At 73.5% G+C, this 56449-nt stretch carries 52 protein-coding genes and 1 riboswitch (1 of these 53 only partly in view); of the genes, 29 read left to right on the plus strand and 23 right to left on the minus strand.

Annotated features, from left to right (window positions below; genetic code table 11):
* Positions 1 to 783 carry the 3' portion of a uracil-xanthine permease family protein gene (locus CLV34_RS02980; RefSeq protein ID WP_100348723.1) on the plus strand. Its footprint begins 651 nt before the window's first position, so 783 of the gene's 1434 nt are visible here — the last part of the coding sequence; the start codon falls outside the window, past its left edge; it ends in the stop codon at positions 781 to 783.
* Here CLV34_RS02980 and CLV34_RS02985 read toward each other — a convergent pair.
* The 3 genes from CLV34_RS02985 to CLV34_RS02995 are packed head-to-tail and all read right to left on the minus strand — an operon-like array spanning position 725 to position 2899.
* The gene (locus CLV34_RS02985; protein ID WP_100348724.1) at positions 725 to 1399 is read right to left on the minus strand and encodes a GTP pyrophosphokinase; all 675 of its coding nucleotides are present in this window, start codon (positions 1397 to 1399) and stop codon (positions 725 to 727) included. The genes CLV34_RS02980 and CLV34_RS02985 overlap by 59 nt on opposite strands.
* Before the next feature lie 7 nt (positions 1400 to 1406).
* Entirely contained in the window at positions 1407 to 2033 is a 627-nt protein-coding gene (locus tag CLV34_RS02990; protein WP_281255164.1) for a MarC family protein, read from the minus strand.
* On the minus strand, positions 2030 to 2899 hold the full coding sequence (locus CLV34_RS02995) for a PHP domain-containing protein (protein ID WP_100348725.1): 870 nt from the start codon (positions 2897 to 2899) through the stop codon (positions 2030 to 2032). Before CLV34_RS02995 ends, CLV34_RS02990 begins: the two co-directional genes overlap by 4 nt.
* A 147-nt stretch (positions 2900 to 3046) precedes the next feature.
* Between CLV34_RS02995 and CLV34_RS03000 the strand changes: the two genes are divergently transcribed.
* Positions 3047 to 3889 (plus strand): alpha/beta fold hydrolase, encoded by an 843-nt coding sequence (locus CLV34_RS03000; protein WP_245858939.1) that lies wholly within the window; start codon positions 3047 to 3049, stop codon positions 3887 to 3889.
* The gene (locus CLV34_RS03005; RefSeq protein ID WP_100348726.1) at positions 3886 to 5442 is read left to right on the plus strand and encodes an aminopeptidase P family protein; all 1557 of its coding nucleotides are present in this window, start codon (positions 3886 to 3888) and stop codon (positions 5440 to 5442) included. Before CLV34_RS03000 ends, CLV34_RS03005 begins: the two co-directional genes overlap by 4 nt.
* Before the next feature lie 3 nt (positions 5443 to 5445).
* Here CLV34_RS03005 and CLV34_RS16665 read toward each other — a convergent pair whose 3' ends face one another.
* Positions 5446 to 6399: a YflT domain-containing protein gene (locus tag CLV34_RS16665; RefSeq protein WP_211289331.1), complete on the minus strand. Its 954-nt coding sequence runs from the start codon at positions 6397 to 6399 to the stop codon at positions 5446 to 5448.
* A 76-nt stretch (positions 6400 to 6475) separates the two neighbouring features.
* Entirely contained in the window at positions 6476 to 7432 is a 957-nt protein-coding gene (locus tag CLV34_RS03015; RefSeq protein ID WP_100348727.1) for an ROK family protein, read from the minus strand.
* Between the two features lie 152 nt (positions 7433 to 7584).
* Here CLV34_RS03015 and CLV34_RS03020 point away from each other — a divergent pair, with 152 nt between their 5' ends.
* The gene (locus CLV34_RS03020; RefSeq protein ID WP_100348728.1) at positions 7585 to 8916 is read left to right on the plus strand and encodes a magnesium transporter MgtE N-terminal domain-containing protein; all 1332 of its coding nucleotides are present in this window, start codon (positions 7585 to 7587) and stop codon (positions 8914 to 8916) included.
* Complete coding sequence (locus tag CLV34_RS03025) at positions 8909 to 9442, plus strand: DUF1003 domain-containing protein (RefSeq protein WP_100348729.1); 534 nt, start codon at positions 8909 to 8911, stop codon at positions 9440 to 9442. Before CLV34_RS03020 ends, CLV34_RS03025 begins: the two co-directional genes overlap by 8 nt.
* 29 nt (positions 9443 to 9471) lie before the next feature.
* Here the strand turns inward: CLV34_RS03025 and CLV34_RS03030 are convergent, their stop codons facing one another.
* Positions 9472 to 9795: a hypothetical protein gene (locus CLV34_RS03030; protein ID WP_100348730.1), complete on the minus strand. Its 324-nt coding sequence runs from the start codon at positions 9793 to 9795 to the stop codon at positions 9472 to 9474.
* A gap of 87 nt (positions 9796 to 9882) precedes the next feature.
* Here CLV34_RS03030 and CLV34_RS03035 point away from each other — a divergent pair, with 87 nt between their 5' ends.
* The 4 genes from CLV34_RS03035 (at position 9883) to galK (ending at position 14424) form a co-directional block, all read left to right on the plus strand.
* Entirely contained in the window at positions 9883 to 11049 is a 1167-nt protein-coding gene (locus tag CLV34_RS03035) for an Mrp/NBP35 family ATP-binding protein (RefSeq protein WP_100348731.1), read from the plus strand.
* 95 nt (positions 11050 to 11144) lie between these two features.
* Positions 11145 to 11930, plus strand: a complete 786-nt coding sequence (locus tag CLV34_RS03040; RefSeq protein ID WP_100349191.1) for a DeoR/GlpR family DNA-binding transcription regulator — start codon at positions 11145 to 11147, stop codon at positions 11928 to 11930.
* The gene (gene galT / locus CLV34_RS03045) at positions 11927 to 13120 is read left to right on the plus strand and encodes a galactose-1-phosphate uridylyltransferase (RefSeq protein WP_100348732.1); all 1194 of its coding nucleotides are present in this window, start codon (positions 11927 to 11929) and stop codon (positions 13118 to 13120) included. Before CLV34_RS03040 ends, galT begins: the two co-directional genes overlap by 4 nt.
* Positions 13117 to 14424, plus strand: a complete 1308-nt coding sequence (gene galK, locus CLV34_RS03050) for a galactokinase (RefSeq protein ID WP_100348733.1) — start codon at positions 13117 to 13119, stop codon at positions 14422 to 14424. Before galT ends, galK begins: the two co-directional genes overlap by 4 nt.
* 30 nt (positions 14425 to 14454) lie before the next feature.
* Here the strand turns inward: galK and CLV34_RS03055 are convergent, their stop codons facing one another.
* Positions 14455 to 14997 carry a winged helix-turn-helix domain-containing protein gene (locus CLV34_RS03055; protein WP_100348734.1) on the minus strand — a complete coding sequence of 181 codons (543 nt, stop codon included), beginning with the start codon at positions 14995 to 14997 and terminating at the stop codon, positions 14455 to 14457.
* A 52-nt stretch (positions 14998 to 15049) separates the two neighbouring features.
* On the opposite strand from CLV34_RS03055, the gene CLV34_RS03060 reads away from it, so the two are divergent.
* On the plus strand, positions 15050 to 16336 hold the full coding sequence (locus tag CLV34_RS03060) for an MFS transporter (RefSeq protein ID WP_245858940.1): 1287 nt from the start codon (positions 15050 to 15052) through the stop codon (positions 16334 to 16336).
* Positions 16337 to 16418: 82 nt separating this feature from the next.
* Entirely contained in the window at positions 16419 to 16913 is a 495-nt protein-coding gene (locus CLV34_RS03065) for a gluconokinase (protein WP_100349192.1), read from the plus strand.
* On the opposite strand, the gene CLV34_RS03070 is transcribed toward CLV34_RS03065, so the two are convergent.
* Complete coding sequence (locus CLV34_RS03070) at positions 16901 to 17719, minus strand: exodeoxyribonuclease III (RefSeq protein ID WP_100348736.1); 819 nt, start codon at positions 17717 to 17719, stop codon at positions 16901 to 16903. The genes CLV34_RS03065 and CLV34_RS03070 overlap by 13 nt on opposite strands.
* A 261-nt stretch (positions 17720 to 17980) precedes the next feature.
* On the opposite strand from CLV34_RS03070, the gene CLV34_RS03075 reads away from it, so the two are divergent.
* From CLV34_RS03075 to CLV34_RS03085, 3 genes are all read left to right on the plus strand, one after another.
* Positions 17981 to 19933: a glycosyl hydrolase family 18 protein gene (locus tag CLV34_RS03075; protein WP_100348737.1), complete on the plus strand. Its 1953-nt coding sequence runs from the start codon at positions 17981 to 17983 to the stop codon at positions 19931 to 19933.
* A gap of 280 nt (positions 19934 to 20213) precedes the next feature.
* Entirely contained in the window at positions 20214 to 21956 is a 1743-nt protein-coding gene (locus CLV34_RS03080) for a glycosyl hydrolase family 18 protein (protein ID WP_100348738.1), read from the plus strand.
* A gap of 208 nt (positions 21957 to 22164) precedes the next feature.
* Positions 22165 to 22716 carry a carbohydrate-binding protein gene (locus CLV34_RS03085; RefSeq protein ID WP_100348739.1) on the plus strand — a complete coding sequence of 184 codons (552 nt, stop codon included), beginning with the start codon at positions 22165 to 22167 and terminating at the stop codon, positions 22714 to 22716.
* Between the two features lie 102 nt (positions 22717 to 22818).
* Here CLV34_RS03085 and CLV34_RS03090 read toward each other — a convergent pair whose 3' ends face one another.
* The 3 genes from CLV34_RS03090 to glyA are packed head-to-tail and all read right to left on the minus strand — an operon-like array spanning position 22819 to position 26301.
* Positions 22819 to 24114, minus strand: coding sequence for an aspartate aminotransferase type Ic (locus CLV34_RS03090; RefSeq protein ID WP_100348740.1), 1296 nt, complete (start codon positions 24112 to 24114; stop codon positions 22819 to 22821).
* 4 nt (positions 24115 to 24118) lie between these two features.
* The gene (locus tag CLV34_RS03095; RefSeq protein WP_100348741.1) at positions 24119 to 25009 is read right to left on the minus strand and encodes a bifunctional methylenetetrahydrofolate dehydrogenase/methenyltetrahydrofolate cyclohydrolase; all 891 of its coding nucleotides are present in this window, start codon (positions 25007 to 25009) and stop codon (positions 24119 to 24121) included.
* Positions 25006 to 26301 (minus strand): serine hydroxymethyltransferase, encoded by a 1296-nt coding sequence (gene glyA, locus CLV34_RS03100; protein WP_100348742.1) that lies wholly within the window; start codon positions 26299 to 26301, stop codon positions 25006 to 25008. Before glyA ends, CLV34_RS03095 begins: the two co-directional genes overlap by 4 nt.
* A 98-nt stretch (positions 26302 to 26399) precedes the next feature.
* Positions 26400 to 26488: riboswitch (ZMP/ZTP riboswitch) on the minus strand.
* Between the two features lie 12 nt (positions 26489 to 26500).
* Between glyA and CLV34_RS03105 the strand changes: the two genes are divergently transcribed.
* The 4 genes from CLV34_RS03105 (at position 26501) to CLV34_RS03120 (ending at position 31317) form a co-directional block, all read left to right on the plus strand.
* Positions 26501 to 27757: an ROK family transcriptional regulator gene (locus tag CLV34_RS03105; RefSeq protein ID WP_342747193.1), complete on the plus strand. Its 1257-nt coding sequence runs from the start codon at positions 26501 to 26503 to the stop codon at positions 27755 to 27757.
* A gap of 198 nt (positions 27758 to 27955) precedes the next feature.
* A complete protein-coding gene (locus CLV34_RS03110) occupies positions 27956 to 29053 on the plus strand; it encodes a sugar ABC transporter substrate-binding protein (RefSeq protein ID WP_100348744.1) in 1098 nt (365 codons plus the stop codon).
* A 108-nt stretch (positions 29054 to 29161) separates the two neighbouring features.
* Positions 29162 to 30040: an ATP-binding cassette domain-containing protein gene (locus tag CLV34_RS03115; protein ID WP_245858941.1), complete on the plus strand. Its 879-nt coding sequence runs from the start codon at positions 29162 to 29164 to the stop codon at positions 30038 to 30040.
* On the plus strand, positions 30037 to 31317 hold the full coding sequence (locus CLV34_RS03120; RefSeq protein WP_100348745.1) for a sugar ABC transporter permease: 1281 nt from the start codon (positions 30037 to 30039) through the stop codon (positions 31315 to 31317). Before CLV34_RS03115 ends, CLV34_RS03120 begins: the two co-directional genes overlap by 4 nt.
* A 123-nt stretch (positions 31318 to 31440) precedes the next feature.
* Here CLV34_RS03120 and CLV34_RS03125 read toward each other — a convergent pair whose 3' ends face one another.
* Positions 31441 to 31959, minus strand: a complete 519-nt coding sequence (locus CLV34_RS03125) for a GNAT family N-acetyltransferase (protein ID WP_100348746.1) — start codon at positions 31957 to 31959, stop codon at positions 31441 to 31443.
* Positions 31960 to 32108: 149 nt separating this feature from the next.
* Between CLV34_RS03125 and CLV34_RS03130 the strand changes: the two genes are divergently transcribed.
* The 5 genes from CLV34_RS03130 (at position 32109) to CLV34_RS03150 (ending at position 36296) form a co-directional block, all read left to right on the plus strand.
* On the plus strand, positions 32109 to 32726 hold the full coding sequence (locus CLV34_RS03130; protein ID WP_100348747.1) for a CDP-alcohol phosphatidyltransferase family protein: 618 nt from the start codon (positions 32109 to 32111) through the stop codon (positions 32724 to 32726).
* Positions 32723 to 33634 carry a phosphatidate cytidylyltransferase gene (locus CLV34_RS03135; protein WP_100348748.1) on the plus strand — a complete coding sequence of 304 codons (912 nt, stop codon included), beginning with the start codon at positions 32723 to 32725 and terminating at the stop codon, positions 33632 to 33634. The genes CLV34_RS03130 and CLV34_RS03135 overlap by 4 nt, the downstream gene beginning before the upstream one ends.
* Positions 33631 to 34845: a lysophospholipid acyltransferase family protein gene (locus CLV34_RS03140; protein WP_245858942.1), complete on the plus strand. Its 1215-nt coding sequence runs from the start codon at positions 33631 to 33633 to the stop codon at positions 34843 to 34845. Before CLV34_RS03135 ends, CLV34_RS03140 begins: the two co-directional genes overlap by 4 nt.
* A 46-nt stretch (positions 34846 to 34891) precedes the next feature.
* Positions 34892 to 35773 (plus strand): formyltetrahydrofolate deformylase, encoded by an 882-nt coding sequence (gene purU, locus CLV34_RS03145; RefSeq protein WP_100348749.1) that lies wholly within the window; start codon positions 34892 to 34894, stop codon positions 35771 to 35773.
* A 142-nt stretch (positions 35774 to 35915) separates the two neighbouring features.
* Complete coding sequence (locus CLV34_RS03150; protein ID WP_100348750.1) at positions 35916 to 36296, plus strand: hypothetical protein; 381 nt, start codon at positions 35916 to 35918, stop codon at positions 36294 to 36296.
* Positions 36297 to 36348: 52 nt separating this feature from the next.
* On the opposite strand, the gene CLV34_RS03155 is transcribed toward CLV34_RS03150, so the two are convergent.
* From CLV34_RS03155 to CLV34_RS03185, 7 genes are all read right to left on the minus strand, one after another.
* A complete protein-coding gene (locus CLV34_RS03155; protein ID WP_100348751.1) occupies positions 36349 to 36753 on the minus strand; it encodes a VOC family protein in 405 nt (134 codons plus the stop codon).
* 18 nt (positions 36754 to 36771) lie between these two features.
* Positions 36772 to 37314, minus strand: coding sequence for a methylated-DNA--[protein]-cysteine S-methyltransferase (locus CLV34_RS03160; protein WP_245858943.1), 543 nt, complete (start codon positions 37312 to 37314; stop codon positions 36772 to 36774).
* Positions 37311 to 38870 (minus strand): AlkA N-terminal domain-containing protein, encoded by a 1560-nt coding sequence (locus tag CLV34_RS03165; RefSeq protein WP_211289332.1) that lies wholly within the window; start codon positions 38868 to 38870, stop codon positions 37311 to 37313. The genes CLV34_RS03160 and CLV34_RS03165 overlap by 4 nt, the downstream gene beginning before the upstream one ends.
* Positions 38871 to 39066: 196 nt before the next feature.
* Positions 39067 to 40065 (minus strand): malate dehydrogenase, encoded by a 999-nt coding sequence (locus CLV34_RS03170; protein ID WP_100348753.1) that lies wholly within the window; start codon positions 40063 to 40065, stop codon positions 39067 to 39069.
* A 23-nt stretch (positions 40066 to 40088) separates the two neighbouring features.
* A complete protein-coding gene (locus CLV34_RS03175; RefSeq protein WP_100348754.1) occupies positions 40089 to 40832 on the minus strand; it encodes a type 1 glutamine amidotransferase family protein in 744 nt (247 codons plus the stop codon).
* 188 nt (positions 40833 to 41020) lie between these two features.
* On the minus strand, positions 41021 to 44113 hold the full coding sequence (locus CLV34_RS03180; protein ID WP_100348755.1) for a glycoside hydrolase family 3 protein: 3093 nt from the start codon (positions 44111 to 44113) through the stop codon (positions 41021 to 41023).
* A 227-nt stretch (positions 44114 to 44340) separates the two neighbouring features.
* Positions 44341 to 45045: a GbsR/MarR family transcriptional regulator gene (locus CLV34_RS03185; protein ID WP_100348756.1), complete on the minus strand. Its 705-nt coding sequence runs from the start codon at positions 45043 to 45045 to the stop codon at positions 44341 to 44343.
* Between the two features lie 252 nt (positions 45046 to 45297).
* Here CLV34_RS03185 and CLV34_RS03190 point away from each other — a divergent pair, with 252 nt between their 5' ends.
* Positions 45298 to 46305: an ABC transporter ATP-binding protein gene (locus tag CLV34_RS03190; RefSeq protein ID WP_100348757.1), complete on the plus strand. Its 1008-nt coding sequence runs from the start codon at positions 45298 to 45300 to the stop codon at positions 46303 to 46305.
* Positions 46302 to 47108: an ABC transporter permease gene (locus CLV34_RS03195; RefSeq protein WP_100348758.1), complete on the plus strand. Its 807-nt coding sequence runs from the start codon at positions 46302 to 46304 to the stop codon at positions 47106 to 47108. Before CLV34_RS03190 ends, CLV34_RS03195 begins: the two co-directional genes overlap by 4 nt.
* Before the next feature lie 143 nt (positions 47109 to 47251).
* Here CLV34_RS03195 and CLV34_RS03200 read toward each other — a convergent pair whose 3' ends face one another.
* On the minus strand, positions 47252 to 48472 hold the full coding sequence (locus CLV34_RS03200; RefSeq protein ID WP_100348759.1) for an NADP-dependent isocitrate dehydrogenase: 1221 nt from the start codon (positions 48470 to 48472) through the stop codon (positions 47252 to 47254).
* A 324-nt stretch (positions 48473 to 48796) separates the two neighbouring features.
* On the opposite strand from CLV34_RS03200, the gene CLV34_RS03205 reads away from it, so the two are divergent.
* On the plus strand, positions 48797 to 50008 hold the full coding sequence (locus CLV34_RS03205) for an MIP/aquaporin family protein (RefSeq protein WP_100348760.1): 1212 nt from the start codon (positions 48797 to 48799) through the stop codon (positions 50006 to 50008).
* A gap of 109 nt (positions 50009 to 50117) precedes the next feature.
* On the opposite strand, the gene CLV34_RS03210 is transcribed toward CLV34_RS03205, so the two are convergent.
* Positions 50118 to 50417 carry a DUF3017 domain-containing protein gene (locus CLV34_RS03210; protein WP_157803676.1) on the minus strand — a complete coding sequence of 100 codons (300 nt, stop codon included), beginning with the start codon at positions 50415 to 50417 and terminating at the stop codon, positions 50118 to 50120.
* Positions 50418 to 50460: 43 nt separating this feature from the next.
* Between CLV34_RS03210 and CLV34_RS03215 the strand changes: the two genes are divergently transcribed.
* Entirely contained in the window at positions 50461 to 51726 is a 1266-nt protein-coding gene (locus tag CLV34_RS03215) for an NAD(P)/FAD-dependent oxidoreductase (RefSeq protein ID WP_100349195.1), read from the plus strand.
* On the opposite strand, the gene CLV34_RS03220 is transcribed toward CLV34_RS03215, so the two are convergent.
* A complete protein-coding gene (locus CLV34_RS03220; RefSeq protein WP_100348762.1) occupies positions 51716 to 53065 on the minus strand; it encodes an NYN domain-containing protein in 1350 nt (449 codons plus the stop codon). The genes CLV34_RS03215 and CLV34_RS03220 overlap by 11 nt on opposite strands.
* Before the next feature lie 52 nt (positions 53066 to 53117).
* Between CLV34_RS03220 and CLV34_RS03225 the strand changes: the two genes are divergently transcribed.
* Positions 53118 to 53966 (plus strand): Cof-type HAD-IIB family hydrolase, encoded by an 849-nt coding sequence (locus CLV34_RS03225; protein ID WP_157803677.1) that lies wholly within the window; start codon positions 53118 to 53120, stop codon positions 53964 to 53966.
* A gap of 81 nt (positions 53967 to 54047) precedes the next feature.
* Here CLV34_RS03225 and purH read toward each other — a convergent pair whose 3' ends face one another.
* Positions 54048 to 55700 carry a bifunctional phosphoribosylaminoimidazolecarboxamide formyltransferase/IMP cyclohydrolase gene (gene purH / locus CLV34_RS03230; protein WP_100348763.1) on the minus strand — a complete coding sequence of 551 codons (1653 nt, stop codon included), beginning with the start codon at positions 55698 to 55700 and terminating at the stop codon, positions 54048 to 54050.
* A 277-nt stretch (positions 55701 to 55977) separates the two neighbouring features.
* Between purH and CLV34_RS03235 the strand changes: the two genes are divergently transcribed.
* Positions 55978 to 56427, plus strand: a complete 450-nt coding sequence (locus CLV34_RS03235; protein WP_100348764.1) for a hypothetical protein — start codon at positions 55978 to 55980, stop codon at positions 56425 to 56427.
* Positions 56428 to 56449 lie beyond the last annotated feature (22 nt).

The following is a 56449-nucleotide window of genomic DNA, read 5'->3' on the forward strand; positions in this document are numbered from 1 at the left end:
GGCTGGTCGACGTTCGGCACCGTGGTGTTCAACGACCCGGCCGCCCCGGACGACCCGACCCGCAGCGTCGACGCCGCAGCGTGGGTGGGCTTCCCGACGTTCACGAGCCCCTCGTTCTCGTGGTCCGTGGTCGGCCTGTTCGTCCCGGTGGTGCTGGTGCTCATCGCCGAGAACGTCGGCCACGTGAAGTCGGTGTCCACGATGACGGGCCGCGACCTCGACCCGCTGATCGGGCGGGCGCTGCTCGCGGACGGCCTCGCCACCACGCTCGCGGGGACGGGCGGCGGCTCGGGGACCACGACGTACGCCGAGAACATCGGCGTCATGGCCGCGACGCGGATCTACTCCACGGCGGCGTACTGGGTCGCGGCGGTGGCCGCGCTGTTCCTGTCGCTGTGCCCGAAGTTCGGGGTGCTCGTCGCGACCATCCCCGCGGGCGTCCTCGGCGGCGCGACGACGATGCTCTACGGCATGATCGGCATCCTCGGTGCGCGCATCTGGGTGCAGAACCGGGTCGACTTCGGCGACCCCGTGAACCTCGCGACCGCTGCCGTGCCCCTCGTGATCGGCATCGCGGACTTCACCTGGAAGGTCGGCGACCTCGTCTTCACGGGGATCGCGCTGGGCACGGCGGCCGCGCTCGTCGTGTTCCACCTGCTGCGCTGGGTCGAGCGCGTCCGTGGCACGGGTCAGGAGCCCGCGAGCCCGGCGTCGGTGCCCGACGTCAGCCCGGAGCGTCGTCCGGGGTCTGCGCCACCTCGTCCCGGATCCGCTCCATCGTGACGTCGAGCGTGGAGGCGACCTCCGCGGCGAGCTTCAGCGCGTCCGTGATGTGCTGCGGGACCTCCTTGTCGTACTTGTAGTAGATCTTGTGCTCGAGGCTCGCCCAGAAGTCCATGGCGATGGTGCGCAGCTGCACCTCGACGACCACGGACTCCACCCGGTCGGACAGGAACACCGGCACCCGCAGGATGAGGTGCAGGCTCTTGTACCCGTTCGACTTGGGGTGCGTGATGTAGTCGCGCTCGTCGACGAGCGTGAGGTCGGGCTGCGCGAGCAGCATGTCGCGCACGCGGTAGATGTCCGACCCGAACGCGCACGTGATCCGGACGCCCGCGATGTCGAACATCTGCTCGTTGAGGGCGGCGCGCGTCAGGGGGATGCCCTTGCGCCGGGCCTTCGCGACGATCGACCGCGGCGACTTGAGCCGCGACCCGAGGTGCTCGATGGGGTTGTCGGCGTGCAGCTCGCGCATCTCCTCGCGCAGCACCTCGACCTTGGTGACGACCTCGTCGATGCCGAACTTGTAGATCAGCAGCATCCGCTGGAGCTCGTCGAACCGCTCGGGGTCGAGGCCGCCCGGCAGCGTGCCCTTCCCGTCGTGCGTCGCGTCGGTCATGGTCGCCTCACGCCGCCTGGACGAACGCCGTGACGGAGTTCGCGATCATCTGGACCGCGATCGCGGCGAGGAGCAGGCCGGCGATGCGCGTCACGAGGGTGGTACCCGACTCCCCGAGGACCCGGTGGATCACGTTCGCGAACCGCATCGCCGCGAACAGGCACAGGCACACGGCGACCAGGCCGAGCAGGATCGTGATCCAGTCCCCCGCTCCCCCGTCGCTGCCCTGCACGAACACCATCATCGACACGATGGCGCCGGGGCCGGCGAGCAGCGGCGTGCCGAGCGGCACCATCGCGACGTTCGCGCCACGGGCCGACGGCGACGGGGTCTCCGCCTTGCCGGTCAGCAGCTCCATCGCGACGAGCAGGAGCAGGAGCCCGCCGGACCCCTGCAGCGCAGGCAACGACACGTGCAGGTACGCGAGCAGCTTCTGCCCGAAGACCGCGAACCCCACGATGACACCGAACGCCACGAGCACCGCCGTGCGCGCCGCGGCCTTGCGCTGCTTGGCGCCCATCGCGCTCGTGAGCGCGAGGAAGATCGGCACGGTACCCGGCGGGTCCATGATGACGAACAGCGTCACGAACACCGTGACGAACAGCTGCGGGTCGAACACGTCGGCGAGGTTCACGGCGCGACCACCGTCCCGCGCCCCGCCGCGACGATCGCGTCGAGCACCTCGGGCGACGTGGTGTTCTCGCCGAGACGGTTGGGCTTGCCGTCGCCGTGGTAGTCGCTCGAGCCGGTGGTGAGCAGGCCCAGGCGCGCGGCGAGGCCGTGCAGGTGCGCACGCTGCGAGCTGGTGTGCTCGCGGTGGTCGACCTCGACGCCCGCGAGCCCCGCCTCGGTCATGGCGGCGATCGCGGCGTCGTCGACGACGCGCCCCCGGACGGACGCGAGCGGGTGCGCGATCACCGGCACACCGCCCGCCGCACGCACGAGCGCCAGCAGGTCCGTGACGTGCGGGGAGTAGTGCCCGACGTAGTACGGCGACGACGGGTGCAGCAGCGTCGCGAACGCCTCCTCGCGGTTGGCCACGATCCCCGTGTGCACGAGCGCGTCGGCCAGGTGCGGGCGCCCGACGGTCGTGCCGGGCGCGGTCCGGGCGACGACGTCGTCCCAGGTCAGCGGGTAGTCGGCGGCGAGCCGGCCGATGATCGTGCGAGCCCGCTCGCGGCGGTCGACGCGGACGCGCTCGAGCTCGGCGACGAGCGCCGGGTCGTCGCCGTCGTGCAGGTAGCTGAGCAGGTGCACGGGGACGCGGTGGTCGCGGTCGTCCTCGCCGCGGACCATCACGTGCCCGGACAGCTCCGCACCGGGCACGAACGTCACGCCGTGCTCGCGTGCGGCGGACGACGCCTGGGGCCAGCCCTGCGCGGTGTCGTGGTCGGTCAGCGCGACGACGTCGAGCCCCGCCGCGGCCGCGTACGCCACCACCTGTCCCGGGTCGTCCGTGCCGTCCGACGCCGTGGAGTGGGTGTGGAGGTCGATGCGCACCCCACCAGGGTACGAGGCGGGCGAACACCAGACGTCCACGAGCCCGCCCCCGCACCCGCCGCTCCTGCCCGGCGTCGGGGCCGCGCCCGGTGGCACGATGGACGTCACCCCGCACGCACCACCGCCACCACCGAACGTGAGACCCCCGTGCACCACGACCTGCCCTCCGCGGACACCGGCCCCGACCCCGCCGGCCCCGTCCGTGCCGGTGTCGTGTTCGTGCACGGGATGCGCACGTCCGGCGCGATCTGGACCCCCCAGCTCGACGCGGTCCGGGCCACGGGCCGAGGGGCGGTCGCGATCGACCTGCCGGGGCACGGCGCGCGACGGGCCGACCGGTTCACCCTGGACGCCGCGCTCGACGTCGTGGACGACGCCGCGGCCGAGGTCACGGCGTCGTCCCCGGGGGCGCCGTGGGTGCTCGTGGGCTTGTCGCTCGGCGGGTACGCGGCCCTCGCGTACGCGGCGCGGCGTGCCGGCAGCCGTGCGGGAGCCGGCCGTGCACGCGCGGCGCGCCCCGGCGCGGGCGTGCTCGCGGGCGTGGTCGCCGCGGCGTGCACGACGGAGACGCGTGGCGTCCCGCTACGCATGTTCCAGGCGGGGCTCCGGGGCGCCCTGGCGACCGGCCGCGGCACGGCTCGGCGCACTACCCCCGACTCGACCGCCGACGCGACGGACACGGCCGCTCCCGGCTGGGACCTCGTCGCCGACGCGTTGCGCGACCTCTCAGCCGAGTCGTCGGTCGAGAACCTGCGCCGCGCCGACGTCCCGGTGTGGCTCGTCAACGGGGCCCGCGACCGGCTGCGCCTGCACGAGTGGCGCCACCGCCGGGTGCCGGGGACGCGGCTCGTCGTGGTCCCGCACGCCGGGCACGACGTGAGCGTCGAGGCCCCGGAGGCGTTCTCCCGGACGGTCCTCGAAGCGCTGGACGTGTTCGAGCGTGCGGCCGACCTCGGCGTGCCGCGGCCCGGTGCGACACTGGGAGCATGACGACCGAGAGCACCCCGTCCGCCGAAGAGACCGCCGAAGAGACCGAGCAGCCGGTCGGCGAGCGCGGCTCGAACCGCTCGCAGCGGCCCACGTCGGAGGCGTTCCGCAGCTTCATGACGAGCTCGTGGGCGCCGCGCCGCGACCTGGATGTGCAGCGCACCGAGGCGGCGGACTTCGCAGCCGCACGCCGCGAGCGCCTCTCGGAACGATTCCCGGGCGCGCGACTGGTCGTGCCGGCCGGCGGCCTGCGACCGCGCTCGAACGACACCGACTACCGGTTCCGCGCGCACTCCGCGTTCGCGCACCTGACGGGCACGGGCGTCGACCTCGAGCCGGACTCCGTGCTGGTGCTGCACCCGCTGACCGACGACGACGGCACGCCCGCGGGCCACGAGGCGGTGCTGTACGTCCGGCCGCTCGCGGCCCGCGACACCGAGGAGTTCTACTCGGACGCCCGCTACGGCGAGTTCTGGGTCGGGCCGCGCCCGGCGCTCGACGACGTCGCGACCCTCACCGGCATCCGCACGGAGCACGTCGACTCGCTGCGTGACGCGCTCGCGAAGGACGTCGGCACGGGCGGCGTGCGCCTGCTCATGGTGCCCGAGGCGGACGACGCGGTCGCCGAGCTGGTCGAGGAGCTGCGCGCCGAGGCGGTCGCGGCGGAGGCCGAGGCCGTCGAGGAGGTCGGGGACGCGACCCTCGCGGAGGCCGTCTCGGAGCTGCGGCTCGTCAAGGACGCGTGGGAGGTCCAGCAGCTCCGCGACGCCGTCGACGCGACCGCGGACGGGTTCGAGCAGGTCGTGCGCGAGCTGTCGCGGGCCGTCGCCCACCCGCGCGGCGAGCGGGTCGTCGAGACGACGTTCGACGCGAACGCTCGCCTGCAGGGCAACGCGGTGGGCTACGAGACGATCGCGGCGTCGGGCGACCACGCGACGACCCTGCACTGGATCCGCAACGACGGGTCGGTGGCGTCGGGCGACCTGATCCTGGTGGACGCCGGCGTCGAGGTCGAGAGCCTGTACACCGCCGACGTCACGCGCACCCTGCCCGTCGACGGCACGTTCACCGAGGTGCAGCGCCGCGTCTACCAGGCGGTGCTCGACGCGGCCGACGCGGCGTTCGAGGTCGCGGTGCCCGGTGCGAGGTTCCGGGACGTCCACGCGGCCGCGATGAAGGTCGTCGCCGCCCGGCTCGAGGAGTGGGGCCTGCTGCCCGGCACCGCGGAGGAGTCGCTCTCCCCCGAGGGTCAGCAGCACCGCCGCTGGATGGTCCACGGGACGAGCCACCACCTGGGGCTCGACGTGCACGACTGCGCCCAGGCCCGCGCCGAGCTCTACCTCGACGGCGTGCTGGAACCCGGCATGGTGTTCACGATCGAGCCGGGGCTGTACTTCAAGAGCGACGACCTGGCCGTCCCCGAGGAGTACCGCGGCATCGGCGTGCGCATCGAGGACGACGTCCTCGTGACCGCCGACGGCAACGAGAACCTGTCCGCGCGCCTGCCGCGCCGGCCCGAGGACGTCGAGGCGTGGATGGCCGGCCTGCGCGGCTGACCGTCAGCGGTCCGCGGTGCCGCCGTCGGAGGGACGGTCCTTCGGGTCGGGTGCGCTGGTCTGCGGCGCGTCCTGGGCGGGCGGCGCGTCCTGCGGCCGCACGGGAGCCGGCGCAGCAGCGGTGGGCACAGCGGAAGCCGGCGCAGCGGGCGTCGGCGCGGGCGCGGCAGGAGCCGGGGTCGCGGGAGCCGCAGGCTGCGCCGTCGGGACGTCCTCGAGGCGGCGGCCGTAGCGGGGCGTGCCGTCGGGGTTGGTCATGCCGGGTGCGGCCGTCGGACGCGCTGCGGGCGCCGCAGGAGCCTGCGCCGGCGCGCCCGCAGGGGGTGCCCCGACGGGCCCGCGTGCCCCGTACGCCGGCGGGGTGGCGCCGTGCTGCGGCACCGGCGGTGCCGCCGACCCTGTCGGCCCGGCGGCCCCACCGGGCTGCGCGGGTGCGGTCGGCGGCACCGGTGCACGCCGGACGCGCGGGTTGCCCACACCGATCTCCCGCAGCACCTGCGTGGCCTGCGGGGCGAGCTCGGTGCGGCACAGGATCGCGTAGGACATCGCGACGAGCTGCGACTGCGAGGTGAAGTCGCGCCGGTTCCCCGCGACGGCGTACGAGATCACGCCGAACAGCACGCCGAACGCGGCGCCGATGCCGATGGCGGCGACGATGGTGCTCGCGGACTCGTCCTCGCCCCCGAACAGGGTGAGGAGCACCCCGACGAACAGGCCGAACCAGGCACCGGACGCGAGCCCCGCGATCGCGACGCGCGCGTACGTGAGCCGGCCGGTGATGCGCTCGACGGCGCGCAGGTCCTCGCCGACGATCGTGACGTTCTCGATCGGGAAGTGCTTGTCGGAGAGCAGGTCGACGGCCTTCTGCGCCTCCATGTACGTCCCGTAGCGCGCGATCTCCGTCCCGGTGGGCGGTGTGGGGACCTTGGGGACGGGTGCGGAACGCGGCATCGACATGCCCCCATCCTCCCGTACTCGCACGTCCGAGGCCATGCCCGCGCACCCCGGGGCCGCCCGGCCGCGCGCGGAGACGTCACACGGGGACGACGAGGTCCGTCAGGGTGCCGCGCCCCGACGCGCCCCAGCCGAGCAGGGCGGCGCCGTAGGTCCCCGCGTCGGAGCCGAGCCCCGCGGGGCGCAGCTCGGGCACGGGGTGGACGGTGAGGTAGCGGCGGACGGCGGCGTCGAGCGGGTCGAGCAGGGCGTCGCCGGCGCGGACGAGCCCGCCGCCGACGACGACGAGCCGCAGCCCGAGCGTGCGGACGAGCCCGGCGACGAGCTCGCCGAGGCCGTCGACGCCGTGCGCCCAGACGTCCGCGGCGACGACGTCGCCGGCCTGCGCGCGCTCCAGGACCTCGCGGGCGCCGGGGACGTGCACACCCGTGCGGGCGGTGTAGCGGCGGGCGATGCCCGCGGCCGACGCGTAGGTCTCGATGCAGCCCCGGCCCCCGCAGGCGCACGGCTCGCCCGTGGTGCGTCCGCCGTGACCCACCTCGCCGGCCCAGCCGCCGCCCGCGTAGACGGCACCGTGCAGGACGACGGACGCGGCGATGCCGGTGCCGACCGCGACGAACGCGTGGTCCCCCGCCCCGCGCCCCGCGCCGAGACGCCACTCGGCGAGGCCGCCGGCGCGGACGTCGTGCCCGATGCCGACGGGGACGCCGAGCTCCTCCTCGAGGAGGGACCGCAGCGGGACCTCGCGCCAGCCGAGGTTCTCGGCGCCGCGCACGACCCCGTCCTCGTCGTCGACGATGCCGGGCGTCGCGATGCCCAGACCGGTGACGTGGTACCCGGCCGGCACGGACTCCCAGAGGCGGTGCGCAGCGAGCAATACCGAGTCGAGCGGCTCACGGTCGGCGGTGCGCGTCGGGACGGTGGTGCGCACGACCATGCCGTGCTCCCCGACGACGGCGGCCTTGATGTCCGTCCCGCCGACGTCGAGCGCCAGGACGGTGGGCGACGTGGTCGGTCGGGCTGCGGGGGTGCTCACGGGTGTTCCGTCCTGCGGTGGCCGGTGACGGCGGTCGGTTGGGTGCCCGGGCGCGCGCCGGGGGCCGCGGGTCCCGACGCTGCGAACCGCTCGCACAGGGTAGCCCGCGCGGGCAGCGGGCCGCGAGACGCCCGGCACCTTAGGCTCGGGCTGTGAGCGCTGGAACCCGGGTCTACGTCGCCCGGCTCGCCGGGACGGCCGTCTTCGACCCCAACGGTGATCAGGTCGGACGTGTCCGCGACGTGGTCGTGCTGCTGCGGCCGCAGGGCGCGCCGCGTGCCGTGGGGCTCGTGGTCGAGGTCGCGGCCCGGCGCCGCGTCTTCCTCCCGTTGACGCGCGTGACGAGCGTCGACGCAGGGCAGGTCATCTCGACGGGGCTGCTCAACATGCGCCGGTTCGAGCAGCGGCCGCACGAGACGCTCGCGGTGGGCGAGCTGCTGGAGCGCACGGTGACGCTGCGCGACGGGACGGGTGACGCGACGGTCGAGGACCTGTCGATCGCGCAGACGCGCACGGGCGACTGGTTCGTCGACAAGCTGTTCGTGCGGCACCGCGTGGCCCACAAGGGCCCGCTGGGGATCCGCCGTCGGGGCGACAGCCGGGTGGTCGACGTCGGCGACGTCACCGGGCTCGCCGGTGGCGGGCCCGGCCAGGCGGCCAGCCTGCTGCTGGCCGCCTACGACGAGCTGAAGGCGGCCGACCTCGCGGACGTCCTGCACGACATGGGCGACCGACGGCGGCTCGAGGTCGCGACCGCGCTCGACAACGAGCGGCTCGCCGACGTCCTCGAGGAGCTGCCGGAGGACGACCAGGTCGAGATCCTGCAGAGCCTGGAGACGGACCGCGCCGCGGACGTCCTCGAGGCGATGCAGCCCGACGACGCCGCCGACCTGCTCGGCGAGCTGCCCGACGACCAGGCCGCGGCGCTCCTCGAGCTCATGGAGCCCGACGAGGCGAAGGACGTCCGGCGGCTGCTCGCGTACGAGGACGACACGGCCGGCGGCCTCATGACGACCGAGCCGGTGGTGCTCGGGCCGGAGACGCCGATCGCGCTCGCGCTCGCGCACGTCCGCCGCAAGGACGTGCCGCCGGCGCTCGCGTCGATGGTCTTCGTGACGCGTTCGCCCGTCGAGACGCCGACGGGTCGGTTCCTCGGGGTCGTCCACATCCAGCGGATGCTCCGCGAGCCGCCGCACCAGGCGATCGGCTCGATCCTCGACCCGGACGTCGACCCGGTACCGCCGCACGCGTCCCTCGCCCGCGTGACGCGCGTCCTCGCGACGTACAACATGCTCGCCGTGCCGGTCGTGGACGCGGAGAAGCGTCTGCTCGGCGCGGTGAGCGTCGACGACGTGCTCGACCACCTGCTGCCCGAGGACTGGCGCGAGACCGACGACTTCGAGGACGACTCCGAGGACGACTCCGGGGACGACTCCGGGGACGACTCCGAGGACCGGGCTGCGGCTGGAGGTCGCCGTGGCTGACCGGCTCGACCTCCCCAAGGAGCAGAAGCGCACGATCCTGCCGCGCGTCCAGGTCGAGGACGACGCGGTGGGCCGCATCTCGGAGGGCATCGCACGGTTCCTGGGCACGCCCCGCTTCCTCATCTACCTCACGGTGTTCTGCATGGCCTGGCTGGCCTGGAACTCGTGGGGGCCCCAGGCGCTGCGCTTCGACTCGGCCGCCAACGGCTTCACGGCCCTGACGCTCGTGCTGTCGCTCCAGGCGTCGTACGCCGCTCCCCTCATCCTGCTCGCGCAGAACCGGCAGGCCGACCGCGACCGCGTGACCACGGAGCAGGACCGGCAGCGCGCCGAGCGCAACCTCGCGGACACCGAGTACCTGGCGCGCGAGATGGCGGCCCTGCGGCTCGCCCTCAACGAGGTCGCGACGCGTGACTTCGTGCGCGGCGAGATCCGCAACCTGCTCGACGAGCTGTCGGACGACGACGACAAGGACGACCGGCGTCCCGACCGCGGCGCGGGCCGCCGCGACCCGGGGCGGCGGTAGTCCGGACCCGATCGCGCGGTGGGGCGTGGTCAGAACCAGGTCGGCACGACCGCGACGGCGATCAGGAGCAGTCCGAGGACCAGCAGCGGCGCTGCCGCGTGCAGACCTCTTCCGGTGAACGGGATCACGTCCCTGGCCGTGTGCCGGGAGCTGACCCACCGTTCACCCCCGAAGCCCGCGCCGATGCACGCGGCGCCCATGACGGCGGCCACCGGGTCGATCCTGGCGACATCGTGCAAGATCAGCCGGAGGGAGAGGCCGACCGCCGCGCAGGCGATGACGACCCACCACCGCGTGCGCCCGAGCGACGCGGCAGCACGCCTGGCCCACCCGGGCGCCCGATCCGTCGTCACCACGATCTCCTCGCCGCCGTCGCCCGTCCGTGCGGGGCACGTCGAGGACGCTACAGCCCGTTCGACGGCCCCTCCTACGATGGACCCATGCCCACCGACCCCGCCGCTGGTCCCGACGCGCTCGTCGACGCCGTCCGCGTCGCCCTCGGGGCGGTCCAGGACCCCGAGATCCGCCGCCCGATCGTCGACCTCGGCATGGTGCGCTCGGTCGAGGTGCAGCCCGGCGGGGCGCCGACGGGCGGCGCGCGCGCCGTCGTGGGCGTCGACCTCACGACGCCGGCGTGCCCGATGCGCAGCACCCTCGTCCGGGACGTCACGGCGGCCGCGCTGACCGTCGACGGGATCGACGACGTGCAGGTCGAGCTGGGCGCCATGGACGCCGAGCAGCGGCAGGCGCTACGCGCGCAGCTGCGCGGCGGGACGGGCGACCCGGTCGTCCCGTTCTCCCAGCCGGGCAACCTCACCAAGGTGTACGCGGTCGCGTCGGGCAAGGGCGGGGTGGGCAAGTCGTCCGTCACGGCCAACCTCGCGGCCGCGATGGCCGCCGACGGACTGCGCGTGGGCGTCCTCGACGCCGACATCCACGGGTTCTCGATCCCCCGCATGCTGGGCGTCACGGGCCAGCCGACGCGCGTCGACAACATGCTGCTCCCTCCGATCGCGCACGACGTGAAGGTGGTGTCGATCGGCATGTTCGTGCCCGCGGGCAAGCCGGTCGTGTGGCGCGGCCCGATGCTGCACCGGGCGCTCGAGCAGTTCCTCGCCGACGTGTTCTGGGGCGACCTCGACGTGCTGCTCCTCGACCTGCCGCCTGGGACGGGCGACATCGCGATCTCGGTCGCGCAGCTCCTGCCAGGCAGCGAGATCGTCGTCGTGACGACGCCGCAGCTCGCCGCCGCGGAGGTCGCCGAGCGCGCCGGGCTCGTCGCGACGCAGACGGACCAGGACGTCGTCGGCGTGGTCGAGAACATGGCGTGGCTGACGCAGCCCGACGGGTCGCGGCTCGAGCTGTTCGGCGCGGGCGGCGGCGCGCGCGTCGCGCGGAGCCTCACCGAGCAGGTGGGGCACGACGTCCCGCTGCTGGGCCAGGTCCCGCTCGACGTCGCGCTGCGCGAGGGCGGGGACGAGGGCACGCCGGTCGTCGTCGCGGACCCGTCGTCCCCGGCCGCCGAGGCGCTGCGGGCGGTCGCGCGCAGTCTCGCGGCGAAGCCGCGCGGCCTGGCCGGCCGCAACCTGGGCCTGTCCCCCGTCTGACCCGACGCGCTGCCGCCCGGACTTCACCCCGGCGGGGGCGGCCGGCCCGCCGGAGAGATGTTTTATTTTGTGCGATCGTGTGAGAACCTGTGGACATGCTTGCGACCGTGCGGCACGACCGCATCCTGACCGCCCTGCGTGCCACGGGGGCGGTGCGCATCGCCGACCTCGCCGCCGACCTCGACGTCTCGGAGATGACCGTCCGCCGCGACCTCGCCGAGCTCGCCGAGCGCGGCCTCGTGCGCAAGGTGCACGGCGGCGCGGTCGCCCCCGACGCACCGCGCCCCGGTGACGAACCCGCGTTCGCCGCCAAGTCGGACCTCATGGCCGCCGAGAAGGCCGGCATCGCCCGTGCGGCGGCGTGCCTCGTCGAGCCCGGCGCGTCCGTCGCGATCTCCGCCGGCACGACCACTCACGCGCTCGCCCACGAGCTCGTGCGCCGCACCGACCTGCGCCCGCTCACCGTCGTGACCAACTCGCTCCCCGTCGCCGACACGCTCTACCGGGCCGACGGCGTGACCACCGTCCTCACGGGCGGCGAGCGCACCCCCTCCGACGCGCTCGTCGGTCCGCTCGCCGAGGCGGCGCTCGCCGACCTGCGCGTCGACGTCGCGTTCCTCGGCGCGCACGGCGTGAGCGTCGACCACGGCCTCACCACCCCGAACCTCGCCGAGGCGTCCACCGACCGGGCGCTGCGCGCCGCCGCCGCAGCAACCGTCGTGCTCGCCGACCACAGCAAGTGGCAGGTCACCGGCCTCGCCCGGTGGGCTCGCCTCGACGACGTCGACGTCCTGGTCACCGACGACGGCCTCGAACCCGCCGACCGCGACGCCGCCGCCGAGCACGCCGGACGCGTCGTCGTCGCGGAGGTGGCCCGGTGAGCACGCAGCCCACGACCGACCGGCCCACCGGCCCCGCCCGGACCGCGACGGTGCTCGCCGACGGGCGCGAGCTCGTCTACTACGACGACGTCCTCGGCGACAGCGGCTACGTCCACACGACGCACGACCCGCGACCCCTGCCCGACCGGTTCGGCCCCGACGGATACGCCGCCGGTCCGCGCATGCGCCGCGACCCGCTGACCGGCGAGTGGGTCCCGATGGCGACGCACCGCATGAACCGCACGTTCCTGCCGCCCGCGTCCGCGTGCCCGCTGTGCCCCGCCGACCCGGACGCCGAGTACGCGGACGGCGAGATCCCCGACACCGCGTACGACGTCGCCGTGTTCGAGAACCGGTTCCCCTCGCTGCTCGCCGTCCCCGGCGAGGACGAGTCCGTGCAGGACGACACCGTCGTCGGGGAGGGCCTCTGGCTCGACGCCCCCGCTGCGGGCCGGTGCGAGGTCATCTGCTTCTCGAGCGACCACGACACGTCGTTCGCCCAGCTCGACACGCGCCGCGTCCGCACCATCGTGGACGCATGGGCCGACCGCACCGAGGCGCTCGCCGCGCTCGAGACCACCCAGGAGGTGTTCGCCTTCGAGAACCGCGGGCGCGAGATCGGCGTCACGCTCCCCCACCCGCACGGCCAGATCTACGCCTACCCGTACGTCACGCCGCGCACCGAGCAGCTCCTCACCCAGGCGACCGCCTACCACCGTCGCACCGGTCGCTCGCTGCTGCGCGACGTCCTCGACGGCGAGCTCGCGCACGGGCGCCGCGTCGTGCTCACCAGCGAGCACTGGGTCGCCTACGTGCCGTTCGCGGCCCGCTGGCCCGTCGAGGTGCACCTGGCACCGCGGCGCGACGTGCTCGACCTGCCGTCCCTGACGGACGCCGAGCGCGACGACCTCGCCCGCACCTACCTGCGGCTGCTGCGCGGGCTGGACCGGTTCTTCGTCGACCCGGAGTCGGACGAGCCGATCCCCCTGCCGTACATCGCCGGCTGGTCGCAGGCCCCCGCCCACGACCCGCGCCGCGAGCACGCCCGGCTGCACCTCAAGCTGTTCTCGGTGCTGCGCGCGCCCGGCAAGCTCAAGTACCTCGCCGGCTCCGAGTCCGGTGCCGGGGCCTGGGTCTCCGACACGACGCCCGAGACCGTCGCCACCCGACTCCAGGAGCTCCTCGCATGACCGCCGCCACGCAGGGAACAGACCCGGCGACCACCACGTGGCTCGACGCGTGGACCCGTCAGGAGGGCGCCGAGCGGGCGACCCGGGCGTTCGTCGCCGCGTTCGGGCGCGAGCCCGACGGCGTGTGGTCGGCCCCCGGACGCGTCAACCTCATCGGCGAGCACACCGACTACAACGGTGGCCTGTGCCTGCCCACCGCGCTGCCCCACCGGACGTACGTCGCGTTCGCGCGCCGCGACGACGACGCCGTGCGCCTCGCGTCCGCGCAGCGTCCCGGCGACCTGTGGACCGCGTCCCTCGGCGAGATCGGCCCCGGCACGGTCGACGGCTGGGGCGCCTACCCGGCCGGCGTCGCGTGGGCGCTCGCCGACCGCGACGGCGACGGCGACCGCGACCGCACCCGCGACGGCACGCCGTCCGGCTTCGACGCCGCCGTCGACTCGTGCGTCCCGTTCGGTGCCGGGCTGTCGTCGTCCGCGGCGCTCGAGTGCGCTGTCGCCGTCGCGCTCGACGACGCGTGGGGTCTCGGGCTCGCCGCCGACCGGCGTCCCGAGCTGACGCGCGCGTGCATGCGCGCCGAGAACGAGGTCGTCGGCGCCCCCACCGGCGGTCTCGACCAGTCCGCGTCGCTGCTCTGCACGCCCGGGCACGCCCTGCTGCTCGACTTCGCCCCCGACACCCCCGACGACGCGTTCGCGAGGCCGCGCACGTTCGAGCCCGAGGCCCTCGGGCTCACGCTCCTCGTGATCGACACGCGCGCCGAGCACAGCCTCGCCGACGGGCAGTACGCCGAGCGGCGGCGCACCTGCGAGGACGCCGCACGACGCCTCGGGGTCCGGACGCTGCGGGAGATCACGCCCGAGGGGCTCGACGACGCGCTCGAGGCGCTGGCCGACGTCGCACGCCGCCGCGTCCGGCACGTCGTGACCGAGGTGGCGCGCGTCGAGGAGTTCGTCGCGGCGGCGGACCTCGCGGGCTCCGACCAGGCCCGGACGTCCGACGAGCGGGCCACGGTCGGCGCGCGCCTGGGCGCGCTCATGGCCGCGTCCCACGCGTCGCTGCGCGACGACTACGAGGTGTCGTGCGCCGAGCTCGACACGGCCGTCGAGGCGGCGACCGCCGCGGGTGCCGTGGGTGCCCGGATGACGGGCGGCGGGTTCGGCGGGTCGGCGATCGCGCTCGTCCCCCGCGGCACCGAGCAGGCCGTCGCGGACGCCGTGGCGCAGGCGTTCGTCGACCGCGGGCACGGCGCGCCCGCGTTCCTCCTCGCCCCGCCGTCCGGGCCGGCCGACCGGGACGTCTGACCCGACGTCCGGCGCGGCTGCCGGTCGGCACTAGGCCAACCGGCGGCGCTGCGCGTCGTCGTACGACGCGTAGAACACCGCGACCGGTTCCCCTCCCGGGTCGGGGGCACGGTCGGCGTACTCCTGGAGCAGCGCGCTGACGCGCTGGTCGAGCTCGGCGCGAGCAGCCGGCGTCAGCGTGAGGCCGAGGCGGACGACCGCGACGTCGTCGGGCCGGGCCTCCCCGATCTCGTCGACGAAGGTCCGCACGAGCGACGGGTCGCCGGGGGCGACGGGCGTGCGCCACGACCGGCCGGTGGCGAGGTACGGCACCTCGCGCGACCCCCGGACCCCGCGGCGGACCGGCAGCGGTGCGAGAAACCCGCGGTCCACGAGCGTGCGCACGTGGTGGAGCGTGCTGCCGGGGTTGCGACCGAGGGCGGCGGCGATCTCGCGGTTGCTGCGCGGCTCGTCGAGGCAGAGACGCAGGATGCGCAGCCGCAGCGTGGACGCGAGCGCCCGGGCGTCGGCGTCGGGGTCGACGGGCGGATCGGGCAGCGGACCGAGGAGCTCTTCCTGCCAGCGCGGCGTCATGCGGCCATCCTACCGATTGACTTTTCCCAATCAGTCGGCGGACGATCGACGTGTGACCGATCCCGCCGTCGCGCCGCCACGGCGCTCGCTCGTCCACCACCGCGACTTCCGCGCCCTGTGGACCGGCGACGCCCTCGGGCAGCTCGGCGCCCAGCTCGCGACGCTCGCCGTCCCCGTCCTCGCCGTCCAGACGCTGCACGCGGACGCCTGGCAGATGGGCGCCCTCACCGCCGCCGAGACCGCCGCGTTCCTCGTCATCGGGCTGCCCGCCGGCGCGTGGGTCGACCGGATGCGCAAACGACGCGTCCTCATCGGCGCCGACCTCGTGCGCGCCGCCGCGCTCGGCGGCGTCGTCGCGTGCGCCGCCGCGGGCGTCCTGTCCATGCCGGTCCTCTACGCCGCCGCGCTCGTCATGAGCTGCGCGACGGTCTTCTTCGACGTCGCCCACCAGAGCTACGTCCCCGGTCTCATCGGGCTCGACCACGTCGTCGAGGGGAACGCCAAGCTGCAGGCCACCGCGTCCGTCGCGCAGGTCGCCGGGCCGGCGCTCGGCGGCGTCCTGCTCCGCGTCGTCACCGCACCCGCGCTGCTCGTGGTCAACGCGGCCACCTACCTCCTGTCCGTCGTCTTCGTCGCCCGGATCCGCGCCGACGAGCGCCTCCCGCCCCGCGAGGAGCGCGGGCCGCTCGTCCACGAGATCCGCGAGGGCCTCGCGTTCGTCGCGCACCAGCCGCTGCTCGTCCGGATCGTCGTCTGCACGTCGATCGGCAACCTGGGCTGGTCGGTCGTCAGCGCCCTCCTCACGCTCTACGCGCTGCGCGACCTCGGCCTCACCGCCGCCGGGCTCGGCGTCGCGCTCTCCGCGGCGTCCGTCGGCGGCCTGCTCGGCGCCCTCCTCGGCGAGCGCGTCGCCCGACGCGTCGGCGAGGCCCGCGTCATCCCGCTCGCTGCGGTCGCGCTCGCCCTGCCGATGGCGTGCGTCCCGCTCGCCGGCGTCCTGCCGTGGAACCCCGAGGTCACGCTCGCCGCGGGCCTGGCCGTCGCCTACTTCGCGCTCGTGGTCTTCAACATCGCCGCCGTGAGCTTCCGGCAGCGACTGTGCCCGCCGCGGCTGCTCGGCCGCATGAACGCGTCCGTCCGGTTCGTCGTCTGGGGCACGATGCCCGTCGGCGGCCTGCTCGGCGGGTGGCTCGGCACGACCGTCGGCGTGGTCCCCGCGATCTGGGTCGGGGTCACGACGGGCGTCCTCGCCGCCCTGCCCGTCCTCGCGTCGCCGCTGCTCACCATGACGACGCTCCCGGAGCCCGCCGAGCACCCCGGCATCCGCACCGGGTCGTGATATCACGGAGGACGTGACCCGTCCCGAGACCTCCGAACCCGACCCACCCGCTCTGCCCGGGCTGCCCGACCACGTCGTCGTCATGGGAGTCGCCGGGTCCGGCAAGACGACCGTCGCCCAGCTGCTCGCCGACACCACCGGCGCCGCGTTCGTCGAGGCGGACGACCTGCACCCCGCCGCGAACGTCGTCAAGATGTCCGCGGGCCACGCCCTCGACGACGACGACCGCGCGCCGTGGCTCGCGGCGATCCGCGACCGGATGGACGCCGAGGCTCGCGCCGGGCGGCGCACCGTCCTGACGTGCTCGGCGCTGCGCCGGCCGTACCGGGACGTGCTGGCCACAGCCACCGGACGGGTGGTCTTCGTCCACCTCGACGGCGACCCGGAGCTCCTCGCCGCACGCATCGCCGCACGGACCGGGCACTTCATGCCCCCCGCGCTCCTCGCGTCGCAGCTCGCGACCCTCGAACCGCTCGACCCCGACGAGGACGGCTACGTCGTCGACGTCACCCCGCCGCCCGAGACGGTCGCCGGGGCCGTGCGCGTGCTCCTCGTGCACGCCGGTCAGACGTCGTAGACGACCACGACGGGCGCGTGGTCGGAGAACCGCGCCTCGTACGTCTCCGCGCGATCCACCTCGACGGACTTCGCGAGCGACGCGAGCCCGGGCGTCGCGAGCTGGTAGTCGATGCGCCAGCCCGCGTCGTTGACGAACGCCTGACCGCGCCACGACCACCACGTGTACGGGCCGGGGCCGGGGCCGCCGAACCGGCGTCCGAGGTCGACCCAGCCGAGGTCGTCGAACCACCGGTCCAGGTACGCGCGCTCCTCGGGCAGGAAACCCGCCGCCTTGAGGTTGCCCTTCCAGTTCTTGATGTCGACCTCGCGGTGCGCGATGTTGACGTCTCCCCCGACGACGACGTCACGCCCGGACGCCGCGAGCTCCGCGAGTCGGGCCGTCACCTTCTCGAGGTAGGCGTACTTCTCGTCCATCTTCGGCGTGCCCGCGGTACCCGAGTGGATGTACGTCGACACGACGGTCACCGTGCGCGGCGCGGCGTCGAGCTCGACGTCCACCTCGACCCAGCGGCCGGTGTCCACGGGCGGCTCCTCCACGCCCTCGGGGTGCACGTGCCCGAGCCCCACGCGGACGGCCGTCACGGGCCGCCGTGTCAGGACGGCCACCCCCGCACGCCCCTTGATGTCGCTCGCCTGGTGCGCCACGTGCCACCCCTCGGGGAAGAACCCGTCGAGGATCTCGTCGGTGGCGCGCACCTCCTGGAGCAGCAGGACGTCGGGCCCACGCTCGGCGACCCAGTCGAGCATCCCGCGCTTCACGGCGGCGCGGATCCCGTTCACGTTCACGGTGGCGATCGTCAGCACCGCCCCATCCTCTCAGCCCCGGGCAGGCGCGACCGACGGCCCGGTGACCCCGCGGGCGCGCCCGCCGAGACCCCCGAGAACGGCCGGAAACGACACAACGGGCATGGCGAGAGCGTCCAGTACGTAGTCCCGCGTAGGGTCCCGCACAGACTCTGAGGGCCGCCCTCATGCCCGAGAAGTTCACCCGGACCTACGGTTTGTTTACATTCCTAACTGGCTCGACGACGATGTCGGGCCACCGGACACCGTGGAGGATCCCGGATGCACCCCTCGCTCCCCCGGCGCACATCGCGCTTGATCGGCGCGGCCGCAGCGGCCGCCGTCACCGGTTCGCTCTTCTTCGCCGCGGCGCCCTCCCAGGCCGCCGCTCCGCTCGCCACCGACGCCTCCGCGACGTCGTCGGGCGACAGTGCCATCAACGGCTTCCGCAACGTCGGCTACTTCGCCCAGTGGGGCGTGTACGGCCGCAACTACAAGGTGAACGACATCGTCACCTCGGGCGCCATCAAGAACCTCACGCACATCAACTACGCGTTCGCGAACATCTCGACGAGCGGCACCTGCTTCGAGGCGAACAAGGCCGTCGGCAACTCGGGCACCGCGGCCGACGGCGTCGGCGCGGGCGACTCGTGGGCCGACTATGGCATGACGTACACGGCCGGGAACTCGGTCGGCGGCGTCGCGGACACCTGGGACCAGCCGCTCGCCGGCTCGTTCAACCAGCTCAAGCAGCTCAAGGCGAAGTACCCGAACGTCAAGGTCATGATGTCGATCGGCGGCTGGACCTACTCGCGCAACTTCTCGACGATCGCCGCGACCGACGCGTCGCGCAAGAAGTTCGTGTCGTCCTGCATCGACATGTTCATCAAGGGAAACCTGCCCGTGGTGGACGGCCGCGGCGGCACGGGCTCGGCCGCGAACATCTTCGACGGCTTCGACATCGACTGGGAGTGGCCCGGCACCACCGCCGGCCTCACCGGCAACGTGGTCGACCCCGTCAACGACGGGAAGAACCTCGTCCTGCTCGCCAAGGAGTTCCGCACCGAGCTCGACGCGTACACGGCCACGAGCGGCAAGAAGTACCTCATGTCGGCGTTCGGCCCGGCGGACCCGAACAACATCACGGTGGGCCACTGGAACGACCCGGAGCTCTACAAGTACCTCAACTTCGTCAATGTCCAGGGCTACGACCTGGCGGGCGCGTGGGAGCCGGGACAGACCGGTCACCAGATCAACCTGTACGACGACCCCGCCGACCCGCGCGAGCCGGCGAAGCAGTACAGCGCAGACAAGGCGATCCGCACGTATCTCAACGCAGGCGTCCCGGCGTCGCAGCTCGGCCTCGGCATGGCGCTCTACGGGCGCGGCTGGACCGGCGTGAAGTCGTCGACGCCGTGGTCGGCCGCGACCGCGGGCGCCCCGGGCACGTACGAGACCGGCATCGACGACTACGACAAGCTCAAGAGCGTCGGCACCGGGTACTACGACTCCAAGGTCGTCGCCGCGTGGCGCTACGACGGCAACAACTGGTGGAGCCTCGACACCCCGCAGACCGTGGCCGCCAAGTCGGACTACATCCGGTCCAAGGGCCTCGGCGGGGCCATGTGGTGGGAGCTCGACGGTGACCGCGGGGGCGTCCTGACGGCCGCCGCGATCGCGAAGCTGGGCACCGGCACGGCCGGCCCGGTCACGGGTGGCGGCACCTCGACGCCGACCACGACGCCGACCACGACGCCGACCGAGACGGCCACGCCCACCCAGACCACGACACCGACGCAGACGTCCACCCCGACCACGACACCGACGCAGACGGCCACCCCGACGTCGGGCACGTGCTCGGTCGCGGCCTGGTCTGCGGCGACGGTCTACACGGGCGGCAAGCAGGCGTCGTACAACGGCACGGTCTACACGGCGCAGTGGTGGACCCAGGGCGAGACCCCGGGCACGTCCGCCGCGTGGAAGGCGACGGGCACGTGCTCGGGCACCTCGACCACGACGTCGAGCCCGACCACCACGATCAGCCCCACGTCGACGGCCACGTCGACGGGCGGCACGGGCACCTGCTCGGCGGCGGCCTGGTCCGCGTCGGCCGCGTACCCGGGCGGCTCGGTCGTCTCCTACCAGGGCAAGACCTACAAGGCCCAGTGGTGGAGCCAGGGCGAGACCCCCGGCGCCAGCCAGTGGAGCGCGTGGGTCCTGCAGGGCACCTGCTGACGCAGGAGCCGGTCACACCAGCGACACGCACGCCGCATCCCGCTGCACGAGCAGGAGCGGCCGCACGACGAGGAAGGGCCTCGGGCACGCGCCCGGGGCCCTTCCCCCTGCCCGGCCCGCCCGCGCAGTCTGTGGCAATCCCTGATGGAGCCGCGCGGCGTGCGAGCGGAATCTCCGAGATTCCCCGTATGGCCCAGGTATTTGTTCCCTTATTAATCTTTTGTTCACATCGTGTCCGACGTCGCCGTCGGACCACCCACACCGTGGAGGAACCCCGGACATGCACCTCAACCCCCGCCGCAGCCGGCGCGCCCTCGGCGCGCTCGCGGCAGCAGCCGTCGCCGGCTCGCTGCTGGTCGCTGCCGCCCCGTCCCAGGCCCAGCCGCTCGCCGCGGCGACGCCCGCCACCACGACGCCGGACACGCCGATCAACGGCTTCCGGAGCGTCGGCTACTTCGCCCAGTGGGGCATCTACGGCCGCAACTTCCAGGTCAAGGACATCGAGAAGGCCGGTGACGTCAAGAGCCTCAACGTCATCAACTACGCGTTCGCGAACATCAGCGCGGACGGCAAGTGCTTCGAGGCCAACAAGGCCGTCGGCAACTCCGGCACGGCCAACGACGGCGTGGGCGCGGGCGACCAGTTCGCCGACTACGACAAGTCGTACAGCGCGGCCGACTCCGTCAGCGGCGTCGCCGACAAGTGGGACCAGCCGCTCGCGGGCAACTTCAACCAGCTCAAGGAGCTGAAGGCGAAGTACCCGAACCTCAAGGTCGTCCTGTCGATCGGTGGCTGGACCTACTCGAAGCACTGGTCGACGGCCGCCAAGACGGACGCGTCGCGCAAGGCGTTCGTGTCGTCCTGCATCGACATGTTCATCAAGGGCAACCTGCCGTCCTACGACGGTCGCGGCGGCGCGGGTGCCGCGGCGGGCGTGTTCGACGGCTTCGACATCGACTGGGAGTGGCCCGGCACGGACGCCGGCCTCACCGGCAACATCGTGGACCCGGCGAACGACGGACCGAACCTCGTCCTGCTCGCCAAGGAGTTCCGCACGCAGCTCGACGCCTACTCGGCCACGAGCGGCCAGAAGTACATCCTCTCGGCGTTCGCCCCCGCCGACCCGGTCAACATCAAGGTCGGGCACTGGAACGACCCCGAGCTGTTCAAGTACATGGACTACGTGAACGTGCAGGGCTACGACCTGTGGGGGGCGTGGAACCCGACGCTCGCCGGTCACCAGATCAACCTGTACGACGACCCGGCCGACCCGCGCGCCGCGAACCAGCAGTACAGCGCCGACAAGGCGATCCGCACGTACACCGACGCCGGCGTGCCGGCCTCGCAGCTCACGCTCGGCATGGCGCTCTACGGCCGTGGCTGGACCGGCGTGAAGTCCTCCACCCCGTGGTCGGCGGCGACCGACGGTGCCGCCGGCACGTACGAGAAGGGCATCGAGGACTACGACAAGATCAAGTCGCTCGGCACCGGCTACTACGACGCCAAGACCGGCTCGGCCTGGCGCTACGACGGCACCAGCTGGTGGAGCCTCGACACCCCGGACACCGTGGGCCAGAAGGCGGACTACATCCGCGCCAAGGGCCTCGGCGGCGCCATGTGGTGGGAGCTCGACGGTGACCGTGCCGGCGTCCTGCCCGCGGCCGTCCTCGCCAAGCTCGGCACCGGCGCCAAGGGCCCGCTGACCGGCGGCGGCACGTCCACGCCGACCACGACGCCGACGGCGACGGCCACCCCGACCGCGACCGCCACGCCGACCAAGACCGCCACCCCGACGGCGACGGCCACGCCGACCAAGACCGCCACCCCGACGAAGACGGCCACGGCCACGCCGACCGCCACGGGCGGCACCTGCACGGCCACCGCGTGGTCCTCGACCGCGGTCTACACGGGCGGCTCGGTCGTGTCCTACCAGGGCAAGACCTACAAGGCGCAGTGGTGGACGCAGGGCGAGACGCCCGGCGCGAGCCAGTGGGGCGCCTGGGCGCTGCAGGGCACCTGCTGACGCACGCCTGACGCCGGCCCACCGCCGGTACCGCACGACGGACGAGGCCCCGGGGCACCTGCCCCGGGGCCTCGTCCCGTCGCGGTGCTCGTGACCCTGAACTGCAGGTTTGCGTGGTCTCCCCCATGCCGCCCGAGCGCCGCCCGCCCCTAGGCTCGACGTGCCGGCCGGACGACGGTGTCCGGCCACGACCGTGGAGGACCGCCCCATGCATCCCGCACCACGACCACGCACGTCCCGCCTCACGATCGGGTTCACGCTCACGCTCGGGCTCGGCCTGGGGGCCACCGGCCTCGCGCTCGCCGGCCCGGCGCTCGCCGCCGACCCCACCCCGACGGCCGTGGTCGGCGGGGACGCCGGGCCCGGCTGCCCCTACTCGGCGTGGTACCCCGACGTCACCTACACGCCGGGGCAGACCGCCGCCTACCGCAACATCATCTACACGGCGCGCACGACCACCCGCGGCGAGGTGCCCGGGACGGGGTCGTCCTGGAGCGCCACGCAGAGCTGCCCGGACCGGCTCGACCCCACGCCGACGAGCACGACGCCCGTGCCCACCACCACGGTTCCCACCACCACGGTGCCGACCACCACCGTGCCCGCGACGGCGCCGTGGTCCGCCACGACCGTGTACCGGGGCGGCGAGCGGGTGACGTACGGCGGCGCGGCATACCGCGCGCGCTGGTGGACGCTCGGCGAGAAGCCGGGTGTCGACCCGTTCGGCCCGTGGGTCCCGGAGCCTGTCTTCGCCGCGTCCTGACGACCCTGCCCAGCCGTCCGTCCGGCGCGGACGGCGCGAGCGGGGCGGAGGTGCTGCGTCGCGCGGTCGGCCGGGAGGACGTCCTCCCGGCCGACCCCGTCGTCAGGACAGCCGCTGCTCCACCGCGGCGAGCAGCACGCAGGTCGCGAGGCCGTCGATCGCCACGCGGATCTCGTCGACCGGCGGGAACGTCGGCGCGATGCGGATGTTGCGGTCGCGCGGGTCGTGCCCGTAGGGGAACGACGCCCCGGCGGGCGTGAGCGCGATCCCCGCCTCCCTCGCCAGCTCGACCACGCGACGCGCGGTCCCGTCGACGACGTCGAGGCTCACGAAGTACCCGCCGCGCGGCGTGTTCCACGTGGCCGTGCCCGTGCCGCCCAGGCGGGCGTCGAGCGTGTCGAGCACGGCCCCGAACTTCGGCTCGAGGATCTCGCGGTGCCGGTGCATGTGCGCCCGCACCCCGTCGGCGTCCCGCAGGAACCGCACGTGCCGCAGGTGGTTCACCTTGTCGGGACCGATGGACCCGAACGCGAGGTGCCGCAGGTACCACGCGACCGTGCTCGGCGACCCCGCGAGGAACGCCACGCCGGCGCCCGCGAACGTCACCTTGGACGTCGACGCGAAGACCACGAAGCGGTCCGGGTGCCCCGACGCCGCAGCCAGGCCGAGCACGTCGACGGCCTTCGACTCGTCGTCGGTGAGGTGGTGCACCGCGTAGGCGTTGTCCCACAGGACGGTGAAGTCCGGTGCGGCCGCCGGCATCGCGGCGAGCCGCGCCGCGACCTCCGCGGACGTCGTCTCGCCGCCCGGGTTCGAGTACGTCGGCACGAGCCACAGGCCCTTGATCGTCGGGTCGTCGGCGACGAGCCGCGCGATCGCCTCGACGTCGGGACCGTCGGGCGTCTGGTCGACCGTGACCATCTCGATACCGAGGTGCTCGAGCATCGCGAAGTGCCGGTCGTACCCGGGCACCGGGCAGATCCAGCGGACCTTCTCTTCCCGACCCCACGGCTGCGGTGAGCCGTCGCGCCCGAACAGGAAGGCGTACGCGAGCACGTCGAACATCACGGTGAGGCTCGAGGTGCCGCTCGCGAGGAGCTGCTCGACCGGGATGCCGAGCAGGTCGGCGTAGATCGCCCGCAGCTCGGGCAGGCCCGCGAGCCCACCGTAGTTGCGGGTGTCGGTGCCGTCCGCCGCGCGGAAGTCGTCCTCGCCGGGCAGCCCCAGCAGGGGCTGTGCCAGGTCGAGCTGTTCCGGCGACGGCTTGCCGCGCGTGATGTCGAGACGCAGCCCGCGCGCCTGGAGGGCGGCGTACTCGTCGAGCAGCGTGGCGTGGAGGGTGGTCAGGGCGGCGGCGTCGAGGTCGGCGACGACGGGCCTGCCGGTGTTCTCGCTCATGCGCTCATCCTGCCCGACCGACGGTGCGCTCCGCGGCGGCCACCACGTTGGCGAGCAGCATCGCCCGGGTCATCGGTCCGACCCCGCCGGGGTTCGGCGAGAGCCAGCCGGCGACCTCGGCCACGCCGGGGTCGACGTCGCCCGCGAGCTTCGCCCGGCCCGTCGCCGTGGTCCCGACCCGCGTGACGCCCACGTCGAGGACGGCCGCGCCCGGCTTGACCCACTCGGGCTTGACCAGGTGAGGCACACCCACGGCGGCCACGACGACGTCGGCCCGGCGCACCTCGGCCGCGAGGTCCGTGGTGCGCGAGTGCGTGAGCGTGACGGTCGCGTCCACGCCCTTGCGGGTCAGCAGCAGCCCGAGCGGGCGACCGACGGTGAGCCCGCGCCCGATCACGACGACGTGCTTGCCCGACACCGACACGTCGTTGCGGCGCAGCAGCTCCAGGCACCCGGCGGGCGTGCACGGCAGCGGCGTGGAGATCTCGCCGTCGACCCCGAGCACGAGCTCGCCGAGGTTCGCCGGGTGCAGGCCGTCGACGTCCTTGGCGGGGTCGACCGCGACGAGCGCGGCGTGCTCGTCCATGCCCCGCGGGAGCGGCAGCTGGACGATGTAGCCCGTCACGGCGGGGTCGGCGTTGAGGCGCGCGATGGTCTCGTGGACCTCGGCCTCGGTCGCGTCCGCGGGCAGGTCGGCGCGGATCGACTCGACGCCGATCTCCGCGGAGTCGCGGTGCTTGCCGCCGACGTAGCTCACCGAGCCCGGGTCCTCGCCGACGAGCAGCGTGCCGAGGCCGGGCACGACGCCGCGCTCGCGCAGCGCCGTGACCCGCTCGCGCAGCTCGGCCTTGATCGCGGCCGCGGCCGCGAGGCCGTCCAGCACCTGAGCGGTCACTGCTGCAGGCCCGGGTAGAGCGGGAAGGCCTCGGTGAGCGTGTCGACGCGGGCGCGCAGCGCCTCGGCGTCCGTGCCGGTGCCCTCGCGCAGCGCGGTCGCGATGATCTCGGCGACCTCGGTGAACTCGGCGTCGCCGAAGCCGCGCGTGGCGAGCGCCGGCGTGCCGATGCGCAGGCCGGACGTGACGCGCGGGGGGCGCGGGTCGAACGGCACGGCGTTGCGGTTCACCGTGATGCCGACGGTGTGCAGGAGGTCCTCGGCCTGCTGGCCGTCGAGGTCGGAGTGGCGCAGGTCGACGAGCACGAGGTGGACGTCGGTGCCGCCGGTGAGCACGGAGACGCCGGCAGCCGAGACGTCGGGCTGGGCCAGGCGGTCCGCGATGATCTGCGCACCGCGCAGCGTGCGCTCCTGACGGTCCCGGAAGCCCTCGGATGCGGCGACCTTGAACGACACCGCCTTCGCGGCGATGACGTGCATGAGCGGGCCGCCCTGCTGGCCGGGGAAGACCGCGGAGTCGATCTTCTTGGCGTACTCCTCCTTGGAGAGGATGAAGCCCGACCGCGGGCCGCCGATCGTCTTGTGCACGGTGGACGACACGACGTCGGCGTACGGGACGGGCGACGGGTGCAGGCCCGCGGCGACGAGACCGGCGAAGTGGGCCATGTCGACCCAGAGCTTCGCGCCGACCTCGTCGGCGATCGAGCGGAACGCCGCGAAGTCGAGGTGGCGCGGGTACGCGGACCAGCCGCCGATGATGACGTCGGGGCGCTCGGCGAGCGCCTTCTCGCGCACCTGGTCCATGTCGATCCGGTACGTCTCGGCGTCGACGCCGTACGCGGCGACGTCGTAGAGCCGGCCCGAGAAGTTGATCTTCATGCCGTGCGTGAGGTGGCCGCCGTGCGCGAGCTCGAGGCCGAGGATCTTGTCGCCCTTGTTGATGAGCGCGTGCAGGACGGCCGCGTTGGCCGTGGCGCCCGAGTGCGGCTGGACGTTCGCGTGCTCGGCGCCGAACAGCGACTTGGCGCGGGCGATCGCGAGGTTCTCGGCGATGTCGACCTGCTCGCAGCCGCCGTAGTAGCGGCGTCCGGGGTAGCCCTCGGCGTACTTGTTCGTGAGGACGGAGCCCTGGGCCTCGAGGACGGCACGCGGGACGAAGTTCTCGGACGCGATCATCTCGAGCGTGCCGCGCTGGCGGGCGAGCTCGCCGTCGAGGACGGCCTGGATCTCGGGGTCGAGCTCGGACAGGGGCAGGTTGAGGGCGTCGCTGGGGTTCGGGGACTGGGCGCTCATCGTTCTCCTCGGGGCGGCGTCGATCGGTGACATCGTGCTGGAACGTGTCCCGAGAGGCCCGTGGGTTCGCGGGTGCGGGCACGCACCTCTCAGGTGGTGACCGGGGCCCAGGCGAACGACCCGAAGTCCTGAACTGCTGTGTCGCTCCCCGGTGGTCATCCACCTTGCGCCAGTCGCGACGCGATTATGCTAACGCACCGTGGCGCCCCGCCCGAGTGGCTTCTCGCTCCTGCACCCCACGGACGCGGCGACGACCGCTAGAGTTAAAGATGTGAACGCAAAGCGGGCGACGCCGGGGTCGCAGACATCGCTTCGTGAATCCAACCGTGCGCGCATCATCGAAGCCGTCAAGCACCACGGAGGACTCGCGCAGGTCGAGCTCGCCGGCTCCACGGGCCTCTCGCCGGCGACCGTCTCCAACATCGTCAAGGAGCTCGTCGCCGCAGGCATCCTCCAGACGACACCCAGCACCCGCAGCGGACGGCGCTCGCAGTACGTCACCCTCGCCCGGAACGTCGGGCTCGTCGCCGGCGTCCACTTCGGTGCGCGCCACCTGCGCGTGGCCGTCGCCGACGCGACCGGGCAGGTGCTGGCCGACCAGCGCATGCCGCTCGGCACCGACCACCGCGCCGACGCCGGGCTCGACCGCGTCGCGCTGCTGCTCGCCGACATGGTCGAGTCGCTCGACGCCACGCTGCCCGAGCTGCTCGCCGTCGGGCTCGGCGTCCCTGCTCCGTTCGACACGTCGACGGGGCACGTCTCGTCCTCGTCGATGCTCCGCGGATGGGGCGGCGTCGAGATCGCACGCGTGACCTCCAAACGCCTCGGCGCGCCCGTCTTCGTCGACAACGACGCCAACCTGGGCGCGCTCGCCGAGCTGCGACAGGGCGCCGCCAAGGACGTCGCGCAGGCCGCCTACGTCTCGGTCTCGCACCGGATCGGATCAGGGCTCATCATCAACGGCGAGGTGTACCGCGGGTCCATCGGGACCGCGGGCGAGCTCGGTCACGTGACCATCGACGAGGACGGACCGATCTGCCGCTGCGGCAACCGCGGCTGCCTCGAGACGTTCGCAGGCGCGCAGCACCTGCTCGAGCTCCTCCGGGTGAGCCACGGCGCCCTGACGCTGCGCGACGTCATCCGGCTCGCGCTCGAGGGCGACGCCGGCTGCCGACGGGTGGTCGCGGACGCAGGGCGGGCCGTCGGGATCGCGCTCGCGAACCTGTGCAACCTGCTCAACCCGTCGCGCGTCGTCGTCGGCGGGGAGCTCGCGCGGGCGGGTGACATCCTCCTCGACCCGATCCGCGAGACGGTGGGGCGCTCCGCGCTGCCGGCGGCGTCCGGGGCGCTCGAGATCGTGCCTGCCGAGCTCCAGGGCGAGGCCGAGATCCTCGGTGCGATCGCGCTCGCGATCGAGCACGCGACCGTCAACGTCATGGCGAACGTCCCCTCCTGACCCGGACCGGCGCGCCCCGGCCCGCCCGGCGCACGGAGTGTCCGCAGGACACCAGGGCTCCCCTGCGAGACACTCGAACTGCTCCACTGACAGGTCCGTAACCAAACCGTTGCGTTCAAGACTTGACGACAAGGTGCGCTGACGAGTTGACTCGTACCGACCGCCAACGCAGGCGGACACCTACTCGGAGGTGCCTCAATGAAGAAGTCCACCACCAGGGCTGTCTCGATGGCCGCCATGCTCGCGCTCGGAATGGGCGCCCTCGCGGCCTGCAGCTCGGACAACAACGACTCGTCCGGCGGCTCGACCGACGGCGGCAGCAAGGGCGGCAAGGTCGCCCTGCTTCTCCCGGAGTCGAAGACCGCGCGCTACGAGGCCCTGGACAAGCCGCTGTTCACGGCCAAGCTCAAGGAGCTCTCGCCTGACACGGAGACGCTCTACTACAACGCCGACCAGGACAAGGACAAGCAGCTGCAGCAGGCGGAGACCGCGCTCACGCAGGGTGCCGACGTCCTCGTGCTCGACCCGGTCGACGGCGCCGCTGCGGCGAGCATCGTCAACGAGGCCAACCAGAAGAACGTCCCGGTCATCTCGTACGACCGCCTCATCACGGGTGGCAAGCTGGCGTACTACGTCACCTTCGACAACGAGCAGGTCGGCGTGGAGCAGGGCAAGGCCCTCGTCGCGGCCCTCCAGAAGTCCGACCCGGACAAGAAGGGCGGCATCATCATGATCAACGGGTCGCCCACCGACAACAACGCGACCCTGTTCAAGAAGGGCGCGCACTCCGTCCTGGACTCGAGCGGGTACAAGATCCTCGCCGAGTACGACACCCCCGACTGGAGCCCTGACAAGGCCCAGGCCTTCATGGAGAGCCAGGTCACCAAGTTCTCCGGCAAGTTCACGGGCGTGTACGCCGCCAACGACGGCACCGCCGGCGGCGCCGTCGCCGCCATGCAGGCCGCCAACGTCTCGCCGTGGCCCGCCGTGACCGGCCAGGACGCCGAGCTCCCCGGCATCCAGCGCATCGTCGCCGGCCAGCAGTACATGACGATCTACAAGTCGGTGAAGCAGGAGGCCGAGAACGCCGCCCAGGCCGCGGTCGACCTGCTCAACGACAAGCAGCCGACCGGAACGTCCCCCGACACGGACGGCGTCATCACGTCGCTCCTCCCGGTCCAGACGGTCACGGTCGACAACATCAAGGACACCGTCGTCAAGGACGGCGTCTACACGGTCGACCAGATCTGCACGGCCGACTACGCCGCCGCCTGCACCAAGGCCGGCCTGAAGTAACACCCCCGGCCGGGCGGCCGACCTCCCCACCGGGAGGACGGCCGCCCGGCTCCGCCGCGCGCCCCCCGCCGCGGCGCTACGACGCACCCCACCCCGGAAGGAGCTCCGGTGACTCAGACGACCGCCGCACCGGCCCCCAGCGCCTCGAAGCAGAACCTCGTGCTCTCGCTGCGCGGCATCACCAAGCGGTTCGGCGCCGTGCAGGCGCTGACCGACGTCGACCTGGACGTCCACGAGGGCGAGGTCGTGGCCCTCGTCGGCGACAACGGCGCCGGAAAGTCCACTCTCGTCAAGGTCATGGCCGGAGTCCACCCTCAGGACGAGGGCACGATCACGTTCGACGGCAAGCCGGCCCGCATCGGCACGCCCGCCGAGTCCCGCGACCTCGGCATCGCGACCGTGTTCCAGGACCTGGCGCTGTGCGACAACCTCGACGTCGTCGCGAACCTGTTCCTCGGTCACGAGAAGACCAGCGCGGGCACCCTCGACGAGGTCGCGATGGAGAAGCGCTCCTGGGACCTCCTGCGACAGCTCTCCGCCAAGATCCCGTCCGTGCGCATCCCGATCGCGTCGCTGTCCGGCGGTCAGCGCCAGACCGTCGCGATCGCCCGGTCGCTGCTCGGTGACCCGAAGGTCGTCATCCTCGACGAGCCGACCGCAGCGCTCGGCGTCGCGCAGACCGCAGAGGTGCTCAACCTCGTGGAACGCCTGCGCGACCGCGGGCACGGCGTGATCCTCATCAGCCACAACATGGCCGACGTGCAGGCCGTCGCAGACCGTGTCGTCGTGCTCCGCCTGGGGCGCAACAACGGGGACTTCGCCGTCGCCGACACCTCGTACGAGGACATCATCGCCGCGATCACCGGCGCCACGGACAACGCCGTGACGAAGCGTGCCACCGCGCGCGCCAGCCAGCCCGAGGCGTCCGCCCTGCCCGGGCACGTCTCCGTCGCGAAGACCGACGCCCCCGAGGGAGAGACCCGATGAGCACCACCACCCCCCAGAAGGAGAACATCGGGGCCGTGGCCGCCGACCTGCAGGACGAGCGTCTGCTCCAGTCCCAGGGGTTCGGAGGCCGCGTCAAGGCCGAGCTGGGACGTCTCCGCGGAGGTGACCTCGGCTCCCTGCCCGTCGTCGTCGGCCTCATCGTGATCTGGATCGTCTTCCAGTCGCTCAACTCGAACTTCCTGTCGCCCGGCAACCTGGTCAACCTGCTGCTCCAGTCCGCGGCGGTCGGGACCATCTCGGTCGGCATCGTGCTCGTGCTGCTGCTCGGCGAGATCGACCTGTCCGTCGGGTCCGTGAGCGGCGTGTCCGCGGCGATGCTCGCCGTCGGTTTCGTCAACCACGGCTGGCCCATCGCCGTCGCCATCGTGGCCGCCATCGCCGCCGGTGCGGTCATCGGCCTGTTCTACGGCCTGCTCTACACCCGGTTCGGCGTCCCGAGCTTCGTCATCACGCTCGCCGGCCTCCTCGGGTTCCTCGGCCTCCAGCTCTGGATCCTCGGCGCCGACGGCTCGATCAACATCCCGTTCGACTCGTGGTTCGTGCGGTTCTGCCAGCAGATGTTCCTCACGCCCGTCGCGTCGTACATCATCGCGGCCGCAGCGACCGTCGTGTACGTCCTCGCGTCGCTCGCACGGCGCAACCAGCGGGCGAAGGCCGGCCTGTCGGCACAGTCGTTCGTCGAGATCGGCGTCCGCGCTGGGCTCGCGCTCGTCGTCGCCTGCGTCGCGATCGCCTACCTCAACAGCGGTGAGGGCCGCACGCAGGGCCGTGGCATCGGCTACATGGTCGTGCTGTTCGTCGCGATCGTCGTGCTCATGAACCTCGTGCTGCGCCGCACCCGCTGGGGCCGCTCGGTGTTCGCCGTCGGTGGCAACGTCGAGGCCGCGCGTCGTGCCGGCATCAAGGTGAACCGCGTCTTCATCAGCGTGTTCGTGCTCTGCTCGTCGCTCGCCGCCGTCGGCGGCCTGCTCGCCGCGGGCCGCATCGCCAACGCCAACCAGTCGAGCGGCACCGGCGACACCAACCTCAACGCGATCGCAGCCGCCGTCATCGGTGGCACGAGCCTCTTCGGCGGCCGCGGCTCGGCCTACTCGGCCCTGCTCGGCATCCTCGTGATCCAGTCCATCTCGAGCGGCCTCAACCTGCTCAACCTGGACTCGTCCGTCCGCTACATGATCACGGGCGCGGTGCTGCTGCTCGCCGTGATCATCGACTCGGTCTCGCGCCGGTCGCGCAAGTCCGCGGGTCGCGGCTGACCCGCCAGCAGCTCCGCACGACGGCGAAGGCCGGCCACCCCGCGAGGGTGGCCGGCCTTCGCCGTGTGCGCCGGGCGCCCGGTGGTCGCTGCGTGCGAGCGGCCGGCGAGCAGCGGGCCAGAGTCAGTCGTCCGTCGTGTCGGCGGACGCCGCGCGCGCCTGCGCCTCGCCGAGGATGCGACGCAGGTAGGTGTACGTGAGGTCGCCGGCCGACTTGTCGAACTGCTCCTCGTAGCCCTGCTGCTGGTACATCGCGAGGTTCTGCCGCGAGTCCTTGCCGGTGAACACCCAGATCTCGGTCGTCTGCTCCGGCAGGTAGGGCAGCACCGCCCACATCAGCTGGGTGCCGATGCCGTGGCCCTGCTGGTCGGGCGCCACGGCCAGCCGACCGAGCGTCGCCTTCTGGCCGTCGATCTCGACGCGCACCGAGCCGACGAGGCGGTGCCCGTCCCACGCGCCGATGGTCACCACGTCCTCGCGGGCCAGGTCGGCGCGGAGCTCGTGCAGCGTCTGCGTCAGCGGCGGGATGTGGGGGTCACCGTACTGCTGGGCCTCGGTGACGAACGCCGCGCGCCGCAGCGTGAGCAGCTCCCCCGCGGTCTCGTCGCCCACACGGTCGATCCGGGTCTGCGTCTCGCTCATACCCCCATCGTGGCAGAGGCGGCCGGGCTCGCGCTGCCCGGCGCGCTGCCCGACCCGCCGCCGGCCGTGCGACCGGTCGCGCGCCGGGCCAACCGGCCTCCGTGGACGACGCGGGCCGCGCGTCCGCCCGTCCCCCTAGACTCCGCGCCATGCAGGGGCTCTACCGACTCAAGCCGTGGTTCACCGGGAGGCTCGACGCCGGGGTGCGCCTCGCCGTCGCGCGCGGCACCTCCCCCGACGTCTTCACGGCGCTCGGTGTCGTCTCCGCCGCGCTCGCCGGGGTGGCGCTCGCCCTCGGCTGGTGGCCGCTCGCCCTCGTCCTGCTCGTCGGGCGTCTCGCGGGCGCCAACCTCGACGGTGCCGTCGCGCGTGCCCGCGGGGTGTCCCGCCCCTGGGGCTTCGTGCTCAACGAGCTCGGCGACCGGTCGGGCGACCTGCTCGCGTTCGCGGGGCTCGCCGTCCTCGCGGCGCGCGTCGGCGACGACGCCGACCTGGTGTGGGTGCTCGTCGCGTGCGTCGCCGCGACCCTCCCGACGTTCGTGTCGCTCGCCGCGGCGGGGGCCGGCGCCCTGCGGCAGAACGGCGGCCCGCTCGGCAAGACCGAACGCTGCCTCCTGCTCGTCGTGGCGTGCGCGCTCCCCGGTCTGCTGCCCGTGTGGTGCGGCGTGCTCGTCGCCGGGTCGCTGCTGACAGCCGCGCTGCGCGCCCGCCGCGCGCACGAGGCCCTGCGTCCGTCTGCCGACGCGACCGCGGCGGACGTCGCGTGAGGCGCGCCGTCGACCCGCTCGGTGCGCTCGGCCTCGACCGCGACGCCTTCTCCCTGCGCTTCGACGTCGGGTCGCTGCACGTCGACCTCGAAGGACGCGCCGTCTTCTTCCTGCTCGTCTCGGTCGTCGTCCTCGCCGTCGCCGCCGTGCCCGTGCTCGTCAGCGGACGGCCCGAGCTGCGCGCCCGCTGGACCACGTGGGCGTTCGTGCTGCCTGTGCTCGGGATCCCGCTGTGGCTCGGGTCGTGGTCCACGGCGCTCTTCGCGGCCGCCGTCGCCGTGGTGTGCGTCCTCGAGTTCGCGCGGCTCGCCGACCTGCCGCGGCCCGACGTCGTCGTTCTGCTCGTGCTCGCCGTCGCCTACCCGCTCGCGGCGTGGCTCGAGCCGCGCGCCCTCGCCCTCGTGCCCGTCCTCGCGCTCGCGTGCGCCGCGCCCTCGCTCGCCGCCGGGGACGTCGAGCACGGGCTCCGGCGCTCCGCGTCGACCGCGTTCGGCTCGATCTGGATCTGCTGGTCGCTCGCCAACCTCGTGCTGCTCGGCAACCAGGCGTTCCTCGTGTGCTTCGCCGCCGCCGCGACCGACGTCGCCGCCTGGTGCGGCGGCAACGGGCTGCGCCGCCTGCGGTGGGCGCGCCGGCCGCTGTCGCCGCTCAGCCCGAGCAAGACCGTGGGCGGCCTCGTGGGCGCCGCCGTCGGCGCCGCGCTCGTGCTTCTGCTGCTGGGGGGCTTCACCGCCGGCCTCCTCGTCGCCGTCGTCGTCGGGGCGGTCGGAGGGGATCTCGTGGAGTCGATGGTCAAGCGTCAGGCGGGCGTCAAGGACGCCGGGAGCTGGCTGCCCGGGTTCGGCGGACTGCTCGACCGGGTGGACTCGCTCCTGCTCGTCCTGCCCCTCGCAGTGGTGCTCTCGTGACCGGCCGCCGACGCGTCGGGCTCCCGGCCGGCACCTCACTGCCCGCCCTGCTGCGGCACCGCCTGTGGCGCGGCGCGTTCCAGGCCGCGGGCGGGTTCCGCGTCGTCGGCCGCGCGCCCGTCGAGGCGATGGTCCTCGTCGCCAACCACTCGTCGCACGCCGACACCCCCGCCGTGCTCGCCGCGTTCCCCGCGCCGTACCGGCCCGTCGCCGCGGCCGCGGGCGACTACTGGTTCGCCGACCCGCTGCGGTCCTGGCTCGCCCGCACCTTCGTCGGAGCCGTGCCGCTCGACCGCTCCGGCGGCGGCGGGTACGCCGCCCTCTCGGAGGAGGCCGCGCACGTGCTCGGCCACGGCCGCTCCCTCCTGCTGTACTCCGAGGGCACCCGCAGCGTCGACGGCGACCTGGGCGACTTCCGCTCCGGCGCCATGCACCTCGCCCGCGAGTACGACGTGCCGCTGCTGCCCGTCGCCATCGTCGGCACCCACGACCTCCTGCCCAAGGGCGGACGCCTCGCCCCCGCGCCCGTCGAGGTGCGCCTCGGCACGCCCGTCGCCCCCGAGGAGTGGGACGAGCGCGGCATGGACGTCGTGCGCGACCAGATCCGCGAGCTCCTCGCCCGCGGCCCGGCGCGGCCCACGACGTCCGCGCTGTGGCGGCGCACCCACCGGTTCATGGCGGGCCGCGCCGGGCTGGCGGGCGCGTTCGGGTGGGGCTTCGCCGAAGCCGTCTCCTGGCCCGTCACCAACGAGATGTTCCTCGCGATCTTCGCCGCCGCGCACCCACGACGGGTCCCCGCGACCGTCGCGGCCCTCACCGCCGGGTCCGTCGCGGGCGTCCTCGTGACCACCACGCTCACCGCCCGGGGCGCGCGTCCCCCCGCGCCGCTCACCACGCCGTCCATGCGCGCCACCGCGCGCGAGCACATGGCCGTCGGCGCGCGCGGCATCTGGCGGCAGGCGCTCAACGGCGTCCCCGTGAAGCTCTACGCCCAGGCCGCCGCCGACGAAGGCGTGCCCCGCGTGCCGCTCGCGCTCCACGCGATCGGCGCCCGCGGGGCTCGGGCCGTCGTCGTCGGCGCCGCCGTCGGGGTCGCCGCCACGAGGGCCCGACCGTTCCTCAAGCGCTTCTTCGGACCGTACGAGGTCGCGCTCGCCGGCGCGTACGTCGCCGGGTTTGCCGTCGTCGCCCGGCGCTGGCGCCGGGACTGACGCAGACCGGCACCGCCCACCAGCCCCCGGCGACTACCCTGGGCGGGTGCCCGAGCAGCCCGTCACCGCCACCAGCCCTGAGCACCCGACGCACTGGGTCCTCACGCTGTCCTGCCCCGACCGCCCCGGCATCGTGCACGCGGTGACCGGGGTCCTCGCCGCGCACGACGGGAACATCACCGAGTCTCAGCAGTTCGGCAGCCCCACGTCCGGGCGCTTCTTCCTGCGCGTGCAGGTCGCGTCCGGCGCAGACCGCGCCGAGCTCGAGAGCGCGCTCGCACCCGTCGCCGAGCAGTTCGACATGACGTGGTCGCTCGACGTCGTCGGCCGCGCCGTGCCGACGGTCATCATGGTGTCGACCGCCGCGCACTGCCTCAACGACCTGCTGTTCCGGCAGCGCTCCGGCGCGCTGCCGATCGACGTCGTCGCCGTCGTCGGCAACCACGAGGCGCTGCGCCCCCTCGCAGAGTTCTACGGCGTGCCGTTCCACCACGTGCCCGTGACCACGGCGACCAAGGCCGACGCCGAGGCCCGCCTGCTCGGCATCGTCGAGGAGAGCGGCGCCGAGCTCGTCGTCCTCGCCCGGTACATGCAGATCCTGTCCGACGAGCTGTGCACCGCCCTGTCCGGACGTGTCATCAACATCCACCACTCGTTCCTGCCGAGCTTCAAGGGCGCCCGCCCCTACCACCAGGCGCACGACCGCGGCGTCAAGCTCATCGGCGCGACCTCGCACTACGTGACCGGTGACCTCGACGAAGGGCCGATCATCGAGCAGGAGGTCGAGCGCGTCGACCACACCCGGCACCCGTCCGACCTCGTCGGCATCGGCCAGGACGTCGAGGCCCGCACCCTCGCCCGCGCCGTGCGCTGGCACGCCGAGCACCGCGTGCTGCTCGACGGGAAGCGCACGGTCGTCTTCCGCTGACGCGATTCACCCGCCCGGTGTGACGGGCAACGACCGCTTCGCCCGCATCCGTTCCGCCGCGGGTCGGCCTACGATCTCCCGTCGGCTCCGGCCGACGCCCCGGACCCGATCGTCACCGCCTCGTCACCGCCCAGGAGCCACCGTGCGCCGTCCCGCCTCCCTCGCTCTCGCGACCGCCCTCCTCGCGTCCGTCGCCGTCGTCCCCGCGCTCGTCGCCGGGCCGGCCCAGGCGAGCACCGCGCACCGCTGCACCGTCACGCTCAGCACGACGAAGCCGAAGCAGTACTCCTCGACGACCGTCCGCGTCTCGCACGTCGGCGCCCGCGCCAAGGTCACCGTCCAGGCGAAGTACAAGACCACCACGAACACGAAGCACGCGACCGCGACGTCGACGGGCCGCGCGACCGTCACCTACAGCATCTCCGGCGCCACCGTCGGTCGGAAGGTGCCCGTCAGCGTCACCGCGACGAGCGGGCGGAGCACCTGGACCTGCTCGACGTCCTTCACGCCGCAGCACCGCTGACCGCCCGCGCGGCGCCCTCAGCGCCTCGGCACCGGCGGCGTCACCGGTCGTGTCAGGGCTGCGCGACCCCCGCGGCGTCGAGCTCGTCCTGGCTGCGCAGCACGCAGAACTCGTTGCCCTCCGGGTCCGCGAGCGTGAACCAGCCCGCCCCGCCGTCGACCCGCCGGTCCGCGACGACCATCGCGCCGAGCGCCAGCAACCGTTCGACCTCCGCCTCACGTCCGACGTCCCGGGGCCTCAGGTCGAGGTGCAGGCGGTTCTTCACCACCTTGTCGTCCGGGACCTCGATGAAGAGCAAGCGGTGACCTGTCTCCGGGTCGCGGATCATGCACTCCTCGTGCCCGGGCAGGTTCGGGTCGCCGTCGAGGTCGACGTACCCCAGCACCCGCTTCCAGAACTCCGACAGCGCGTACGCGTCGTGGGCGTCGATGGTCGTGTGCGCGACGAGGCTGCTCATCCGGCCATCCTCACCGGTTCAGGGTGCCGACGCGAGAACGCCCTCGTGCTCCAGCAGCCACACCTTCCGCTCGAGGCCGCCCGCGTAGCCCGTCAAGGCACCCGACGCGCCCACCACGCGGTGGCACGGCACGACGATCCCGATCGGGTTGCGCCCCACCGCCGCACCGACCGCGCGGGACGCCCCCGGGGGCAGGCCCAGGTCGGCGGCGATCGTCCCGTACGTCGTCGTCGCACCCGCCGGGATCTCGCGCAGGCGCGCCCACACCCGCTGCTGGAAGTCCGTGCCGCGCGGCGCGAGCGGCACGTCGAACTCCTCCCGCTCGCCCGCGAAGTACTCGGCCAGCTCACTGGCCGCCGCCGCGAGCACCGGCTCGTCCGACGCCGCGACCCGCTCCCCGAAGCGGTCGTCCGCCGGAAGGTGACGCTGGTCCGTCATGAAGACGCCCGCCAGCGCGTCGTCGTCCGCGACCAGCGTCAGCGGCCCGACCGGGCTGTCGACGACGGCGTGGACCGTGCGGGTCTGAGGTGCGGTCCTCTGGATGGCCTTCGGGTCGGTCACTGCTGCTCCCCCTCGGGTGCTGTCGATGGGTCTGATGACGTCGTCGCGGGCATCCGGTTGACCGGGTGGTCGCCCGTCGCCCACAGGTGCTGCACGGCATAGGCGCGCCACGGCTGCCACGCCGCGGCGTGCCGGGTCAGCGCGCCCGGCGTGGACGGCAGCCCGAGCGACGCCGCGCCCGCCCGGACGCCCAGGTCGCCCGGGACGAACGCGTCCGGGTCGCCGAGCGCCCGCATCGCGACCGTCCCCACCGTCCACGGACCCACACCCGGCACCGCACCGAGCACCCCGGACGACCGCACACGATCCGCGCCCGCGCGCAGGTCCAGCTCGCCCGACGCGACCAGGGCGGCGACCGCCCGGACCGCCGCGCGGCGCCCCGCCGGCATCGCCAGGTGCGCGTCGTCCGCGTCCGCGAGCGCCGCCGCGCTCGGGAACAGGTGCGTCAAGCCCCCTGCGGGGTCGTCCACCGGGGTGCCGAGAGCTGCGACGAGCCGCCCCGCGTGCGTGCGTGCCGCCGCGGTCGAGACCTGCTGCCCGAGCACGGCCCGCACGACGAACGCCTCCGGGTCGAGCGTCCGCGGCACCCGGCGCCCCGGCGCGGACGCGACGAGCGGCGCGAGGGCCGGGTCGCGGGCCAGCAGCGCGTCCACCGCCTCCGGGTCGGCGTCCAGGTCGAGCGCCCGACGACAGCGCGAGATCGCCGCCGACAGGTCACGCAGGTCGGCGAGCCGCAGCGTCGCGGAGACGAACCCGTCCCGGGGCGCGAGCGCCACGATCGCGGGACCGTGCGGCAGCCCGACGGTCGAGCGGTAGGCGCCGTCGTGCCACTCCTCGACACCCGGGACGGCCGTCGCGACGAGATGTCCGAAGAGGTTGTCCGGGGTCAGGGGGGCGCGGTACGGGAGCCGGACCGTGATGGTATGCCACACGGTCGTCGGCACAGCGGTCGTCGGCACAGCGGTCGTCGGCGTCGGACCGCGCGGCACCCGCGGCTCCGCCCGCTCCCGCAGCTGCGTCGGGGTCAGGGCGTAGACCTCCTGGACCGTCTCGTTGAACGTCCGCAGGCTCGCGAACCCCGCCGCGAACGCGACGTCCGACAGGGGCAGCTCGGTCGACTCCGCCAGGGTGCGGGCCGTCTGGGCGCGCCGCGCCCGCGCGAGCTGCAGCGGGCCGGCGCCGAGCTCCGCCACGAGCTGCCGCTCGACCTGCCGCTCCGAGTACCCGAGCCGGCGTGCGAGCCCGGGCACGCCCTCGCGGTCCACCACCCCGTCGTCGATGAGCCGGACGGCGCGGCCGACGACGTCGGCGCGGGCGTCCCAGTCGGGCGAGCCGGGTGTGGCGTCCGGGCGGCACCGCTTGCACGCTCGGAACCCGGCCCGCTGCGCCGCGGCCGCACTCACGTAGAAGGTCATGTTCGCGGGCTTCGGCGACGGGGCCGGGCACGACGGCCGGCAGTAGATCCCCGTGGTGCGCACGGCGGTGAAGAACTGGCCGTCGAAACGACGGTCGCGGCTCTGCACGGCGCGGACGCAGAGGTCGGAGGACGGGATCACCCGTCCATCATGCGCCCTGCACGCTGCGTGGACCGGCGAGAATCCGACATCACTCCCGGGGCCGCCCGGGCCCGGCGACGCGCCCGCCCGGGGGCGTCCGTCGCGCCCGCCCGGCCCTGTCCGTCGCGTAGGCAACGGCTCTTCGCGTGCGCTTCACCGCACGCGAAGCGACCTTGCGTAGGCGACGGACCGGGGGTCAGAGGAGGGCGAGGGAGGCGGCGGTGTCGCGCTCGGCGGCGAGCTCGGCGACCGACGCGTCGAGCCGTGCCCGCGAGAACGCGTTCAGCTCCAACCCCTGGACGATCTCGAACCGCCCGTCGCGCGCCGTGACGGGGAACGACGACACCAGCCCCTCGGGCACGCCGTACGACCCGTCGGACACCACGCCCGCGCTCGTCCAGTCGCCCTCGGGCGTGCCGCGGTACCAGTCGTGCACGTGGTCGAGGGCCGCGTTGGCCGCCGACGCGACCGACGACCCGCCGCGCACCTCGATGATCGCGGCCCCACGCTTCGCGACCGTGGGCACGAAGTCGTCGGTGAGCCAGCCGGCGCCGTCCTCGGGGACGTGCAGCACGTCCGCCGCGGGCCGTCCCGCGATCTCGGCGTGGAAGACGTCGGGGTACTGCGTCGCGGAGTGGTTCCCCCAGATCGTCACGCGGCGGACGTCGCCCACCGGGACGTCGGCGCGGCGCGCCACCTGCGTGAGCGCGCGGTTGTGGTCGAGCCGCGTCATGGCGGTGAAGCGGTCGCGGGGCACGTCGGGGGCGTGCGCGGCGGTGATGAGCGCGTTGGTGTTCGCGGGGTTCCCGACGACGAGGACGCGGACGTCGTCCGCGGCGCCGGCACCGATCGCCTCGCCCTGGGGTCCGAAGATCGCGCCGTTCGCCGCGAGGAGGTCGCCGCGCTCCATGCCCGGTCCGCGGGGCCGGGCGCCGACGAGCAGCGCCAGGTTGGTGCCGTCGAACGCGGCGCGCGGGTCGTCGAACACGTCGACGCCGTCGAGGAGCGGGAAGGCGCAGTCGTCGAGCTCCATCGCGACGCCCTCCGCGGCGCGGGTCGCGGCGGGAATCTCGAGCAGGCCGAGCCGCACGGGCACGTCCGGCCCGAGCACCTCCCCCGACGCGAGCCGGAACAGCAGGGCGTAGCCGATCTGACCGGCGGCGCCGGTCACGGTGATGCGGACGGGGGTGGTCATGCCGTCACTCTGGCAGAGGTGGGTCAGGCGCGCAGCGAGGAGACCTGCACCGCGTCGCCGTCCGCGCCGGGGATGACGCGCCAGACGCTCCCGGCGCCCGCGACCACCAGGCTCCCGGTGCCGACGACGAGCACGGTCGACTCGTCGATCGCGACACCGCCCGGCACGAGCCCCGCCTCGGTGGCGGCGACGAGCCGGGTGAGGGTGCCCCACTGGGCGGCGTGCACGTCGACGGCGACGTCCACGAGGCCGAGCCCGGGCAGGACGGTGACGTCGTCGAGGTCCTCGGACGAGTCCTCGGGGCACACCTCGACGTCGCCGATCCTCCAGCCGCCGACGAGGGCGTGGTCGGCGGCGATCGCGGAGCCTGCGGAGAACCCGAGGTACGGGAGGCCGCGGGACACGAGGGCGCGGATCGCGTCGGCGTGCGGGACGAGCGCGTCCCGGTACGCGGGGGTGAGCCCGCCGCCGACGACGACACCGTCGAGGTCGTCCGCACCGGTTCCGGCGAACGTCTCCACGGGTACGTCGTCGCCCTCGGCGAGCGCCACGACGACGGGCTCGACGTCGCCAGCGCGGGACAGCGCCGCGACGAGCTTGGCCGCGTGATCGTCCTGGTCGCCGTCGCGGATCGCGACGACGAGGACGCGCGGCGCGCCCTTCCCGCTGCGGCGCTCCGTGGCGGCCGCCGCCTCGGCGCGGAACCGTCCGTAGACCTCGGGCGCGGGCCCGTCCGCCCAGCCGCCCCCGACGAGATGCACGCTCATGCGGACGACCCTACCGGCGACCCCCCGCCCGAGCGCGCGCGCCGGCAGCGGGCCGGAGGGACGGACGGGCGAGATCGTGACGGGTCTGGCGGGAGCCCGCGAGGGACGAGCGGGCGGATGGAAGATCTCGCCCGCCCGTCCCTCCGGCCCGAACAACCTCAGCCGAGGTTGCTCACACGGGCGCCCCCTTACCGCGTGATCCGGAACGTCGACACCCGGACCGGGCTGTCGAACACCAGGTACACGTCCTGCCGTCCGGTCGCCTTCTTGAGGGTCGCGCGGACGGTCTCGGACGTGTACTTGTCGCCGGTGCTCGCGACGCTCGCGGTCCCGAGCAGCTTGCCGTGCGGGGAGCCGAGCCGGATCTCGACGTGCCCGGTGCCGGCGGCGGCGCGCGCGACGGACGCGGTGAACGTCCCGGCGCCCTTGTTCAGGTCGACGTCGCGGTAGGCGACCCACGACCCGGCGCCGGTGGACTCGACCGAGGTGCCGGACTCCTTGGTCGTGTCGACGAGCGTGGTGCCGTGCTGCGCATCGTAGTCCTGCGCCTGCGTGCTCCGCGCGAGGTTGCGGGCGGGGATGGCCTCGCCGAGGACGGTCACGGTGGACCGGGCACGGATGTCGTCCGACGCCCCGCCGACCTGGACGTCGTAGACGCTGGTCTCGACGACCCACTTGTCGCGGGTGACGTCCCAGTGGCGCAGGTCCTTCGCGGGGACCTCGAGGGTGACCTTCTTGGTGTGCCCGGCCTTGATGCTCACGCGCTCGAAGGTGCGCAGGGCCTGGATCGCGGTGGCGTCGCGGGACGACCGCTGGTGCGTGTAGAGCTGGACGACCTCGTCGCCGTCGCGGCGTCCCGTGTTGGTGACGTCGACGGTGACCTTGATGGTGCCCTTCGCGGTGATCTTGCGGTCGGCGACCTTGAGGTTCGAGTACCGGAACGACGTGTAGGACAGGCCGTGCCCGAACGCGTAGAGCGGGGTGGTCTTGTCGTACAGGTAGGTCTGGCCGGACGTGATGATGTCGTAGTCGTTCAGGTCGGCGGGCAGCTTCGCCGTGGACGTGGGCCAGGTCTGGGTGACGCGGCCCGCGGGGTTGACGTCACCGAAGAGGACGTCGGCGACGGCGTGCCCGGTCTCCTGCCCGGCGTGGGTGGTCCACAGGATCGCGGGCGCCTTCTTCTGGAGGCGGTCGATGGTCTGCGGGTAGCTGGACTCGAGCACGACGACGGTGTTCGGGTTGGCCTTCAGGACGGCGTCGACGAGCGCTTCCTGGCCCTCGGCGAGGTTCATGTCGGTGCGGTCGTGGGCCTCGCGGCCGTTGATGAACGGCATGGTGCCGACGACGACGACGGCGGCGTCGGACTTCTTGGCCGCCTTGACGGCCTCGGCGGTGCCGCTGGTGACGACGTCGCGGGAGAGCTCGGTCGCCTGGTCGGCGGTCGCGGCCCCGAGGACGAGCATCCCGTCGGCGTTCACGGTGACGTACGGGGTGGTGTGCGAGGGCGCCCAGCTCTCGGACGACTCGTAGCCCGCGTACTTGAGCACGACGTTGCCGTCGGGCCGGTCCTCGATCGTGAACTGCTGCTGCACGTACCAGCCGTTGGGCTGGTCCTGGTCGTTCGCGAAGCCCGTCCAGTTGAACCCGACGGTCTTGGCGTTGGCGGCGCTGCGCAGGGTGACGACGCCGTCGCCCCAGTCGAAGACGTCGAACTGGGCGGTGGCACCGGCGGTGCTGGACGTCGCGGCGAGGTTCGCGCCGGCGGCGCCGGAGCCGCCGACGACGTACTTGCCGGTGGCGGCGTCGCGCAGGGTGATGCGGTCGACGCCCTCGGTGCTGCGGACCGTCGCGCCCTTGCCGAGCCGCTCGGTGATGCCGTCGAGCGGCGTGACGGAGTACGGCTGCTTGCCGCCGTACCAGTCGGTGTAGAGGGTGTCCTCGAGCGGCCCGACGACGGCGACGGACGTCGTCTTCTTCGCGTCGAGCGGCAGGGTCTGCTTGGCGTTCTTGAGCAGCACCTGCGACTCGTCGGCGGTCTTGCGGGCGAGCGCACGGCTCGCCGCGTTGTCGACGGCGTCGGCGCCGATGCTCGCGTACGGGCCTCCGTCGGGGTCGAACTCGCCGAGCCGGAACCGGATGGACAGCTCGTCGGACGCGGCCTTGTCGACGTCCGCCTGCGTGAGCAGGCCCTTGGCGAGAGCCTCCTTGACGGCGGCGATGGTGGGCTGCGGGTTGTTGTCGTTGACGGTCATGGAGTCGAGCCCGGCCTTGACGAGCGCGGCGTCGGCCTCGGCCTGGGTCGCGTAGTACTGCTCCGACCCGGTGAGGTTGGTGGGCGCGGCAGCGTCGGACACGTTGAAGAGCGTCTTGTCGGTCCACGACCGGACGGTCGAGTCGAGCGTCGGGTCGACGGTCGCCGGGCGACCGTTGACGAGGTTGTAGGACGCCATCACGCCGGTGGCGGCGTCGGCGCTGATGGCCGGCTCGAACGCCTGCTCGTCGTACTCGTGCAGGACGCGCGGCGGCACGACGGACGACGACGTGTCGCGGTTCGTCTCGTTGTTGTACGCGAGGTAGTGCTTCAGCGTGGGTGCGGTCTTGAGGTAGAAGGGGTCGTCGCCCTCCATGCCCTTCCCGTACGCGGTCGAGATCGCGCCGGTGAGGGTCGGGTCCTCGGAGTAGCCCTCCTCGTTGCGGCCCCAGCGGGGGTCGCGCAGCAGGTTGACGACGGGTGCCCAGAGGTTGAGGCCCCACAGGCTCGGGTCCTGGGCGTTGTAGCCGCGGGCCTCGTCTCCGACGACGCCGCCGACCTGCTGGATGAGGCCGGTGTCCCACGTGCTCGCGAGGCCGACGGCCTGCGGGAACGTGGTGGCAGTGGCGGTGTGCACGGCCCCGTCGACGGGTGACGTCGTCCAGGCGAGGCCGTGGACGGCCTCGGTGCCGGCACGGAACTGCCCGATGCCGAGGCGTGGGACCGGCAGCGGGAACTGGTGCAGCAGCGAGATCTCCTCGTCGGGCGTGAGCCGTGAGAGGAGGTCCTTGATGCGTGCGGCGAGCGGGAGGTCGGGGTTGCGGAAGGGCAGGGCGTCGAGCTCTGCCTGCGTGGGCGTTCCGGTGCCGGCGACGGTGTCGACCAGGCTGCCGGCCACGCTCGCGGAAGCGCTCCCGGGCGTCGTGACGCGCTGAGCGGTGCCGACGGCCGGCGTGACGCCGACGAGTGCGAACGACGTCGCCCCGACGATGCCGCCGAGCAGCACGCGGCTGATGGTGGTGGTTCTCATGGTTCCCCTCGGTCCGGGCCGACCGTCGCTGGTCGACCTCGTCGTCGGCCGTCGGGGAGGGCGCCGGGGTGCGTGTCGACCGCGGTGACGACACGCCCGGCGCAGCCTCGCGCCGGTCCCCGCCGGACTGTCCCGACAGACCTGTGAGGACGGAGATCGTCGAAGCGCTTCGACGATTCGTCCGCTTTCGACACTACGGAGGACCCTGTTTGATGTCAATGGCTGAACTATGAGGGCCCCGACAGCATCTCCCGCGCCTCGTCGGCGGCCCGCATCTCGATGTCCGACACGAACTCCATGTACCGGGCCACGCGTTCGAGCCGGTCCGCCGCCGGCGTCCCGGCACCCAGCACCTGGGCCCCCTGTCGCGAGGCCGCCGCCAGCTCCGCGTTGACACGCGCGCTCGCGACCATCGACTGGTACCAGACGTCGTCGTCCACCACGTAGCGCTCGCGGCGGCCCTCGCCCTTCTCGCGGCGGATCATCCCGATGCTCTCGAGCAGCGCGACCGCCTTCGACACCGACGCCGCACTGACGCCGAGGTGCTGCACGAGCTCGGCGGCGGTCGCACTGCCGTCGTCGACGAGGTACAGGCTGGTCAGCACCCGCGACGGCATCCGCGCCAGGCCCGAGCGCTCCATCATCGCCGTGAACGACTCCTCGTAGGCCCGCACGGCCTCGGCGTCCCGCCACCCGGCCGTCCCGGGCGTGCCCGCACCCGCCGCGCGCGCCTGTCGCTGCGCACGCCGACCCGTGGCGCGCTGCGCACGATCCGCGCGGTACGCGGTCGCTCCGCCGTTGCGCGTCACCTCGCGCGTGACCGTCGACGTCGGGCGGTCGATCCGCCGGGCGATCGCCGCGTAGGTGAGCCCGTCCGCGAGACCAGCCTCGATCTGCCGGCGCTCCTGCGCGCCGAGCCTGCCACCAGGCATTGCGGTCCTCCGCTCCTCGGAATGCGATCCTCAGCGCCCGACCGTAGCGTTCCGCGCACTTCATTGCAACGCGCGGTAGGGCGTCAGGTTGCGTTCGGTGCATTGTCGTTGCAACGAAATAGGCGCCCTGACATGCCATTATGGTCTGGCTTCACGAATTCGTGATTGCCCTGATGTCGAACGCAACGTAGCGTTTCCATCAACGGAAACAGGCTCGTAGCGTGCGGGCCGCTCAGCACGAGAGGACCCACCATGACCGACATGGCCGTCGCAGCGAGCGGGCTGCGCAAGTCGTACGGCGACAAGGTGGTGCTCGACGGTATCGACCTCACCGTCCCGGCAGGTACCGTCTTCGCACTGCTCGGACCCAACGGCGCGGGCAAGACGACCGCCGTGCGCATCCTCACCACGCTCGTCACGCCGGACGCCGGCTCCGGCGAGGTCAGCGTGGGCGGGCACGACCTCGCCACCGACGGTCACGCGGCCCGCGCGTCGCTCGGCGTCACCGGGCAGTTCTCCGCAGTCGACGGCCTGATCACCGGCGAGGAGAACATGCTCCTCATGGCAGACCTGCACCACATGGAGCGTGGGGAAGGTCGCCGTGTCACCGCCGAGCTGCTGGCCCGCTTCGACCTCGTCGACGCGGCCGGCAAGCCTGCGTCCACCTACTCGGGCGGCATGCGGCGCCGGCTCGACATCGCCATGACGCTCGTCGGGGCGCCGCAGGTCCTCTTCCTCGACGAGCCCACCACCGGGCTGGACCCGCGCAGCCGCCACACCGTGTGGCAGATCGTGCGCGAGCTCGTCGCGGGCGGCACCACCGTCTTCCTCACGACGCAGTACCTCGACGAGGCCGACGAGCTCGCCGACCGCATCGCCGTGCTCGACCGGGGCCGCATCGTCGCCGAGGGAACCCCCGACGACCTCAAGCACCTGATCCCCGGTGGCCACGTCCGGCTCCGGTTCACGGATCCCGACGCCTACCGGGCCGCCGCGCGGTCGTTCGGCACGGCGGCGTCGGCCGACGACGAGGCGCTCGTCCTGCGGGTGCCGGGCGACGGCTCACAGGGTGCGCTCCGCGCCGTGCTCGACCGCCTCGACGACGCCCGCGTCGAGGCGGACGAGCTCACCGTCCACACGCCCGACCTGGACGACGTCTTCTTCGCCCTCACGACGGACGGGACCGTCCGGCCCACCGCCGACCGTCCCGCCCGCACCGACACCGCCGACACCGCCGACACCGAAGAGGTCGTCCGATGAGCACCCCGTCCCGCCTGTCCCTCGCCGCCCGCGACTCCTCCACGATGCTGCGCCGCAACCTGCTGCACGCCCGCCGCTACCCGTCGATGACGCTCAACCTCCTGCTCACGCCCGTCATGCTCCTGCTGCTCTTCGTGTTCGTCTTCGGCGACACCCTCAGCGCCGGCCTCACGGGCGGGACACCCGACCGCTCGGCGTACGTCGCGTTCCTCGTGCCGGGGCTGCTGCTCATGACCATCGGGAGCACCGCCATCGGTACCGCGGTGTCGGTCGCCACCGACATGTCCGAGGGGATCGTCGCGCGGTTCCGCACGCTCGCGATCCACCGGCCCTCGATCCTCGTCGGGCACGCCGTCGGCAGCGTCCTGCAGTGCGTCGCGAGCGTGGTCGTCGTCGGGCTGGTCGCCGTCGCCGTCGGCTTCCGCTCGACGGACGCGACGGCCCTCGAATGGCTCGCCGCGCTCGGGCTCCTCGTCCTCTTCGCGACGGGGCTGACCTGGATCGCCGTGGGGATGGGGCTGAACAGCCCGAACGCCGAGGCCGCGAGCAACACCGCGATGCCGCTCATCCTGCTCCCCCTGATCTCGAGCGCGTTCGTCCCTGTCGACGCGATGCCCGGGTGGTTCCAGCCGATCGCGCAGTACCAGCCCTTCACCCCCGCGATCGAGACCCTGCGCGGGCTCCTCCTCGGCACGGAGATCGGCTACCAGGGGTGGCTCGCGCTGGCGTGGTGCGTCGCGCTCACCGCGCTCGGCTACCGGTGGTCGACGACCAGCTTCCGGCGCGAGGCCACGCAGGGCTGACGACCCGCGGGCCGACGGAGCCAGACGTCGACGCGACCGGACGCCGAAGGGGCGGTCACCCGGACCGTGAGGTCCGGGTGACCGCCCCGTCGCGCACCACCGTGCTGTGAGGTGGTGCGAGGTGGTGCGAGGTGCTGCGGGTCTCAGGCCGCGAGACGCGCCGAGAGGTTCTCGTCGAGCGCCGCGAGGAAGTCCTCGGTGGTCAGCCACTCCTGGTCCGGGCCGACGAGCAGCGCGAGGTCCTTCGTCATCTTGCCGGACTCGACCGTCTTGACGACGACGTCCTCGAGCGTCTCCGCGAACTCGACGACCGCAGGCGTGCCGTCGATCTTGCCGCGGTGCATGAGGCCACGGGTCCAGGCGAAGATCGACGCGATCGGGTTCGTCGACGTCGGCTTGCCCTGCTGGTGCTGGCGGTAGTGACGCGTCACCGTGCCGTGCGCCGCCTCGGCCTCGACGGTCTTGCCGTCCGGGGTCATGAGGACCGACGTCATGAGGCCCAGCGAGCCGAAGCCCTGCGCGACCGTGTCGGACTGCACGTCACCGTCGTAGTTCTTGCAGGCCCAGACGTAGCCGCCCTCCCACTTCATGGCCGAGGCGACCATGTCGTCGATGAGGCGGTGCTCGTACGTGAGACCCTTCGCGGCGAACTGCTCGGCGAACTCGGCGTCGAAGACCTCCTGGAACAGGTCCTTGAACTGGCCGTCGTACGCCTTGAGGATCGTGTTCTTGGTCGACAGGTACACCGGGTAGTCGCGCTGCAGGCCGTACGCGAACGACGCGCGCGCGAAGTCGCGGATCGACTCGTTGAAGTTGTACATGCCCATCGCGACGCCACCGTCGTCGCCGTACGTCACGACCGTCTGCTTGATCTCCTCGGAGCCGTCAGCAGGGGTGTAGGTGAGCGTCAGCGTGCCCGCGCCGGGGACCTTGAAGTTGGTCGCCTTGTACTGGTCGCCGTGGGCGTGACGGCCGATGATGATCGGCTTGTTCCAGCCCGGCACGAGGCGCGGGATGTTGGAGATGATGATCGGCTCGCGGAAGACGACGCCACCGAGGATGTTGCGGATCGTGCCGTTCGGCGAGACCCACATCTTCTTGAGGCCGAACTCCTCGACGCGCGCCTCGTCGGGCGTGATCGTCGCGCACTTCACGCCGACGTTGTACTTCTTGATCGCGTTCGCGGCGTCGACCGTGACCTGGTCGTCGGTCGCGTCGCGGTTCTCGATCGACAGGTCGTAGTACTTGAGGTCCACGTCGAGGTACGGGTGGATGAGGCGGTCCTTGATGAACTGCCAGATGATGCGGGTCATCTCGTCGCCGTCGAGCTCGACGACCGGACCTTCGACCTTGATCTTCGCCATGCGCGGGTCACTCCCGGTGTGTCAGCGGTCTGAACGGGGCCCGTCGGCACGGCCAGGACGCACACCGGCGAAGAGGTCCCCGCCTGGTGCTGCCCGGCCCGTCGCGAGCCTGCCCGCGAGCGCGGGCGCCGTCCTCAAGATTACTCGATATCAAGAGACCCACCCTTCTGCCGGTCGCCGCCCCCGCGCGGTGCCAGCAGATCCATAGCCTCCGAGGGGCGGAATCTCCCCGATCCGGACCTTCCGGCGTGGCATCATGGCGCGCGAATGCGTGTGCACCACCGCAAACCCCATCATCGATCCACCGAGCAGAACAGGAACGTCATGACGTCCGAGACGCAGACCGTAGTTCCGGCTCCCGCCGAGCCGGCACCGCCGGCAACCACACAGGCGTCGCTCGCCGCACGGCTGGGCGCCGAGGCGTTCGGCACCTTCGCGCTCGTCCTCGCCATCGTGGGCGTCGCGCTCTACCTGCAGTTCACCAACGCAGGCATCGTGCTCCCCGTCGCCCTCGCCGGCGGCCTCATCGTCGCGTCCCTCGCCGCGGCCATCGGGCACGTGTCGGGTGGCCACTACAACCCCGCGGTCACGCTCGGCGTGACGCTCGCCGGCCGCGCACGCTGGGCCGACGTGCTCCCCTACTGGGTCGCTCAGCTCGTCGGTGGCATCGTCGCCGCAGGCGCCCTGTTCATCACGCTGCCCGAGCACCTCGCGTCGACCATGAAGGCCGCGAACCTCATCCCGGACGACAGCTCGCACGCGATCTTCGCCGGCACGGCCAACGGCTTCGGCACCCACTCGCCGATCCACGCGTCGTTCGCCTCGTTCGTCGCGCAGAGCGGCGGCACGGCGCCCGGAAGCACCCTGATCCAGGCGATCCTCGTCGAGGCCATCGTCACGGCCGTGTTCGTGGGCATCATCATCGCCGTCACGGACAAGCGCACCAACAGCATCCTGGCGCCCGTCTCGATCGGTCTCGCGCTGTTCGTCGGCATCGCCGTCTCCGCGCCGCTCACCAACGCGTCGCTCAACCCGGCCCGCTCGACCGCGTCCGCCGTGTTCGCGGCCGACAGCCTCGGCGACATCTTCACCGGGCACGGCGTCGCCGGTCAGCTCTGGGTCTTCTGGGTGGGCCCGCTCCTCGGTGCCGCCATCGCCGGGCTGTTCTACCTCGCGTTCGCGGCCCCGAAGCCCGAGCCGACCGTCGAGGACGTCGTGGCCGAGGCGCTCGCCAACGGTGACGGCGTCGTCGTCGTCGAGGAGACCGTCGTCACCGAGGTCGACGCCGTGATCGTCGCGGCGCCGACCACCGACGACGTCCCCGCCGAGGAGCTCGTGGCCGCCCCGGAGGCTGCCGCCCCCGTCGAGGCCGCCCCCGTCGAGGCCGCTCCGGTCGAGGCGCCGGACGTCGATGACGTCACCCGGACGCGGTCCACCACCGCGGACGCGCCCGAGGTCCCGCTCGACGAGCCCGCGACCGGTGACGAGCTCCCGGACGCGCGCACCGACGGTCCGGCGGACGGCACCACCCGCTGATCGTCCCCGCACCGCCCGCACGATCAGGAGGGCCCGTCCGCGTCGAGCGGACGGGCCCTCCTGCTGCCCGGCAGCGCCTCCGTGCTGCCGAGCAGCGCCGACCGAACGGTCAGCCCGCCAAGTTCCCGGTCGTCCACGCGAGCCCGCCGAGCAGCGCGGCGAGCACGAGGTAGCCCGCGACGTCGAACGTCCGCGACCGCACCGCCACGCCCGGCAGCCCGGGCTCCGGGCCGAGCGCCCGCGCGACGCCGAGCGCGACGAGCGTCAGGCACAGGATCGTGCAGCCACCCCGCGGCCCCCAGACCCGTGCCGACACGGCGGCGACGACGACGGCCGCGACGACGAGCCAGACCACCACGCCCGTGTGGAGGGGCCGGACGGGCGGGTCGTCGCTGCTCGGTGTGGTCACGGGCGCGAGCATAGTGCCGCACGCGGTCGCATACGGTGGACCGGTGACCGCCTCCCCTGCCCCCGCGCCCCCTGCGGACCGCCCGGACGTCCGTTCCGTCGTCGTCGTGGGCGCCGGGCTGGCGGGCGCCCAGACCGTCGCGGCCCTGCGCTCCCGCGGCTTCGACGGCCGCGTCACGGTGCTCGGCGCCGAGGACCGCGCCCCGTACGACCGGCCACCGCTGTCCAAGGAGCTGTTCACGCGCGACGCACCCGCCGACCTGTCCGCCGAGCTCGGTGTCGACCTGGCGGCCCTCGCGGACGACGTGCGCCTCGGCACCCGGGCGACAGGACTCGTCCTCGGCGGGGCCGACGCCCCGCGGATCGTCACCGACACCGGTGACGACGTCGCCGCCGACGCCGTCGTGCTCGCGGTCGGGTCGCGACCCGTCGTGCCGCCGGGCTGGGACGACGCGCTGCTCCTGCACACGTGGGACGACGCGGTGGCGCTGCGGCGGGAGCTCGTCGAGGACGCCCGCCTCGTCGTCGTCGGCGCGGGCTGGATCGGCGCGGAGGTCGCCGGCGCTGCCGCGGCGCGGGGGGTCGACGTCGTCGTCGTCGAAGCGGGTGCGACACCGCTGGAGCGCCAGCTCGGCGCCGAGGTAGGGCGCCACCTCACGCCGTGGTACGGGGATGCGGGCGTCGCGCTCGAGCTCGAGGCGCCTGCCGTACGCGTCGGGCGGCACCAGGTCGCGCTCGCCGACGGGCGGCTGCTCGCGGGCGACGTCGTGCTCGCCGCCGTCGGGGCGCGACCCGCGACCGACTGGCTGCGCGGGACGCTGACCGCCGACGCGCGCGGGTCGCTGCGCGGCGACGCGGACGGACGCGTCGCCCCAGGCGTGTGGGCGGTCGGTGACTGCGTCACCCGGCACGGCACGCCGTTCGGCGACGTGGTCGGCGGGCACTGGTCCGCGGCGTTGCAGGATCCCGACCGCGTGGTCGGCGCGCTGCTCGAGGACGTCGCCGCGTCCGCGGTGCCGAGCCAGCACGCGCCCTACGTGTTCAGCACCCAGCTCGGCCACGACCTCGCCGTGCTCGGGGTGCCGTCCCCCGACCACGAGGTGGTGCTGCGCGGGTCGCCCACGTCGGGCGGGCCCTGGTCGGCCCTGTACCTGGAGCGGGACTCGGCCCGGCTGGCCGCGGTGCTCGTCGCCGACGCGCACCGCGAGGTCCCCGTCGCCCGCAAGGTGCTGCGCGACGGGCCGGTGCTCGTCGACGTCGCCGTCGCGAGCGACCCGTCGCGCCGGCTGCGGGACGCCGTCAGGTCGTGACGAGGTAGCCGTCCTCGTCGTCGTCCCAGCGCAGGGTCACGACGCCGGCCTCCTGCGCGGCGCGGCAGAACTGCAGGAAGCCCCGGAACCCGAGCGCCTTCTCGCTGAACGCCGGGTTGACCTTGCGCAGGTGGTCCTTGAGGCCGGACAGCGCGGCCGAGCCACCGTCCTGGGCCACCACGTCGCGCAGGAGCGCGAACGCGACAGCCGTGTCGCCCTGCGCGGGCAGCGACACCGTCGGGTCACCCGTCGACGGGCCCTCCCCGAGCTCCACGACGCCGCGCTCGGCGAGGTAGCGCACGAACTCGCCGAACGACCGGAAGCCGTACGCCGACTCCGAGAACGTGGGGTCCTTGCGCAGCAGCGCCCGCTTGAGGGCCGACGCGACGACCGGCCCGCTCGAGGACGCCTCGAGGTCCGACAGCGTCTGCGCGACGCGCACCTCCATGCTGGGCGGCTCGACGGCGTCGTCGGTCTCGTCGACGTCCAGCGGCTCGTCGACGGCGTCGTCCGGCTCGTCCGTGTCCTGGACGTCCGGTGCCGCCTTCGACCCACGGCCCGGCCGGCGCGACGACGACCGGGCGCCTGCACCCGTGTCGGCGCCCGCGTCGGCTCCTTCGCTCGCCGTCGACCGGCGCCGCCCGCCACGTGCGCCGGCCTTGGCGCCCGTCGACGACTCGGCGGACGCGGCCGCCTCGGCGCCGTCCGCGTCACTCTCGGTGGCCGCCGGTGCGGCGTCGGGAGCGGCCTCCGCCGGCGCGTCCGCGGTCCCGCTGCTCGAGACCGACTTCGGCGCGGCCTTGCCGACCGGGCGCCCACCACGCCCCCGCTTCTTCGGGCGCGGCGGCTCGTGGTCGTCGGGGACGTCGACGCCCTCGAGGCGGTCGTAGAAGAGGAACTCGTCGCACGCGGGCGGCAGCAGGCGGGACGTCGACAGCTCGACCCCGACGCCGATCACCTGGCGGTTGAGCTCGCGCAGCTTGTGGACGAGCGGCGAGAAGTCGGAGTCACCTGTACAGATCACGAACGTCGAGATGTACTCGCGCTCGAACGCCATCTCGATCGCGTCCACGACCATCTTGATGTCGGCCGCGTTCTTGCGCGACGCGCCCATGCGCTGCGTCATCTCGATCAGCTCGACCTGGTGCCGCGTCAGGGCGCGCCGGTCCTCGTCGAAGTACGACCAGTCGGCGTACGCCCGCCGCAGCACCACCCGCCCGCGGACCGCGAGCGCGTCCGCGATCGGACCGAAGTCGAACGGGATGCCCAGGTGGTCCCGGGCGCCGAGCGCCAGGTTCTCGTAGTCGATGAAGACGGCAAGGCGCTCTTCGGAGTCCATGCGCCCAGCCTACGGGCACGGTCCCCTCGCGACCGTGCGAGATGATCGAGGCATGACCTCCCTCGCACCGTCCCGCCGACGCGCCGTGTTCCTCGACGTCGACGGCACCTACCTGTCCGTGCACGGGGTCGTGCCGCCGAGCGCGCGCGACGCCGTCGCCCAGGCCCGCGCGGCCGGCCATCTCGTGTTCCTGTGCACCGGCCGCTCGCTGCCGCAGATCACCGCCGACGTCCGCGAACCGGGCTTCGACGGCATCGTCGCCGGCGCGGGTGCGTACGCCGAGCTCGCGGACGGGACCGTCCTGCGCCACGTCACGTACGCGCCCGACGAGCTGCACCACGCGGCCGGGGTCCTGGAACGGCACGGTGTCGAGCACCTGCTCGAGACGAACACCGTCCTCGTCGGCACCCCGGGCGCGCCGCGCGTGCTGCGCGGGCTCATCGACGCCTCCGAGGGCGACTCGCACCGCGAGGCGTTCGAGGCGATCGTCGAGGCCATCCGCACCGACGAGCCCCACGACCGCACCGACGTCAACAAGGTCATCGTGCTCGACTCGCCCGTGCCGCTCGACACCCTGCGTGCCGAGCTCGGCGACACGTTCGTCATCGTGCCCGCGTCGGTCGCCCTCATGGGGCCGCACAGCGGCGAGATCCAGCTGCGTGCCGTGCACAAGGGCGCCGGGGTCACCGCCGTCCTCGACCACCTCGGCCTGGACCCCGCGGACGCGGTCGCGTTCGGCGACGGCGCGAACGACGTCGAGATGCTCGAGCTCGTCGGCACCGGCGTCGCGATGGGCGGGTCGGGGGCGTCCGCCGTCGCCGCCGCCGACCTCGTGACGGACCGCCCCGAGGACGACGGCATCGCGCACGGCTTCGCGCGCCTCGGGCTCACGACGCCCTGACGAGCGGGACGCACGGACGGGGCGGGAGCGTGCGCTCCCGCCCCGTCCGGCCTCGACACGTCAGGTGCGCGTCGGGACGCGTCAGTGCGCGAAGTGCCGCGTGCGCGTGAAGTAGAGCGAGACGCCCGCGGCCTGCGCGGCCTCGATCACCTCGGCGTCACGGATCGACCCGCCGGGTGCGACCACGGCGCGCACTCCGGCGTCCAGGAGCACCTGCAGGCCGTCCGCGAACGGGAAGAACGCGTCCGAGGCGGCGACGGAGCCGCGCGCACGCTCGACCACGGCACCGTCGGCGTCCTGCGCGAGCGCGTTCGCCCGCTCGACCGCGAGACGGCACGAGTCGACCCGGTTGACCTGCCCCATGCCGACGCCGACCGCGGCGCCCGCGTCGGCGAGCAGGATCGCGTTCGACTTCGCGGCGCGGATCGCGCGCCACGCGAAGGACAGGTCCGCGAGCGTCGCGTCGTCGGCCGCGTCCCCGGCCACCAGGCGCCAGTGCTCCGCCGCGTCGCCGCCGGTGACGGCGCCGTCCTCGTCGCGCACCACGGCGTCGATCGCGTCGACCGTCTGGACGAGCACGCCGCCCGAGATGGGGCGGAACTCGACCGCGTCCTCGGCGACGTCCGCGGGGAGCGTCAGCACGCGCAGGTTCTTCTTCTTCGCGAAGACCTCGAGCGCGCCGTCCTCGAACCCGGGCGCCACGACGACCTCGGTGAACACCGGCGCGAGCGCCTCGGCCATCTCGGCCGTCACCACGCGGTTCGCCGCGACGACGCCCCCGTACGCCGAGACCGGGTCGGTCGCGTGCGCCTTGCGGTACGCGTCCGCGACGTCCTCGCCGACCGCGATGCCGCACGGGTTGTTGTGCTTGACGACGGCGACCGCCGGGCCGGCGTGGTCGAACGCCGCACGGCGGGCCGCGTCCGCGTCCACGTAGTTGTTGTACGACATCTCCTTGCCCTGGAGCTGCGTCGCCGTCGCCAGGCCGCCGCGCCAGTGCGTGTACAGCGCGGCCTGCTGGTGCGGGTTCTCGCCGTAGCGCAGCACCGCGCCGCGCTCCCACGTGGCACCCGTGAAGTCCGGGAAGCCGGCGCCGTCGGGCGCGTACGTGCCCGCGAACCACGACGCGACCGCGACGTCGTACGCCGCCGTGTGCGCGAAGGCCTGCGCCGCGAGCCGCTTGCGCGCCGCGAACGTGAAGCCGCCGCCGCGGACCGCGGCCAGCACGTCGTCGTAGGCCGCGGGGTCGACGACCACGGCCACGCTCGGGTGGTTCTTCGCGGCCGCCCGCACCATCGACGGGCCGCCGATGTCGATCTGCTCGACGCACTCGTCGGGCGTCGCGCCCGAGGCCACCGTCGCCCGGAACGGGTACAGGTTCACGACGACGAGCTCGAACGGCTCGATGCCGAGGTCGGCGATCTGCGCGAGGTGCTCCGGCTTGCGGGTGTCGGCCAGGACGCCCGCGTGCACGCGCGGGTGCAGGGTCTTGACGCGGCCCTCGAGGCACTCGGGGAAGCCCGTGAGGTCCTCGACCTTCGTGACGGGGATGCCCGCGGCGGCGACCGTGGACGCCGTCGAGCCGGTCGAGACGAGCTCGACGCCCGCGTCGTGCAGACCCTGGGCGAGGTCGACCAGCCCGGACTTGTCGTACACGGACAGCAGGGCGCGGCGGACGGGGTGCTGCGCGTCGTCGGCGAGCGCGACGGGCGGCAGGCTGGGAGCGGCGGACATGGTTCCTCCTGATGCGACGTGGACGGGCCGGTGCCGGGGTCGGCATGACCCTTCGTGCGTACGGCCCGACGCCCAGGCGGACGACGTCGGATCAGGCGCGAGACCGGGCGGTGCACGGTGTCGCGAGGTGCGGCCGCTCCCCGGTGGTCGATCCCACCCGTTCACGCCAGTCGCGGCCGCCGCCAGTCTACCGGCCGACCCGCCTCCCGAGGGCACGCCGACGACGAGGAGCACGCCCCCGATTGCCTCGACCCGACCGGCGGACGACAGTGGCCGCATGCTCTCCCCCTGGACCCGCGCCCTCGCGGTCGGCGCAGCAGCCGGCAGCCGTGCCTCGCTCGGCTTCACCGCACCCCTGCGCCTCACCGGGCGCCCCGCCCTCGCCGCCGTGCACGCGCTCGGTGTCGTCGGCGAGCTCGTCGGCGACAAGCTGCCCATGGCGCCCAGCCGGCTCGACCGCGGCGGACCGGTCGTCCGGGCCGTCGCCGGCGCCGTGGGCGGCGCGACCGTCGCCGTCGCGGCGCGTCGTGCCGACGACGCGCTGGGCGCCGGGCACGTGGCATTCGCTGCCGCGCTCGGTGCCGCCGCGTCCCTCGCCGGGACCTACGGGGGCGCGACGTGGCGACGGTTCGTCGCCGAGCGCGGGCTGCCCGACTGGCCCGCCGCGCTCGCGGAGGACGCCGTGGCCCTCGGTCTCGCGCGGGTCGGCCTGCGCGAGGTCGGCTGAGCCCGCGGCGTCCGGCGACCGG

Origin of the sequence: Luteimicrobium subarcticum, assembly GCF_002798015.1 — a bacterium.
Lineage (GTDB): Bacteria > Actinomycetota > Actinomycetes > Actinomycetales > Cellulomonadaceae > Luteimicrobium > Luteimicrobium subarcticum.

Excerpts from the sequence above, each read along its gene's own strand:
- CLV34_RS02985 (WP_100348724.1), bottom strand. The coding sequence starts at position 1,399 with ATGACCGACGCGACGCACGACGGGAAGGGCACGCTGCCGGGCGGCCTC.
- CLV34_RS03005 (WP_100348726.1), top strand. The coding sequence starts at position 3,886 with ATGACGACCGAGAGCACCCCGTCCGCCGAAGAGACCGCCGAAGAGACC.
- CLV34_RS16665 (WP_211289331.1), bottom strand. The coding sequence starts at position 6,399 with ATGTCGATGCCGCGTTCCGCACCCGTCCCCAAGGTCCCCACACCGCCC.
- CLV34_RS03035 (WP_100348731.1), top strand. The coding sequence starts at position 9,883 with ATGCCCACCGACCCCGCCGCTGGTCCCGACGCGCTCGTCGACGCCGTC.
- CLV34_RS03040 (WP_100349191.1), top strand. The coding sequence starts at position 11,145 with ATGCTTGCGACCGTGCGGCACGACCGCATCCTGACCGCCCTGCGTGCC.
- galK (WP_100348733.1), top strand. The coding sequence starts at position 13,117 with ATGACCGCCGCCACGCAGGGAACAGACCCGGCGACCACCACGTGGCTC.
- CLV34_RS03055 (WP_100348734.1), bottom strand. The coding sequence starts at position 14,997 with ATGACGCCGCGCTGGCAGGAAGAGCTCCTCGGTCCGCTGCCCGATCCG.
- CLV34_RS03065 (WP_100349192.1), top strand. The coding sequence starts at position 16,419 with ATGGGAGTCGCCGGGTCCGGCAAGACGACCGTCGCCCAGCTGCTCGCC.
- CLV34_RS03075 (WP_100348737.1), top strand. The coding sequence starts at position 17,981 with ATGCACCCCTCGCTCCCCCGGCGCACATCGCGCTTGATCGGCGCGGCC.
- CLV34_RS03080 (WP_100348738.1), top strand. The coding sequence starts at position 20,214 with ATGCACCTCAACCCCCGCCGCAGCCGGCGCGCCCTCGGCGCGCTCGCG.
- CLV34_RS03085 (WP_100348739.1), top strand. The coding sequence starts at position 22,165 with ATGCATCCCGCACCACGACCACGCACGTCCCGCCTCACGATCGGGTTC.
- CLV34_RS03090 (WP_100348740.1), bottom strand. The coding sequence starts at position 24,114 with ATGAGCGAGAACACCGGCAGGCCCGTCGTCGCCGACCTCGACGCCGCC.
- glyA (WP_100348742.1), bottom strand. The coding sequence starts at position 26,301 with ATGAGCGCCCAGTCCCCGAACCCCAGCGACGCCCTCAACCTGCCCCTG.
- CLV34_RS03110 (WP_100348744.1), top strand. The coding sequence starts at position 27,956 with ATGAAGAAGTCCACCACCAGGGCTGTCTCGATGGCCGCCATGCTCGCG.
- CLV34_RS03120 (WP_100348745.1), top strand. The coding sequence starts at position 30,037 with ATGAGCACCACCACCCCCCAGAAGGAGAACATCGGGGCCGTGGCCGCC.
- CLV34_RS03125 (WP_100348746.1), bottom strand. The coding sequence starts at position 31,959 with ATGAGCGAGACGCAGACCCGGATCGACCGTGTGGGCGACGAGACCGCG.
- CLV34_RS03130 (WP_100348747.1), top strand. The coding sequence starts at position 32,109 with ATGCAGGGGCTCTACCGACTCAAGCCGTGGTTCACCGGGAGGCTCGAC.
- CLV34_RS03155 (WP_100348751.1), bottom strand. The coding sequence starts at position 36,753 with ATGAGCAGCCTCGTCGCGCACACGACCATCGACGCCCACGACGCGTAC.
- CLV34_RS03170 (WP_100348753.1), bottom strand. The coding sequence starts at position 40,065 with ATGACCACCCCCGTCCGCATCACCGTGACCGGCGCCGCCGGTCAGATC.
- CLV34_RS03175 (WP_100348754.1), bottom strand. The coding sequence starts at position 40,832 with ATGAGCGTGCATCTCGTCGGGGGCGGCTGGGCGGACGGGCCCGCGCCC.
- CLV34_RS03180 (WP_100348755.1), bottom strand. The coding sequence starts at position 44,113 with ATGAGAACCACCACCATCAGCCGCGTGCTGCTCGGCGGCATCGTCGGG.
- CLV34_RS03185 (WP_100348756.1), bottom strand. The coding sequence starts at position 45,045 with ATGCCTGGTGGCAGGCTCGGCGCGCAGGAGCGCCGGCAGATCGAGGCT.
- CLV34_RS03190 (WP_100348757.1), top strand. The coding sequence starts at position 45,298 with ATGACCGACATGGCCGTCGCAGCGAGCGGGCTGCGCAAGTCGTACGGC.
- CLV34_RS03195 (WP_100348758.1), top strand. The coding sequence starts at position 46,302 with ATGAGCACCCCGTCCCGCCTGTCCCTCGCCGCCCGCGACTCCTCCACG.
- CLV34_RS03200 (WP_100348759.1), bottom strand. The coding sequence starts at position 48,472 with ATGGCGAAGATCAAGGTCGAAGGTCCGGTCGTCGAGCTCGACGGCGAC.
- CLV34_RS03205 (WP_100348760.1), top strand. The coding sequence starts at position 48,797 with ATGACGTCCGAGACGCAGACCGTAGTTCCGGCTCCCGCCGAGCCGGCA.
- CLV34_RS03220 (WP_100348762.1), bottom strand. The coding sequence starts at position 53,065 with ATGGACTCCGAAGAGCGCCTTGCCGTCTTCATCGACTACGAGAACCTG.
- CLV34_RS03225 (WP_157803677.1), top strand. The coding sequence starts at position 53,118 with ATGACCTCCCTCGCACCGTCCCGCCGACGCGCCGTGTTCCTCGACGTC.
- purH (WP_100348763.1), bottom strand. The coding sequence starts at position 55,700 with ATGTCCGCCGCTCCCAGCCTGCCGCCCGTCGCGCTCGCCGACGACGCG.
- CLV34_RS03235 (WP_100348764.1), top strand. The coding sequence starts at position 55,978 with ATGCTCTCCCCCTGGACCCGCGCCCTCGCGGTCGGCGCAGCAGCCGGC.